The 55,032-nt window shown below is 67.3% G+C and carries 52 protein-coding genes, 2 tRNA genes and 1 rRNA gene (1 of these 55 only partly in view); 26 read left to right on the forward strand and 29 right to left on the reverse strand.

Features of this window, described 5'->3' with window-relative positions:
* Positions 1 to 94 (forward strand): 5S ribosomal RNA (gene rrf / locus E5A73_RS04110); the annotation flags it as partial.
* Positions 95 to 195: 101 nt separating this feature from the next.
* Positions 196 to 272: transfer RNA gene (locus E5A73_RS04115), tRNA-Met, on the forward strand.
* 134 nt (positions 273 to 406) lie between these two features.
* Here E5A73_RS04115 and E5A73_RS04120 read toward each other — a convergent pair.
* The 8 genes from E5A73_RS04120 to E5A73_RS04155 all read right to left on the reverse strand — a co-directional run bounded on the left by E5A73_RS04120 (position 407) and on the right by E5A73_RS04155 (position 10,923).
* The gene (locus E5A73_RS04120; RefSeq protein ID WP_135962560.1) at positions 407 to 2,242 is read right to left on the reverse strand and encodes an ABC transporter ATP-binding protein; all 1,836 of its coding nucleotides are present in this window, start codon (positions 2,240 to 2,242) and stop codon (positions 407 to 409) included.
* The gene (locus E5A73_RS04125) at positions 2,239 to 4,038 is read right to left on the reverse strand and encodes an ABC transporter ATP-binding protein (protein ID WP_240700012.1); all 1,800 of its coding nucleotides are present in this window, start codon (positions 4,036 to 4,038) and stop codon (positions 2,239 to 2,241) included. The genes E5A73_RS04120 and E5A73_RS04125 overlap by 4 nt, the downstream gene beginning before the upstream one ends.
* Before the next feature lie 229 nt (positions 4,039 to 4,267).
* A complete protein-coding gene (locus tag E5A73_RS04130; RefSeq protein WP_135962561.1) occupies positions 4,268 to 5,311 on the reverse strand; it encodes an ABC transporter substrate-binding protein in 1,044 nt (347 codons plus the stop codon).
* A 14-nt stretch (positions 5,312 to 5,325) separates the two neighbouring features.
* The gene (locus E5A73_RS04135; RefSeq protein ID WP_206366377.1) at positions 5,326 to 6,672 is read right to left on the reverse strand and encodes an LLM class flavin-dependent oxidoreductase; all 1,347 of its coding nucleotides are present in this window, start codon (positions 6,670 to 6,672) and stop codon (positions 5,326 to 5,328) included.
* Positions 6,673 to 6,688: 16 nt separating this feature from the next.
* Positions 6,689 to 7,429, reverse strand: a complete 741-nt coding sequence (locus tag E5A73_RS04140; protein WP_135962562.1) for a class II aldolase/adducin family protein — start codon at positions 7,427 to 7,429, stop codon at positions 6,689 to 6,691.
* Positions 7,430 to 7,443: 14 nt separating this feature from the next.
* Positions 7,444 to 8,514, reverse strand: coding sequence for an ABC transporter substrate-binding protein (locus tag E5A73_RS04145; protein ID WP_135962563.1), 1,071 nt, complete (start codon positions 8,512 to 8,514; stop codon positions 7,444 to 7,446).
* A gap of 145 nt (positions 8,515 to 8,659) precedes the next feature.
* Entirely contained in the window at positions 8,660 to 9,784 is a 1,125-nt protein-coding gene (locus E5A73_RS21885) for a sigma-54 interaction domain-containing protein (RefSeq protein WP_135962564.1), read from the reverse strand.
* 86 nt (positions 9,785 to 9,870) lie between these two features.
* On the reverse strand, positions 9,871 to 10,923 hold the full coding sequence (locus tag E5A73_RS04155; RefSeq protein WP_135962565.1) for an ABC transporter substrate-binding protein: 1,053 nt from the start codon (positions 10,921 to 10,923) through the stop codon (positions 9,871 to 9,873).
* A 243-nt stretch (positions 10,924 to 11,166) separates the two neighbouring features.
* Here E5A73_RS04155 and E5A73_RS04160 point away from each other — a divergent pair, with 243 nt between their 5' ends.
* The 7 genes from E5A73_RS04160 to E5A73_RS04190 are packed head-to-tail and all read left to right on the forward strand — an operon-like array spanning position 11,167 to position 17,451.
* Positions 11,167 to 12,297, forward strand: a complete 1,131-nt coding sequence (locus E5A73_RS04160) for an ABC transporter substrate-binding protein (RefSeq protein ID WP_240700013.1) — start codon at positions 11,167 to 11,169, stop codon at positions 12,295 to 12,297.
* Positions 12,297 to 13,088, forward strand: coding sequence for an ABC transporter permease (locus E5A73_RS04165; protein ID WP_206366379.1), 792 nt, complete (start codon positions 12,297 to 12,299; stop codon positions 13,086 to 13,088). Before E5A73_RS04160 ends, E5A73_RS04165 begins: the two co-directional genes overlap by 1 nt.
* Complete coding sequence (locus tag E5A73_RS04170; RefSeq protein ID WP_240700014.1) at positions 13,085 to 13,864, forward strand: ABC transporter permease; 780 nt, start codon at positions 13,085 to 13,087, stop codon at positions 13,862 to 13,864. Before E5A73_RS04165 ends, E5A73_RS04170 begins: the two co-directional genes overlap by 4 nt.
* A 13-nt stretch (positions 13,865 to 13,877) precedes the next feature.
* On the forward strand, positions 13,878 to 14,723 hold the full coding sequence (locus E5A73_RS04175; protein WP_135962567.1) for an ABC transporter ATP-binding protein: 846 nt from the start codon (positions 13,878 to 13,880) through the stop codon (positions 14,721 to 14,723).
* Complete coding sequence (locus tag E5A73_RS04180) at positions 14,723 to 15,331, forward strand: nitroreductase family protein (RefSeq protein WP_135962568.1); 609 nt, start codon at positions 14,723 to 14,725, stop codon at positions 15,329 to 15,331. Before E5A73_RS04175 ends, E5A73_RS04180 begins: the two co-directional genes overlap by 1 nt.
* Positions 15,328 to 16,284 (forward strand): LLM class flavin-dependent oxidoreductase, encoded by a 957-nt coding sequence (locus E5A73_RS04185; protein WP_135962569.1) that lies wholly within the window; start codon positions 15,328 to 15,330, stop codon positions 16,282 to 16,284. The genes E5A73_RS04180 and E5A73_RS04185 overlap by 4 nt, the downstream gene beginning before the upstream one ends.
* Before the next feature lie 9 nt (positions 16,285 to 16,293).
* Positions 16,294 to 17,451, forward strand: coding sequence for an LLM class flavin-dependent oxidoreductase (locus E5A73_RS04190; protein ID WP_135962570.1), 1,158 nt, complete (start codon positions 16,294 to 16,296; stop codon positions 17,449 to 17,451).
* Positions 17,452 to 17,518: 67 nt separating this feature from the next.
* Here the strand turns inward: E5A73_RS04190 and E5A73_RS04195 are convergent, their stop codons facing one another.
* Complete coding sequence (locus E5A73_RS04195; protein WP_240700015.1) at positions 17,519 to 19,888, reverse strand: TonB-dependent receptor; 2,370 nt, start codon at positions 19,886 to 19,888, stop codon at positions 17,519 to 17,521.
* Positions 19,889 to 20,194: 306 nt separating this feature from the next.
* On the opposite strand from E5A73_RS04195, the gene E5A73_RS04200 reads away from it, so the two are divergent.
* The 3 genes from E5A73_RS04200 to E5A73_RS04210 are packed head-to-tail and all read left to right on the forward strand — an operon-like array spanning position 20,195 to position 23,912.
* The gene (locus E5A73_RS04200; RefSeq protein ID WP_168355799.1) at positions 20,195 to 23,338 is read left to right on the forward strand and encodes an intermembrane phospholipid transport protein YdbH family protein; all 3,144 of its coding nucleotides are present in this window, start codon (positions 20,195 to 20,197) and stop codon (positions 23,336 to 23,338) included.
* Between the two features lie 26 nt (positions 23,339 to 23,364).
* Positions 23,365 to 23,541, forward strand: a complete 177-nt coding sequence (locus tag E5A73_RS04205) for a YnbE family lipoprotein (protein WP_240700016.1) — start codon at positions 23,365 to 23,367, stop codon at positions 23,539 to 23,541.
* Entirely contained in the window at positions 23,541 to 23,912 is a 372-nt protein-coding gene (locus E5A73_RS04210) for a YdbL family probable chaperone protein (protein WP_135962572.1), read from the forward strand. The genes E5A73_RS04205 and E5A73_RS04210 overlap by 1 nt, the downstream gene beginning before the upstream one ends.
* Positions 23,913 to 24,011: 99 nt before the next feature.
* Here E5A73_RS04210 and E5A73_RS04215 read toward each other — a convergent pair whose 3' ends face one another.
* From E5A73_RS04215 to E5A73_RS04225, 3 genes are read right to left on the reverse strand one after another with little or no spacing between them, the layout of a single operon-like run.
* Positions 24,012 to 25,541: a DHA2 family efflux MFS transporter permease subunit gene (locus tag E5A73_RS04215; RefSeq protein ID WP_135962573.1), complete on the reverse strand. Its 1,530-nt coding sequence runs from the start codon at positions 25,539 to 25,541 to the stop codon at positions 24,012 to 24,014.
* A gap of 10 nt (positions 25,542 to 25,551) precedes the next feature.
* Positions 25,552 to 26,697 (reverse strand): HlyD family secretion protein, encoded by a 1,146-nt coding sequence (locus E5A73_RS04220; protein ID WP_135962574.1) that lies wholly within the window; start codon positions 26,695 to 26,697, stop codon positions 25,552 to 25,554.
* On the reverse strand, positions 26,690 to 28,162 hold the full coding sequence (locus E5A73_RS04225) for an efflux transporter outer membrane subunit (protein ID WP_135962575.1): 1,473 nt from the start codon (positions 28,160 to 28,162) through the stop codon (positions 26,690 to 26,692). Before E5A73_RS04225 ends, E5A73_RS04220 begins: the two co-directional genes overlap by 8 nt.
* A 101-nt stretch (positions 28,163 to 28,263) precedes the next feature.
* On the opposite strand from E5A73_RS04225, the gene E5A73_RS04230 reads away from it, so the two are divergent.
* Positions 28,264 to 28,884 carry a TetR/AcrR family transcriptional regulator gene (locus E5A73_RS04230; protein ID WP_240700018.1) on the forward strand — a complete coding sequence of 207 codons (621 nt, stop codon included), beginning with the start codon at positions 28,264 to 28,266 and terminating at the stop codon, positions 28,882 to 28,884.
* Here E5A73_RS04230 and E5A73_RS04235 read toward each other — a convergent pair.
* Positions 28,881 to 30,050, reverse strand: coding sequence for a phospholipase D-like domain-containing protein (locus tag E5A73_RS04235; protein WP_135962577.1), 1,170 nt, complete (start codon positions 30,048 to 30,050; stop codon positions 28,881 to 28,883). The two genes, E5A73_RS04230 and E5A73_RS04235, sit on opposite strands and share 4 nt — an antisense overlap.
* A 166-nt stretch (positions 30,051 to 30,216) precedes the next feature.
* On the opposite strand from E5A73_RS04235, the gene rpoZ reads away from it, so the two are divergent.
* On the forward strand, positions 30,217 to 30,561 hold the full coding sequence (gene rpoZ, locus E5A73_RS04240) for a DNA-directed RNA polymerase subunit omega (protein WP_100282734.1): 345 nt from the start codon (positions 30,217 to 30,219) through the stop codon (positions 30,559 to 30,561).
* A 53-nt stretch (positions 30,562 to 30,614) separates the two neighbouring features.
* Here the strand turns inward: rpoZ and E5A73_RS04245 are convergent, their stop codons facing one another.
* Positions 30,615 to 31,295 (reverse strand): RlmE family RNA methyltransferase, encoded by a 681-nt coding sequence (locus tag E5A73_RS04245; RefSeq protein ID WP_135962578.1) that lies wholly within the window; start codon positions 31,293 to 31,295, stop codon positions 30,615 to 30,617.
* Positions 31,292 to 32,347 carry a Ppx/GppA phosphatase family protein gene (locus tag E5A73_RS04250; protein ID WP_135962579.1) on the reverse strand — a complete coding sequence of 352 codons (1,056 nt, stop codon included), beginning with the start codon at positions 32,345 to 32,347 and terminating at the stop codon, positions 31,292 to 31,294. Before E5A73_RS04250 ends, E5A73_RS04245 begins: the two co-directional genes overlap by 4 nt.
* A 152-nt stretch (positions 32,348 to 32,499) precedes the next feature.
* Here E5A73_RS04250 and E5A73_RS04255 point away from each other — a divergent pair.
* Positions 32,500 to 32,573 (forward strand) — tRNA-Gln (locus E5A73_RS04255).
* 11 nt (positions 32,574 to 32,584) lie between these two features.
* Here the strand turns inward: E5A73_RS04255 and E5A73_RS04260 are convergent.
* Entirely contained in the window at positions 32,585 to 33,148 is a 564-nt protein-coding gene (locus tag E5A73_RS04260) for a TlpA family protein disulfide reductase (RefSeq protein ID WP_240700020.1), read from the reverse strand.
* A 16-nt stretch (positions 33,149 to 33,164) separates the two neighbouring features.
* On the opposite strand from E5A73_RS04260, the gene argH reads away from it, so the two are divergent.
* The 5 genes from argH to E5A73_RS04285 are packed head-to-tail and all read left to right on the forward strand — an operon-like array spanning position 33,165 to position 37,757.
* Complete coding sequence (gene argH, locus E5A73_RS04265) at positions 33,165 to 34,544, forward strand: argininosuccinate lyase (RefSeq protein WP_135962580.1); 1,380 nt, start codon at positions 33,165 to 33,167, stop codon at positions 34,542 to 34,544.
* Positions 34,544 to 34,783 (forward strand): hypothetical protein, encoded by a 240-nt coding sequence (locus tag E5A73_RS04270; protein ID WP_100284416.1) that lies wholly within the window; start codon positions 34,544 to 34,546, stop codon positions 34,781 to 34,783. The genes argH and E5A73_RS04270 overlap by 1 nt, the downstream gene beginning before the upstream one ends.
* Before the next feature lie 9 nt (positions 34,784 to 34,792).
* Positions 34,793 to 36,052, forward strand: a complete 1,260-nt coding sequence (gene lysA, locus E5A73_RS04275) for a diaminopimelate decarboxylase (RefSeq protein WP_135962581.1) — start codon at positions 34,793 to 34,795, stop codon at positions 36,050 to 36,052.
* Positions 36,049 to 36,807, forward strand: a complete 759-nt coding sequence (locus tag E5A73_RS04280) for a precorrin-2 dehydrogenase/sirohydrochlorin ferrochelatase family protein (RefSeq protein WP_135962582.1) — start codon at positions 36,049 to 36,051, stop codon at positions 36,805 to 36,807. Before lysA ends, E5A73_RS04280 begins: the two co-directional genes overlap by 4 nt.
* A complete protein-coding gene (locus tag E5A73_RS04285) occupies positions 36,804 to 37,757 on the forward strand; it encodes a zinc transporter ZntB (protein ID WP_135962583.1) in 954 nt (317 codons plus the stop codon). Before E5A73_RS04280 ends, E5A73_RS04285 begins: the two co-directional genes overlap by 4 nt.
* Here E5A73_RS04285 and E5A73_RS04290 read toward each other — a convergent pair.
* Both E5A73_RS04290 and E5A73_RS04295 read right to left on the reverse strand, forming a co-directional pair.
* Positions 37,754 to 38,338 carry a response regulator gene (locus E5A73_RS04290; protein WP_135962584.1) on the reverse strand — a complete coding sequence of 195 codons (585 nt, stop codon included), beginning with the start codon at positions 38,336 to 38,338 and terminating at the stop codon, positions 37,754 to 37,756. The two genes, E5A73_RS04285 and E5A73_RS04290, sit on opposite strands and share 4 nt — an antisense overlap.
* Positions 38,339 to 38,412: 74 nt before the next feature.
* Positions 38,413 to 38,949, reverse strand: a complete 537-nt coding sequence (locus tag E5A73_RS04295) for an NADPH-dependent FMN reductase (protein ID WP_135962585.1) — start codon at positions 38,947 to 38,949, stop codon at positions 38,413 to 38,415.
* Between the two features lie 111 nt (positions 38,950 to 39,060).
* On the opposite strand from E5A73_RS04295, the gene E5A73_RS04300 reads away from it, so the two are divergent.
* Positions 39,061 to 39,678, forward strand: coding sequence for a YbhB/YbcL family Raf kinase inhibitor-like protein (locus E5A73_RS04300; protein ID WP_135962586.1), 618 nt, complete (start codon positions 39,061 to 39,063; stop codon positions 39,676 to 39,678).
* On the opposite strand, the gene E5A73_RS04305 is transcribed toward E5A73_RS04300, so the two are convergent.
* The 4 genes from E5A73_RS04305 to E5A73_RS04320 form a co-directional block, all read right to left on the reverse strand.
* On the reverse strand, positions 39,675 to 40,532 hold the full coding sequence (locus E5A73_RS04305) for an SDR family oxidoreductase (RefSeq protein WP_135962587.1): 858 nt from the start codon (positions 40,530 to 40,532) through the stop codon (positions 39,675 to 39,677). The two genes, E5A73_RS04300 and E5A73_RS04305, sit on opposite strands and share 4 nt — an antisense overlap.
* A 492-nt stretch (positions 40,533 to 41,024) precedes the next feature.
* Positions 41,025 to 42,056 (reverse strand): GGDEF domain-containing protein, encoded by a 1,032-nt coding sequence (locus tag E5A73_RS04310; protein WP_135962588.1) that lies wholly within the window; start codon positions 42,054 to 42,056, stop codon positions 41,025 to 41,027.
* Positions 42,057 to 42,189: 133 nt separating this feature from the next.
* Positions 42,190 to 42,738: a peroxiredoxin gene (locus E5A73_RS04315; RefSeq protein ID WP_135962589.1), complete on the reverse strand. Its 549-nt coding sequence runs from the start codon at positions 42,736 to 42,738 to the stop codon at positions 42,190 to 42,192.
* 28 nt (positions 42,739 to 42,766) lie between these two features.
* Positions 42,767 to 43,825, reverse strand: a complete 1,059-nt coding sequence (locus E5A73_RS04320; protein WP_135962590.1) for a phospholipase A — start codon at positions 43,823 to 43,825, stop codon at positions 42,767 to 42,769.
* Between the two features lie 66 nt (positions 43,826 to 43,891).
* Between E5A73_RS04320 and hisN the strand changes: the two genes are divergently transcribed.
* A complete protein-coding gene (gene hisN / locus E5A73_RS04325) occupies positions 43,892 to 44,674 on the forward strand; it encodes a histidinol-phosphatase (protein WP_135962591.1) in 783 nt (260 codons plus the stop codon).
* Between the two features lie 252 nt (positions 44,675 to 44,926).
* Here hisN and E5A73_RS04330 read toward each other — a convergent pair whose 3' ends face one another.
* Positions 44,927 to 47,056: an AsmA family protein gene (locus tag E5A73_RS04330; protein WP_135962592.1), complete on the reverse strand. Its 2,130-nt coding sequence runs from the start codon at positions 47,054 to 47,056 to the stop codon at positions 44,927 to 44,929.
* A 269-nt stretch (positions 47,057 to 47,325) separates the two neighbouring features.
* Here E5A73_RS04330 and rpmI point away from each other — a divergent pair, with 269 nt between their 5' ends.
* From rpmI to pdeM, 3 genes are all read left to right on the forward strand, one after another.
* Positions 47,326 to 47,529, forward strand: a complete 204-nt coding sequence (gene rpmI / locus E5A73_RS04335; RefSeq protein ID WP_100282718.1) for a 50S ribosomal protein L35 — start codon at positions 47,326 to 47,328, stop codon at positions 47,527 to 47,529.
* A gap of 15 nt (positions 47,530 to 47,544) precedes the next feature.
* Positions 47,545 to 47,910 carry a 50S ribosomal protein L20 gene (gene rplT, locus E5A73_RS04340; protein ID WP_135962593.1) on the forward strand — a complete coding sequence of 122 codons (366 nt, stop codon included), beginning with the start codon at positions 47,545 to 47,547 and terminating at the stop codon, positions 47,908 to 47,910.
* A gap of 116 nt (positions 47,911 to 48,026) precedes the next feature.
* The gene (pdeM, locus tag E5A73_RS04345) at positions 48,027 to 48,689 is read left to right on the forward strand and encodes a ligase-associated DNA damage response endonuclease PdeM (RefSeq protein ID WP_135962594.1); all 663 of its coding nucleotides are present in this window, start codon (positions 48,027 to 48,029) and stop codon (positions 48,687 to 48,689) included.
* Here the strand turns inward: pdeM and E5A73_RS04350 are convergent.
* The 6 genes from E5A73_RS04350 to E5A73_RS04375 all read right to left on the reverse strand — a co-directional run bounded on the left by E5A73_RS04350 (position 48,686) and on the right by E5A73_RS04375 (position 54,263).
* Positions 48,686 to 49,372 (reverse strand): head GIN domain-containing protein, encoded by a 687-nt coding sequence (locus tag E5A73_RS04350; RefSeq protein ID WP_168355802.1) that lies wholly within the window; start codon positions 49,370 to 49,372, stop codon positions 48,686 to 48,688. The two genes, pdeM and E5A73_RS04350, sit on opposite strands and share 4 nt — an antisense overlap.
* Positions 49,373 to 49,409: 37 nt before the next feature.
* Entirely contained in the window at positions 49,410 to 50,123 is a 714-nt protein-coding gene (locus E5A73_RS04355; RefSeq protein WP_135962596.1) for a head GIN domain-containing protein, read from the reverse strand.
* A 111-nt stretch (positions 50,124 to 50,234) separates the two neighbouring features.
* On the reverse strand, positions 50,235 to 50,768 hold the full coding sequence (locus tag E5A73_RS04360) for a CarD family transcriptional regulator (protein ID WP_135962597.1): 534 nt from the start codon (positions 50,766 to 50,768) through the stop codon (positions 50,235 to 50,237).
* 251 nt (positions 50,769 to 51,019) lie between these two features.
* Positions 51,020 to 51,358 (reverse strand): ferredoxin FdxA, encoded by a 339-nt coding sequence (fdxA, locus tag E5A73_RS04365; RefSeq protein ID WP_135962598.1) that lies wholly within the window; start codon positions 51,356 to 51,358, stop codon positions 51,020 to 51,022.
* Positions 51,359 to 51,406: 48 nt separating this feature from the next.
* Positions 51,407 to 51,715 carry a S4 domain-containing protein gene (locus tag E5A73_RS04370; RefSeq protein ID WP_135962599.1) on the reverse strand — a complete coding sequence of 103 codons (309 nt, stop codon included), beginning with the start codon at positions 51,713 to 51,715 and terminating at the stop codon, positions 51,407 to 51,409.
* Positions 51,708 to 54,263 (reverse strand): helicase-related protein, encoded by a 2,556-nt coding sequence (locus E5A73_RS04375; protein ID WP_135962600.1) that lies wholly within the window; start codon positions 54,261 to 54,263, stop codon positions 51,708 to 51,710. Before E5A73_RS04375 ends, E5A73_RS04370 begins: the two co-directional genes overlap by 8 nt.
* A 196-nt stretch (positions 54,264 to 54,459) precedes the next feature.
* Between E5A73_RS04375 and E5A73_RS04380 the strand changes: the two genes are divergently transcribed.
* Positions 54,460 to 55,032, forward strand: the 5' portion of a protein-coding gene (locus E5A73_RS04380; protein WP_240700021.1) for a M23 family metallopeptidase. 975 nt of this gene lie beyond the right edge of the window; 573 of the gene's 1,548 nt are visible here — the first part of the coding sequence; its start codon is at positions 54,460 to 54,462; its stop codon lies beyond the right edge, outside the window.

The following is a 55,032-nucleotide window of genomic DNA, read 5'->3' on the forward strand; positions in this document are numbered from 1 at the left end:
GAACCACCCGATCCCATCCCGAACTCGGCCGTGAAACCAGACAGCGCCGATGGTACTATCGCTCAAGCGATGGAAGAGTAGGTCGCCGCCAGGCATTGCAGCCCGTGCAGCCGCGCTAAACCAAGTTCTTCATGAAAAACCCATTCACAACGTCAGAAAGTGCGCCCACCGGCGCGTCACTGGCAACCCAAGTGCCGCGGGATGGAGCAGCCCGGTAGCTCGTCAGGCTCATAACCTGAAGGTCGTAGGTTCAAATCCTACTCCCGCAACCACAAAGCCCGCAGGCAAAAGCCCGCGGGCTTTTTGCTTGTCCGCCAACCCAGGTCGTGGCGGAAACCCGAGGATCGCGAAAGCTGCGACAAGGGATCACCGCGCTCTTCGCAGCGACGATGGTCGATCGAGCGTGTCACAAGGCACTCGCTTGCTCCGGCGATCGAGACCGGCCTGCGGCATCGTCATATACTCGCCAGAGGTCGGCATAGATGCCCCGCCGAGCGAGCAACTGCGCGTGGTGGCCGAGTTCGACGATCGCGCCGTCGCGGATCACGGCGATGCGGTCCGCATCGCGGATCGTGGCGAGGCGGTGGGCGATGATCATTGACGTGCGGCCGTGGCAAAGCCGGCGTAGCGCCGCCTGAATTCGCCGCTCGGTGCTGATGTCGACCGCCGACGTGGCTTCGTCGAGAACGAGGATGACCGGGTCGGCAAGATAGGCTCGGACGAAGCAGACGAGCTGACGCTGGCCCTGGCTGAGATTGGCGCCGAGCGGCCCGACTGCAGTCAGATAGCCATGCGGCAAGGCGCGCAATACTTCGTCGGCATCCAGCGCGCGTGCCGCGTCGATCAGTTCGGCGTCGCTCGCGCCCGGCCTGGCGAGGCGGAGATTGTCGAGCACAGTGCCGCCGAACAGGACATTGTCCTGCAGTACGACACCGACCTGCTTGCGCAGGCTCGCTTCGGAGACGTTGCGGATGTCGTGTCCGTCAACCAGCACCGCGCCGCTGTCGACGTCGTAGAAGCGAGTCAGCAACTGGACGAGCGTGCTCTTGCCGTGGCCGGTGGGGCCGACGATCGCGAGCATCTCGCCGGGCGCGACGCGCAGGTCGAGGTCGCGGATCACTGGACGGGCCGGGTGATAGCCGAAGCCGATATTGCGGAAGTGGATCTCGCCGCGCAGACGGGGCAATTCGATCGCGGCGGGGAGCTCGCGGATTTCGGGCTCGGTATCGAGCAGCAGGAAGATGCGCTGGGCGCAGGCCGAGCCATTGGCGAAGCGTTCGAACAGGTCGCCGAATTCCTGGAGCGGCCCGAGAAACAGGAAGACGTAGAACAGGCTCTGGGTGAGTTCGCCGAGAGTGAGCGTGCCGAGCGCGATGCCGCGGCCGCCGATGACGAGGGTGAGCGCCAGCCCGGCGGTGGTGAGCAGCCCGGTGAACGGCGCGAACCAGCCCGAACGCGCGCTGCCGGCGATCAGCGACGTGTTGAAGTCGCGGAGCAGGCCGCGATAGCGCGCGAGATTCTCCGCCTCGCGCCCGACCTGCTTGATCAGCCGCACGCCGGCGACGGTCTCGACGAGGTGCGCAGTGAAGCGGCTGCGATTCTCGGCGACGCGGCCCCAGCTGCGCTGCGCCAGCCGCTTGAACGCGATCGTGGCGAGCAGCAATACCGGCACCACGAGAGCGAGCCCGAACAGCAGGACGGGGGCGATAGCCCACAGCAATGCCGCCGCGAGCACCAGCCGCAGAACCGCCGAGAGGAGTTGCGGCGGGCATTGGATGAGCATCGGCTCGAGCGTGTCGACATCGCGATCGGCGCGCGAGATGATCCGGCCCGCCTTGGTACGATCGAAATAGCCGACGCTGAGCGACTGGACATGCGCGAAGACGCGGCTGCGGATCGTATTGAGCAATTCGGTCGCGGCGCTGCCGGCGAAATATTGCGATAGGCCGCCGAGCGCGAAGCGCAGCGCCCAGGTCCCTGCGAGACCGGCGCAGGCGATGGCGACCAGACCGGCGTCGAACGGCTGGAGGGCGCGATCGATGACCAGCCCGATTAGCAGCGGGCGCGCGAAGATCGCGAGGACCTGCACCAGTTCGATCGCGATCACCGCTGCGACCAGCCGGCGCACCGGGTGAAGCAAGGGCAGGAGCCGGCGGACCATGCCGCGGTCGAGCGCCTTGTTGGCGAGCTTCTCCTCCAGCTCGAGATCGGAAAGCGGGCGATCGCCCGCGAGCACGTTCATAGCCCCATCAGCGCGCGATAGGCGGGGCTGGCAGCGATCAGTTCGGCATGCGTCCCCTGCGCAGCGATTCCGCCATCTGCGAGCATCACCACCCGGTCCGCGGCGAGGATCGTCGGCAGGCGGCTCGATACGATCAGCATCGTCACCGGGCGCGCCGCGGTGTCGCGGCGGCCGCGAATATTGTCGATCGCGCGGCGCTCGGTAGCGGCGTCGAGCGCGCTGGTCGCATCGTCGAGAATCAGCAGATCGGCATCCGCGAGCAAGGCGCGGGCGAGGCAGAGGCGCTGGCGCTGGCCGCCGGAAAGCGTGATGCCACGATCGCCGACTTTGGTTTCGAGCCCGTCGGGCAGCCGTTCGAGCAGTTCGCCGGCCGCGGCCTGCTTGAGCGCGGCTTCGAGTTCGGCGTCGCTGGCATGCGGGGCCGTCACGCGCAAATTGGCGGCGAGCGTGTCCGAGAACAGGAAGCATTCCTGCGGCAGTACATGGATGCGGCGGCGCAATTCGCGCAGGTCGAGGTCGCGCACGTCGTGCCAGCCGGCAGTGTCGGAACCGATTTGCACCGGGCCTGCCGCTGTCTCGATCAGGCGTGGAAGCAGGGCGGTGAGGATGCTCTTGCCCGCGCCGGTGGCACCGACCAACGCGACGATCTCACCTGGTGCGATGTGGAGCGACAGGTCACGCAGCACCGCGGCGCCGTCTCCAAGCGGGGCGACCGCGACACCGTCGAGGCGGCAACCCAGCGGGCCGGCGGGGAGTGGCTGCTTGCCGGAGACGATTTCGGGCGCGGCATCGAGCACTTCCCAGATCCGTGCTGCCGAGGCGCGCGCATCGGCGACGATCTGGAGCAAGGCGGCGATGCCCTCGATCCGCAGCACCAGGGTGTTGACGACGAGCAGCGCGCCGACCAGCGCGCCGAGATCGAGCCGCCCATGGCCGACCAGCCACGCGCCATAGCCGAGTACCCAGGCATGGCCGATCGCGATCACGGCCTGGGGGAGCGGCACGCTGCGCGCGGCATGCGCGATCGCCCTGCGGGTTTCGCGCCGGAAGGTGGCGAGATGCGCGTCGAAGCGGGCGATCCGTGCGCCCTGCAGCCCGAAGGCTTTGATCACGCGGACGCCGTGCACGCCTTCGGACAGGTCCTGCGTAACGGCGTCATAGGCGGCGCCGATCTTGCGATCGAGCAGCACCAGCGCGTCGGCCTGCGCCGCGAGCATCGCGATCCCAACCAGCATCAGCGCAAGCGGCACCACGCCGAGCCACTGCGAATACCAGCACAGCAGCGACACCGAAATCAGCACCACCACGCCGGTCTCGAACATCTGCCGCCAGAAGTTGATCAGCGCGTCGCGCACCTTGTCGGCGTCGCGAGTCATTCGCGTCACCATCTCGCCGACACCGTGGCGCCAGTGATAGGTGAGATCGAGCCGCTGGACTTGGATCATGATCCGCTCGCGCAAATGGGTGAGCAGTTCCTGGCCGATCCAGAGCGACATCAGCCCGGCGCCGTACTGGACGATTGCGCGTGCCGCCGACAGGCCAAGCAGCAATACGACCCAGAACCAGGCGCGCCCGTAGTCGAGCCCCGCAGGGCCGGCGACGATGAGCTTGCCAATGCCCGCCTCGTGCACCGCGCGCCCAACCAGCCCCTGCTGCGCGATCAGCGCGAGGTTGACCCCGAACAGCATCATCGCGGTCAGCGCGAAGCGGATCGGCATGCGGCGATAGATCGCCAGGCAGCGCAGCAAGGGCGCGCCGGAGGCGACCGTCTCCGGCGCGCTGGTCGTCATCAGCATATCGGTCGCTTTGCCTTGAGGGTTAGGGTCCGTACCCAAGTCATCCCGGAATTCGATTTTCTTCAAATCTGTGATTTGACAAGAAAATCGAGCTGTCCGGGGATCCACCGCGCGGCAAGCCTCCAGCGGAGAGGTGGATCCCGGAATGAAGGCTTTCCAGCAGAAAATCTGCGGTTTTCCGGGGAAGCCTAACATCCGGGATGACAAAACGGCTTATTGAGTCCCGACGCTAGACCGCGATGCGGCTGGTCTGCGCGGCGTCGAGCGGGCGGGCATCGGCCCATTGCCGCACGTCGAAGCTGGTCGGGATGAACTTCCAGCGATGGAGGAAGTCGGTGAAGTCCTGCAGCGCATTCAGCGATTGCTCGGCAAGATCGGTGCGCAGCCGGGTCTGGGCGTCGTCGCCATAGGCGACCGACACCCAGTACTCGCTCGCATTGGTCTCGCGCGCCAGATAGCGGCGCACTTCGCTCGGATGGTCCTGCGCCCAGGCCTCGGCGCGCAGCACCTGCTCGACGATCGTCACTGCCGCGTCGAAATGATTGTCGAGCAGATGGCCGTCGACCGCGAGCGTGCGCGGGGTGCCGTTATTGGCGCGGATCAGCGGCTCGGGATGCGCGCCGGTGTCGATCACCGTGGTCAGCCCGAACTGGTGGGCGACCTGCGCGCCGTGCGCGCCCTTGAGGAAGATCGCGTCGACTTCGCCGCGCAGCAAAGCGACGACTTCTTGGTTGTTGTTGCGCCCGCGTCGCCCCGCAAGCGTTCCCGCGACATTCGCGGCGGGTTCGTCGCTGTAGTGGCTCTCGATATCCTGATCGACCAATTCGACATCGCCGACGCTGAGCCCTTCTAGGCTGAGCGCGTTCTCGAGCCCGCGCAAAGCCTGGGCACGAGTGAAGTCGATCTCGACATGCTTCCAATTGGGCAGGCCGAAGCGACGGCCCTTGAGGTCGCGGACACTCTCGATCCCCGATTCGGGGCTGGCGAGGATCAATTGGCTCTCGTCGGCCCAGGACAGGCCGAGCAATCGGGTGTCGCGGCCTAGCGCGCGAGCGCTGATCGCCGGGATGTTGCCGCCGTGGCGAACCGAATTGCGCACCTTATGGCTGAAATGCGATTCACGCGTCGCGAAGTCGTTCGATTCGAGGATCGATTCGACGCGGGTGCCCTGCACCTTGAATGCGTCCTCCAGCCAGCCTTGCTGAATCGCGATCCCGAGCCCGGTCGGAACCGGGCAGCGGGTATACCAGAGCGTGTCGAGCGAATTTGCCATGGGGATTCCTTACGTCAGGCGGCGGAAAGGAGGTCGGCGGGCGCGGCTCTGCCGATCGCAGGGCGCGGCAGCGCGAGGTGCTCGCGCAACGTCGTGCCTTCGTATTCGGTGCGGAACAGCCCGCGGCCCTGGAGCTCGGGGACGACCAAGTCGACGAACTCGTCGAGCGAGCTCGGCAGCAGCGGCGGAATCAGGTTGAACCCATCGGCGGCGTCGCGTTCGAACCAGTCCTGGACCTGGTCGGCGATGTCGATCGGGGTGCCGATCACCACGCGGTGCCCGCGCACGGCGTTGAAGCGCAGGAAGAGCTGGCGGATCGTCAAATTCTCGCGGCGAGCGAGCGCAGTGAGCTGGCGCCAGCGGCCCTTGCCGTTCTCGGGCTCGGGCAGATCGGGCAGGGGCCCGTCGAGCGGATAGCCGCTGACGTCCTGCCCCATCAGATTGAGGTCGCCCGAGAAGTCGACCGCTGCTTCGAGCGCGCCGAACTTGTCCTGCGCCTCCTGCTTGCTGCTGCCGATCGCGAAGGACAGGCCGGGCATCACCTTGAGCGTGTCCGGATCGCGGCCATAGCGCGCCATCCGCCGCTTCACATCGGCATAGAAGCTCTGGGCGTCTTCGATGAACTGCGCCGCGGCATAGATCATCTCGGCATATTTGGCGGCGAATTCGCGGCCGACTTCCGAATTGCCCGCCTGCGCAAAGACGGGGTGTCCCTGGATCGGGCGAGCGACGTCGAGGACGCTGTTCAGATGGAAATAGCGGCCGTCGTGGTGGACCGGGTGGACGTCGTTGGGATCGAGATAGAGCCCGCTCTCGCGATCGGCATGATCGAACGCGTCGTCCTCCCAGCTGTCCCACAAAGCGCGCGCCACATCGACGAACTCGGCGGCGCGCTGGTAGCGCTCGGCATGGCTCGGCGGCTGATCGATCCCGAAGCTGCTCGCCGCGCCGTCGGCGAGCGACGAGACGATGTTCCAGCCGATCCGCCCGCCGCTGATATGATCGAGCGAGGCGAAGCGCCGCGCGAGCGAATAGGGGTGATCGAAATTGGTGTTCACCGTCGCCACGATCCCGATCCGCTCGGTGACCGCGGCGAGCGCGGCCGAAAGCGTCAGTGGCTCGAAATCGAGAAAGGCGTGGCGCCGCTCGATCCCCTTGGTGCTGCCGCCCGCCTGGCCGACGAAATCGGCGAAGAAGGCAACGTCGAACTTGCCGCGCTCGGCGGTCTTGGCCAGTTCGGCCCAATAATGGAAGTCGGGCCTTCCGCTATTGGCCGCGCCGGGCTGGCGCCACGCACCAGGATGGTGGCCGTGGCGGGTCAGGAAAACCCCGAGGGCGAGCTGGCGGCGTTTGGTGGTCACGATCAAATTCTCCCGATCACTCGGCCGCGACGGCGGTGGCATACTGGATCGTGCCGTCGTCGGAGACGCTGGCATCGGGGGGGACGAGCTTGCCCATCTTCCATTGCTGCTCGAGCACGCCGGGGCCGAAGGGCTGCGAACCGCCGAGCGCCTGGCTAAGGATCTGGAACTGCGCACCTTCCTCTAGCAGCACGATGTTGTTCACCAGATCGCGCAGACCCTTCCAGCTCCACACCGTCGCGCCGCCATTGGCCTCGACGATGCCGGGGACTTCGCGGTCGGCCCCGATCGAATCGAGGATGAAATCGACTTCGGGCTGGCGGCGGTTGATGTAGACCGGCAGCTCGCTGGTGAAGCGGAAGCGGCGATTGGGGACGTAGAGCAGAGGCAGTTTGGCGTGCGCCTGCGAATAGGCGCCGAGATGCGGGGTATGGACGTGGCTTACTGCCTGAACGCCCTCATGCGTGCGGAACAATTTGGCGTAGCGCGCGGCGCCGCCTGGCTTGTTGTGCCAATAGCTGTTCCCGTCGAAATCGATCACCGCGGTCTGCGGCGCGTCGGGATCGTCGGCCCACAGCCCGAGATAGTTGAAGGTGATGATCTTGTCTTCGCCGGGGATGCGGACGGCGATGAACAGGGTCCCGCTCGCCGAGATGGTGCGCGTCTCGCGCAGCAGCCGGAAGGCGCGCCGCGCGTCCTGCTCCTGCTCGACGATGAAGGCGATGGTTTCGGGCGAAAGACCGGATTGCGCGGACATGATGGAATCTCCTCTCAGGCGGCTTCGGAAATGGCGTGCTGCGCGGCGAGCGCGCGGGCGGCTTCGAGCGGTTGCGGGTCGATCCAGTCGGCCAGCGCGAAATCACTGTCGAGAAAGCCGTGGGTGAACAGGAACTTCTTCTGCTGCTCGAACAGGCTGAGGCGCTCGGCATCGAGCGTGGGGTGCAGCCCCTGATGGAGGTGGCGATAGGCCTGATCGACTGCCGCTGGGCTGCCCTCGGTTTCGAATTCGAGGATTGCGCCCAGCTTGCCTGGCTCGGCCTTGACCCAATCGGCGGCGCGCAGCGTCACTGCGAGGAAGCGGACCAGCACGTCGCAATGTTCGTCGAGCAGATGCTGGTGGACGGTGATCGGGCGCGGCGTGCCGTTGTTCACGCGGAAGCGGCGATCGGGCAGCGCATCGAGATCGACCGCGACCGTCAGCCCGGCGTCGCGCGCGCCGTCGAGCGCTGAGGCGCCCTTGACGTAGATCGCGTCGACATGGCCGGAGACCAGCGCCTCGATCGGCCAGAGCCGGTTGAGCCCAGACCGGCGCGGCGCGAGGTCGCGCCCGGCGCCGCCGATGTTGCGCAGCCGATCGGGCACCTCGACCAGATCGACATCGTCGAGGGTGAAGCCCGCGAAGGCGAGCGCGCCCTTATAGCCGGCGAGCGACATGCCGCGCGCGATGCTGGTGCCGCGGACATGGCTGGGAATATGGTTGTGCGACCAGCCGGGGAGCGCGAGCCGGCGGCCTTTGAGATCGGCGGCGCTGGCGATGCCGGTGTCCGGCCGGGTGAGGATCAGCTGGCTCTCCTCGATCCAGGTGAGGCCGATCAATTTAGTCGGTTCGCCCTGCGCGCGCGCGGCGATCGAGAGCATGTTGCCCCCCTCGCGGATCAGCGTCGGCAGGCGATGGTCATAATGGTGCCGGGCGAGCTCCGAGCCCGATTCCTGCAACGTGCGCAGCGCGATGCCATCGGCAGCGAATTCCTCGGTAAGCCAGCCGAGCTTCCAGGCGATGCCGGTCGCGGTCGGGACCGGACAGCGGGTGAACCACAATTCGTCGAGCGTTGGTGTCGCCATTGCCTTGCTCCCGGGATGTTGCCCGAAACAAGGAGCAAAGAGCGTGCCAAGGCGGGTCTGGAGAGGGATCGCGTCCGACGCGGTCCGTGACGGCTCGGCATTGCGTGATATTGATCAGCCGGAATGCTGCGTTTTCACCGGGAGGTCAGATCAGCCCGAAATTCTTGAGGTGCGTGCGCACGACATTGCGCGTGACACCGAGCATCGCGGCGGTCTTGATCTGGTTCGATCCGCAGCGTTCGAACGTCTCGGTGACGACGGTGCTGACCAAGCGGTCGAGCAATGCGTCGTGCCCGCCCGCGAGCAAGATATCTACCAGCGGACGGACGATGTCCTCGAGATCGGCCAATGCCGGGTCGATCGCCGCCAGCGAGGCGACGGGCTCGCCATAGACCACTCCCGACAGCCCGAGATCCTGGACCTGGATCACGCCGTCCTGGCAGACGAGTGTGGCGCGGAAGATCGCGTTTTCGAGTTCGCGGATATTGCCCGGCCAATCGTGGCGGTAGAGCGCTTCCTCGGCTGCGGGGCCGAGGTCGAGCCGGCGCGGCTGGATCTTGTCGCCATAGACCATAAGGAAATGGCGGGCGAGCGGCAGGATGTCGGCGCGGCGCTCGCGCAGCGGCAGCAGCGGCAGCGTCACCACCTGTAGGCGATAATAGAGGTCGGGGCGGAAGCTGCCGTTCGCCACCGCGCGGTGCAGATCCATATTGGTCGCGGCGATGACGCGCACGTCGAGCGGAATCGGGGTGCGCGAACCGAGCCGCACGACTTCGCGCTCCTGCAGCACGCGCAACAGCTTCACCTGCAGCGACAGCGGCATCTCGCCGATCTCGTCGAGAAACAGGGTGCCCCCATTGGCCGCCTCGAACCAGCCGGGGCGGGCGAGATGCGCGCCGGTATAGGCGCCCTTCTCATAGCCGAAGAGCTCGCCTTCGATCAGCGATTCGGAGAAGGCGCCGCAATTGACGGCGACGAAGGGGCCATTCGCGCGGTCGCTGAGCGAATGGACATAGCGTGCGACCAGCTCCTTGCCGGTGCCGGTCTCGCCGATCACGAGAATATTGGCCTCGCTCGGCGCGGTCTTCTCAATGAGCGGGATCAGCGCGCGCGATTGTGGATCGGAGAAGACGAAGGCGCGGGCGCGTGGCCCCACCGAATGATGCTTCTCCGAATCGAACGCGAGGACCGGGCGTCCGCCCGGCCGCTTGCGCTCCGACAGGCCGATTTCCAGGTTTTCGACCGTTTCGGTGTACGGGACTGCGACCATAGATCCCTCCAGATCCGTTGCCGCCATGGTACCAGTAAATATCCCACTGGATAAGTAGGAAATACGTGGCGAGCCCTAGCTGAGCTTTATACCGGCTCCAGCGAACCGGCATCGGCCGCGGCCCGGCGGCGTAATGCGGCCTCCATCGGGCGCGCATCGATCCAGCGGTCCACGTCGACAGCCTCTTCGAGAAAACCGTGGTGCCAGAGGAAGTTGGCCTGATTGCGCAGCATCTCGACGCGATCGCCGGACAGGTCGGGATGCAGCGATCGGTGGAAATCGTTGCGATAGGCGGCGTCCACCGCGGCGATCCCGGCCAGCGTTTCCTGCGCCAATATGTGCTGCAGCCGGGGCAGGTTGGTCGACGCCCAGTCGGCCGCGCGCAGCGTCTGTTCGAGGAAGCGTACGACCAGATCGAAATGCTGCTCGATCATATGCGCGTGGACGGTGATCGGGCGCGGCGTGCCATTGTTCACGCGCGCGAGGCGGCTGGGATAGGCGTCGAGATCGACGCCCACGGTCAGGCCGAGCCGCGCTGCGGTCTCGGCGGCTGCGGCGCCCTTCACATAGACTGCGTCGACGCGGCCTTCCGCCAGGCATTCGAGCCCGAGCCACAAGCGGCGCATGCCGGCCGAGGTCGGCTGCTCGACCGGGGGCGCGGGAAGATCGACCATCCGCACGTCGTCGAGATCGAGCCCGCCGAGGGTGAGCGCGCCCTTGATCCCGTGCAACGCCATGCCGCGAGCGATGCTCTCGCCGCGGGTGCGCGCGAAGCCGGGCAAGGCGAAACGCAGTCCCTTGAGGTCCGCCGGCTCCATGATCCTGGTGTCCGGGCGGACCATGATCGCCTGCCGCTCGTCGATCCATGTCAGTCCGATCACGCGGGTGGGGGCGCCATCGGCGCGCGCGGCGAGCGCCTGGATGTTGCCGCCCTCCCGGAACAGAGTGCGCGCCTGCCGCTCCGGATCGAGGGAGACGAGGTTCAGCCCCGCCTCCCGGACGCGCCTGACGGCGATGCCGTCGCGGCCGAACGCCTCGGTCATCCAGCCGAGCGACCACGCGACGCCCGAGGCGGCGGGCACCGGGCAGCGGGTGATCCAGATGCACTCCGGCCCGGGGGCAGCATTGTCTGCCGACATTCTGTTCCGTCTCCCGATATCCGGCGGTTCTCGGTGCGAGGCTCAGCAAACCGCATGCCAATCCGTTCGGCAAGCCGTGCGGGCGGGGACCCCGGGCAAATCGCTGCATTTCGTGCAGCCGCGGCGGTCAAGCTGCTCGGAATTACGCAATTGTCCCGCTCGAAAACCGTGACCGGCGCTCGCTTCCCTCCTGCGCGGCGCTTGGCACGTGAAGTGCATCGATGGAGGCAAAGGAGTGCAAGCGTGGCGATCCAGAAACCCAAATCGATCAAGGCATGGGCAATCGGCGCGGTGGTGGTGGTCGCCGTCGCCCTGCTCGTCGCCTTTCAGTTCCGCGGCGAGGGCGGCAGCGCGAAGGCGAAGACCGTGACGATCGCGGGGATCGCCTACCCGTTCGAAGGCAAGCAGGTGTATAATGGCCTTACCGGCGTGGTCATCCGTGACGGCTGGCTCAAGGCCGAGCTGGCCAAACGCGGAGTCGCGCTGGCACTGACCCCGGTGCCTACCGCGGTGGGCGGGCCGCTGATCAACGAGGGCTTTTCGGGAAAGCGGATCGACTTCGCCGCTTATGGCGATTTCCCCGCGATCATCGCGATCTCGGGCGGCGTACCGCTCAAGCTGGTCGCGCCGATGGGGCAGGGGCTGCATTCCTATCTGGTCGTCCGCAACGGCCTTGCCGCGACGAGCATCGCCGAGCTCAAGGGCAAGCGCGTCGCGCTGCACCGCGGCCGGCCGTGGGAATTGCCCTTTTCCAAGCTGATTGATGCCAACGGCTTCAAGCAAAGCGACTTCAAGATCGTCAACATCAACCCGGCCGCCACACCGGCGGCGCTGGCTTCGGGCAACATCGACGCAGCCTTCCTGCTCTCAGACGGGCTGCTGCTCGAGCAAAAGGGCGCCGGGCGAGTGATCTGGTCGACCAAGCAGGCGCCGGCCGACTGGCGGATGCGCGCCGAACTGTTCGGGCGTGGCGATTTCGTGGATGAGAATCCGGAGCTCACCCAATTGGTGGTCGACGCCTATATCCGCGCCGCGGCCTGGTCGGCGCAGGAGGCGAACCGCGATCGCGTGATCCGCGATTCGGCACGCGGCGCCATGCCCGTCGAGATCATCGCGCGCGATTATGCCGATGACGGCATTCCATGGCGCGAGCGCTTCTCGCCGACCTTCACCGCCGAATTGGTCGATCATTACCGCTCGGTCGCGGACTATGCCTTCGCGCGCGGACTGGTGCGCAACAAGGTCGATGTAGACAAATTGATCGACCGGCGTTTCGTGGCGCCGGCGCTCCGCAACGCGAAGCTCGACGGCTTCTGGAGCCTCACCGCGCCAGCGCCGGCTCAGGCGCAGGCCGCCGCGCCCAAGGCGTCCTGATGGCCAGTGCTGCGCTACCCGCGCTCGCCGCGCCGACTATGCGGCGGCGGGCGCCGCTCGCTTCCTTCCTTGCGCCGGTCGCGCTGCTGGTATTGTGGCAGCTCCTCTGCCTGAGCGGGGCGTTTCCACCCCAGGTTCTCGTCCCGCCGAGCGAAGTCGCGCGCACGCTCTGGCAGCTTGCCGAGACCGGCGAGTTGCAGCGCCATGTCGGCGAGAGCATGACCCGGCTGGCGCTGGGCTTCGCGATCGGGGCGCTGGCCGGGCTCGCTTTCGGTGCGGCGATCGCCTTGTCGCGGCTGGCGGAGGTGGTGTTCGGGCCGTTCTTCTTCGCGGTGTGGCAGGTGCCGGTGATCGCGTTCGTGCCGATGCTGGTGATCTTCTTCGGCATCGACGAGCAGTTCAAGGTGGCGATCGTGATCCTCGCCGCCTTCTTCCCTGTGGCGCTCGCCGCGTTCGACGGGATACGCGGCGTGCCCCGCGCCTGGTTCGAAGTCGCGCGGGTCTATCGCACCCGGCTTCCCGACCTGATCTGGCGGATCCTCGTCCCCGCAACCTTGCCCGCGGTGGTCACCGGGTTGCGCGTTGCGCTGACCCGCGCCTGGGTCGTGCTGATCGCCGCCGAGCTGCTCGCGGCGGACAGCGGCATCGGCCAGATGATGGAGATGGGTCGCCAGATGTTCCGCATCGACGTGGTGCTGGCGGGCGTGGTGGTGAGCGGCGTGATCGGCTTCCTGCTCGATCGCGGCGCCAAGGCGATCGAGCGCCGGGCGTCGCGCTGGAGGGCGGCATGAACGCATTGCTTTCGCGCAGCTGGATCCGCGCCCTGATCGGGCTGATCGCGCCGGGGCTGTTCCTGATCTGGTGGCAGATGCAGGCACAAGCGGGCGGGGCGCATGCGCTCGCCTTTGCGCCGCTCCAGTCGGTCGGCGCCGCCTTTGTCGAGCTGGCGGTGCGAGGAAGCCTGTTCCCCGACATGGCATCGACGCTGTCGCGCAGCCTCTCGGGCCTCGCGATCGGCGGGACCTTGGGGATCGCGCTCGGCGTGGCGATGGCGATCTGGCGGCCGCTCGATCGCGTGCTCAATCCCTTGCTCCAGGCGATCCGCCAGGTCCCGCTGATGGGCTGGCTGCCGTTGCTCGGTCTGTGGGTCGGCACCGGGCAGGGCACGGAGCTGATCGTGGTCAGCCTCTCGGCCTTTTTCCCGACATTGCTCAACAGCTTCGAAGGCGTCGCCGGGGTCGAGCGGCGCTTCGTCGAGGTCGGCCAGATCTATGGCTTCACCCCGCTCCAGCGCTTTCGGCTGATCCTGTTGCCCGCGGCGATGCCGCTGATCCTCACCGGGCTGACCCAGGGGCTGGCTTTCGCGTGGATCGCGTCGATCGCCAGCGAGATCCTGCTTGGGGTCGGCGGCGGGCTCGGGGTAACGATGCAACTCGCCCAGATGCAGCAAAGGATCGACATCATCCTCGTCGCGATCCTCGTCACCGCGGCGCTCGGCTTCACGATCAATCGCCTGTTCCTGCGTCTCCGCCAGCATCTGCTGCGCTGGCAGGCGCCCCTGCGCTGAGAAGGAGAGTCCCATGATCCACGAAGTGCTCGCGAGACCGGCGCCCGCCGGCGCCCCGGCGGCCAGCGGCGCGCTCGCGATCCGCGACCTGCACAAGAGCTTCACGATCGGCGGCGCGCCGCGGACGGTGCTGGAAGGAATCAACCTCGATATCCGGCCAGGTGAATTCGTCAGCATCGTCGGCGCCTCGGGCTGCGGCAAATCGACCTTGCTGCGGCTGATCGTCGGATTGGACGACGATTATCGCGGCGAGATCCGGCTGGACGGCGAGCGGGTGTCGACCACCAGCCTCGATCGCGGGATCGTCTTCCAGGATCACCGGCTGTTCCCGTGGATGACGCTCGAGCAGAATATCGAGCTGGCACTGCTCAACACCGACGTGCCCAAGGCGCGCCGCGCACAGATCGTCGCCGAACATATCGCGCTGGTGAATCTGACCGGCTTCGAGAAAGCCTATCCGCACCAGCTCTCGGGCGGGATGGCGCAGCGCGCCGCGATCGCGCGGGCGCTGGTCACCGAGCCCAAATTGCTGCTGCTCGACGAGCCGCTCGGCGCGCTCGACGCGCTTACCCGGGTGCGGGTGCAGAACGAGCTTCAGCGCATCTGGATGACCCAGCGCTCGACGATGCTGATGGTCACGCATGACGTCGAGGAGGCGCTGTATCTCGGCGACCGGGTGGTGGTGATGGCGCCCGATCCGGGCCGCATCCGGCGCATCGTCGAGGTCGACCTGCCGCACCCGCGCGACCGCGCCGCTCCTCTGCTCCATCGCCTGAAGGACGAGATATTGGCCGAACTCACTGCTGCGCCCAGCGCGCCGTCGAACCTCGTGCATCTTCCCGGCCGGGAGGTGCGCTGATGGCCCGGACCCCCGATCATCCCGTCGAGCCCTTGTTCGTCGATCGCTGGTCGCCACGCAGCTTCACCGGCGAGCCGGTGCCCGATGCGGTGCTGGCGAGCGCGTTCGAAGCGGCGCGCTGGGCACCTTCTGCCTCGAACGTCCAGCCGTGGCGCTTCCTGATCGCGCGGCATGGCGACGCGCATTGGGAGACCTTCGTCTCGCTGCTCGCGCCGCGCAACGCGCTGTGGGCATCGCGCGCCTCGGCGCTGATCGTTGTGCTGTCGGAGCTGAAGCTGGAGCGGCGCGGCGCGATCGTCGACAATCACTCGCATAGCTTCGATACCGGCGCGGCGTGGACCAATTTCGCGCACCAGGCGCTGCTGCTCGGCTGGCACACCCACGGCATTGGCGGCTTCGATCGCGAAGCGGCACGCGAGCGTCTGGCGGTTCCTGCGGACTTCGCGATCGAGACCGTCGTGGCGCTTGGCCGGCAAGGCGCGCTCGACACGCTCCACGCCGATTTCCACGCGGGCGAGAGCCCCAGCACGCGCCGGCCGATCACCGAAAGCGTGTTCGCGGGCAGGCTGGGCCAGCCCGTCTTCGCAAGCGAGAGGGATGCGGCATGACGATCCAGACCTATTGGCAACTCGATGTCGCCGAAGACGCCGCGCGTTCCGAATCCGGAGCCCGGCGATCCGGGTTGTTCCGCGATGTCCGCACGCCCGGACTCAACCGCTACGATTATTACGCGCAGGTCGCCCAGGCGGCGGCGCAGACCGCGTTCGACGGCCTGTTCCTGCCGCACCGCCCGCAATCCGACGACAGCACGATCGTCACCGCGGCGATCGCGCGCGAAGTCCCTCGGCTCATGCTGGTTCCCGAATTCCCCGCATCGGCGGGGTCCGCAGTCTATGCCGCCAAGCAGGCCGTGAGCTTCCAGCGCCAAACGCGCGACCGGCTCGGCTGGGCGATCGCCAACCCGGCCGACGGTGCCACGCGCGCCCGCGACGGCGATCATGTTCCCGAGGAGCAGCTGCACGCCCGGACCGAGGAATTCCTGACGGTCGCGCGTGGTGTGCACGCCGAGCGGCCGTTCGACTTTTCCGGCGAACATTTCGAGGTGCAGGGCGGCGGGTTCCAGGCGCCGCTCAAGCGCGTCGCTTTCCCCAAGGTGTTCCTGCAGGGCGAAAGCGAGGAAGCGCTCGACCTTTCCGCGCGCACGGCTGATGTCCACCTGTTCGCGGCGGCGCCCCTGCCCGCGCTTCGCAACCTCGTCGAGACGCTCGACACACTCGCCGCGCGTGCCGGCCGTGCGGTCGCGTTCGGTGTGATCCAGCCGGTGCTGGCGCGCGATGATGCCGAGGATGCGCGGCGCGACGCCAGCCGCGTCGGACTTCCCGACACGGCGATCGTCGGCACCTACGCCGAGGTCGCCCAGCGGCTGGCGGATCTCGCCGCGCTAGGCCTCCGCCATTTCGTCCTGGCCGCGCCGTCCTCGCTCGAGGAGGCCTATCGCATCGGCCAGCATGTGCTTCCCCGCTTCCGCGCGCTCACCGAGCGCGTGGCGGCCGCTGCCTGAGGTGTTCGCATGACCATCGATTTCTACTGGCGCCTGCCCAGCCATGGCTGCCACGGCAGCCTGCGCGACACCGCTTATGACCGTGGCGACTGGTCGCCCGCCAGCCCACGCAATGTCGCCCCGGGGCTCGACCGTAACGGCGAGGACGACGGCTTCCGCTATGTCGACCACCTCAGCGCGATCGCCAAGGCGGCCGAGAGCGTCGGCTTCATCGGCGGGCTGATCCCGTCCTTCCCCAACACCGACGATCCTTGGGTGATCTCGCCCTTGCTCGCACGCGAGACCAAGGCTTTTCGCTTCATGATCGCATTCCAGCCGGGTTTCCTGAACCCCGTCCACGCCGCGCGCATGTCGGCGAGCCTTCAGCGTGCGACCGGCGGGCGCACGGTGTTCAACATCATCACCGGTGGCGGCGGCCCTTCGCAGCTCTGGTGGGGCGACAGCTTCAGCCATGACGACCGCTATGGCCGCACGACCGAGTTCCTTGACGTGTTCAAGGGCGTGTGGGGCGGGGAGGGCTTCTCCTATGACGGGCGCTTCTATCAGGTGCGTGACGGCGGGCTCTCGCCATTGCTGGCGCGCGAGGAGATACCCGAGATCTGGTTCTCGGGCTCTTCCGATGCCGCGCTGCAATCCGCCGCGAAGCATGCGGACTATTACCTCTCATGGCTCGAGCCGTTCGACCAGCTCACCGACAAGTTCGCGCGGGTCAAAGAGCGCACCGCAGCGCTCGGCGGCGAACAGAAATGCGCGGTGCGCGTCGACCTGGTGGCGCGTCCGACCGAGGAGGAAGCCTGGGCCGAAGTCCGGGCCGGCTTCGAGAGCCTCAGCCCCGAGCGTCGGCAGCAGGCGCGCGGCGGCCCGACCGATTCGATCGGCGCCGCACGTCAGCAGGCGCTCAAGCCCAGCGAGGCCACGCGCTATGACGAACTGATCGTCGCGCCCAATTTGTGGGGCGGGTTCAGCCTGCTGCGTGGCGGGCCCGCGCTCGGCATCGTCGGTAGCTACGAGCAATGTGCGGCGCGGCTCGACGAACTGATCGCGCGCGGCACCGACGCCTTCATCCTTGCTGGCACGCCGCATCTCGAGGAGGCGTACCGCGTCGGCGAGGAAGTGCTGCCGCTGCTCGGCCGCAGCGAGGGCTTTTTGCTGCAAGCCGCGGAGTGAAGTTGCCAAAGCAATGAAAAGGGCGCCGGTGGTATATCACCGGCGCCCTTTTTGCGCTCTGCGAAGTTCAAAAGCGGACGATGAACGACACCCCGTAGGTACGCGGATCGGCCCAGGCGACGGTATCGCCGGTGATCGCCTGCGCGGGGTTCGCCGCGGGCAGCGCGTGGTTGAGATATTCGGTGTCGAGCACATTGTTGACGAAGGCCGACACCGTGTAGCGATCGTTCGCCGGGGTGTAGCTGATCCGGGCGTTGGCGATCGTATAGCCCTTTTGGGTCAGGAAATAGCGATTCAGGGCGTCTTGCGGGGTGATGTAGTAGAATTGTCGAGAGGTGTAGCGCGCGTCGGCGGCGAGATCGACGCTGCCGCTGCCGCCCAGCGGGATGGTGTAGGTCGCGCTGCCGTTGAGGGTCAGCTTCGGCGCACGGACGAAGCGGGCCCCGGACAGGTCTGCGCCGCCGTTGACGACCTGCAGTTCGTCATATTTGGTGTCGAGAATGCCGACCGCCCCAGTCAGCCGCAGCCCGCCGACCGGCGCCGCCTCCAGCTCGAGCTCGGCGCCGTTGACGTGCGCCTTGGCTGCATTCTGCAGGTACGATACCGTCGCGCCGCCCACGGCGCCGGGGTTGGGACCGACCACGTTGATCTGCACATTGCGATAGTCATAGTGGAAGACGGTGGCATTGAAGGTCAGCCGCCGATCGAACCATTGCGATTTGTAGCCGAGTTCGAAGGCGTCGAGTTCCTCGGGTTCGACCGTGGCGAGCGCGACCGGCAGAGTCGCGGCGGTGTTGAACCCGCCCGATTTCACTCCGTGCGAATATTTGAAATAGAGCAGATTGTCCGGCGCGACGGCCCAAGATGGCGTTACGTCATACGTGAAGGCGTCCCAGGTCTTTCGGAGATCGCCCGAGAAGGTGCCCGCACCGCCGAAACTGCCGGTATAGCTGTCCCACCAATGCGCGTAATTGCTCCACGATGCCGCAGCGGCATTGGCCGAGGCGCTGCGATCGAAATCGAGCGTCTTGGTCTCGCGGGTCCAGCGCGCGCCGACGGTCAGCTTCGCGGCTTCGGTGAAGTCGAAGGTCGCGCTGCCGAATGCCGCGCCGCTCTCGGCCCGGTGGTCGTAGCGGGTCAGGCTATAGGCGGCGGGCGCGGTGCTGCCCGGCTGGGCAAGGACCGAGCCGGCGGGAAGCGTCGCGGAATAGGCGTTCGAGACGATCTTCTCGTTGAAATAATAGAGGCCGAGGATCCAGTTCAGCCGGTCCGCCTGCGGCGAAGCCAGCCGCAGTTCCTGCGTCCATTGCTGGCTGCGCGCCTGGGTGTAGCTGCGCGAGATTTCGAGCGGGGTATAATCACCGTCACCGGCGCCGCGGGTCTTGAAGCGTTCATAGCCGGTGATAGCGGTGAGCGAGAGCCCGCCCAGATCCCAATCGAGATGCAGCGCGCCGCCGAACTGCGAGGAGCGGCCATATTCCCCCGCGTTGGTGCTGATCTCGTCCTTGTCGCTCGATGGCGCATAGCCGTTCCGGAACACGCCGGTGGGGGCGTAGCTGGCGGTGGTCCAATAGGTGCCGTCGGTTTCATAGTCGCGATAATGGAGGCTGAGCAGCGCCTCGAACCCCGGCGTGGGCGCGAGAAGAAACTGGCCACGCACGACATTGTCACGGACGGCGTTGGACTTCTCGCCAGTGAACAGATTGTCGAAACGGCCCTTGCGATCGTCAATGCGTGCCGAGATGCGGGTGGCGAGCACGCCCGGTACGATGGCTGCGCCCACGCCCGCCTCGGCGACCTTGTTGTCGAAGCTGCCATATTCGAGCTTCACGTAATTCTGGTCGACGCCGTCGGTCAGCGAGGGGCGCTTCGAGATGACGTTGATCGCGCCGCCGGTGGTGTTCTTGCCCCACAACGTCCCCTGCGGGCCGCGGAGCACTTCGACGCGCTCGATGTCGAACAGCGGCAGGCCGGTGGCGCTGGCGTTGCTGATATAGACGTCGTCGAGATAGAAGCCGACCGGATTGGCGAGGTCGAGCTGCTGCTGGCCGGCACCGACGCCGCGGATCCACCAGCGCGGACGGCCATGCTGCTGGGTGCCCGCAGATGCGTTGGGCACCAAGTTGAGCACTTCGTTCGCCGACCGCCCGACCCCGCCCTCGGCGAACAGTTCCGGGCTCAGCGCAGTGACGGCGGTCGGCACGTCCTGGAGGCGCTGCTCGCGCCGCTGGGCGGTGACGACGATGTCGTTCGTACCGGCCCGGCCGGGGTCGTCCTCGGGATCGGGAGTCGCGACTTCGTCGGTCTTCGTCCCGGTCCCGGCCTTGGGTTCGTCGCGCGGCGCGGCGACGGCCGGCGTCACCCAGGCCAGCGTCAGAGCCAGCGCGCTCGCGTGCGCGGCGAGAGACAGGAGAGGACGACTGGGCAGGTTGGGCAAGGTATATCCCCCGATGGTTCGGCGCAGTCGCGCCAGGTCGACGAGATGTCAGCAAGGGATGTGCCACAAAGGTAAATATTTGAAATCGCGTCAGTATCCATGCCTCCTGGCGCGATCTCGACGCGTTTGGGTGGTGGTAACCCAACAGCAGCCGACGCCCGCTGCTGCGTCTGCAACACCGGCGAACGGCCGCTATCCGTCGCCAAAAGCCTGCCGGCTTTTGGCTCGTCGGCGCCCCTCGCGCGGCCAGACCCTTGCCGTCGAGCCCAACCTCGCGATAGTGCCCCCGGCGGGAGCTGCGACGGCGTGACCACGACCCTTGATGATGCGCCGGAGCAGGCGAGAGCGACAGCAGCGCCCCCCCGTGCATGGGGGCGGCTCCTGCTCGCGCTGGCGATATTCGTCCTCGTCGTGCTCGCCGCGGCATGGCTGCAGCGACGCACGATCGCGCGCGAGTTCGTCGATCGCGAGCTGCGGCGGCGCGGGGTGGCGGCCGAATATCATATCGAACAGCTCTCGCCGTGGCGCCAGCGGCTGACCGACGTCGTCATCGGCAACTCGCGCGATCCTGATCTGACCGCCGACTGGATCGAGATCGGCACCTCGCTGTTGCCATGGCGCGCGGAAGTGCTCGAGGTTCGCGCCGGCCGCGTCCGGATGAAGGCACGCATCGCCGGCGGCAAGCTCTCGCTCGGCGCGATCGACCGCCTGCTGCCGCCGTCCTCGGGCAAGCCCCTTGCGCTGCCCCACGTCAAACTCGACGTCGCCGACCTCCGGTTGCGGCTGGACAGCGGTCATGGCGTGATCGAAGTCGCCTTGGCCGGACGTGGCCTGCTCGACGACGGCTTTGCCGGCAAGGCGCGGCTGTCCGCGCCCCGGCTCGATCTCGCCGGCTGCTCGGCGTCGGGACTCGCCGGTGCGCTGGACGTGCGGATCGCCAAGGCGCGGCCGACGCTCGCCGGGCCGCTATCTGCGTCACGGCTCGACTGTGCCGATGTGCACGTCGCGGCGCCCCGGCTGACGGTTCAGGCGACGCTGGGCGCCGCGCTCGACAGTTGGGCCGGGGCGGCCGACGTGGCGGTGGCTGGGCTCGAAACCGCGGGTCGGCAAGTCTCCGGGGTCAGCGGGCGAGTCTCGTTCGATGGCGGCGCCAAGGGAACCCGCGGCCGGCTCGCCTTGCGGTCCGGGCGCTTCGCGGCGCCCGAAGTTTCGGGCGGGGCATTGCAGATCGCGGGCGAATATCGCCAGGCGCCGGGCGGCTTGGATTATCGCGGGACCCTGGTAGCGCAGTCGGCGAGCCTGCCTGCCGCGTTGCGCGCCAGGGTCGCCGGCTACCGGACCGCGGGCCAGGCCACGCCGCTTGCGCCGATCGTCGCGCGGCTCGCGCAATCCGCGGCCGACGCGGCGGCGCGTTTCGATGCGAGCGCCGGCCTGTCGTTCGGCATCTCGTCCGCCGGGATCCGCTACAGCGTCCCGCGGCTGGCGCTCGTCACCACCAGCGGCGCACATTTGTCCTTCGATCGCGGCCGGGGGATCACGAGCGGCAATGCGTCGCCGCGCGTCGACGGCACGCTCGTCCTGCGCGGCGGTGGAATGCCCGAGACGATTCTGCGGCTGTCGCAGAAACCGGGGGACGATCGGCTGCGTGGAATCGGCTTCGTCCGATCCTATGCGGCGAGCGGCGCGGCGCTGTCGCTCGCGCGCATCGCAGTCGCCCTGGGGCGGGACGGCGGCACGCTGCAGACCGTCGCGACGTTGTCCGGCCGGCTGGCGAACGGGCGCATCGAGGGGCTGACCTTGCCGTTGGACGCGCGCTGGCGCGGCCAAAGCGTGACGCTCAACCCCGATTGCGTGACGCTGCGTTATCAGCGCATCGCCCTGGCTGGCGCAGTGCTGGCGCCGGGAAGCGTCGCGGCGTGCCCGATCGGCGGGGCAATGGTCGCCATCTCGCCCGGCGCCTTTGGCGGCGGCATCCGACTCGTCCGGCCGGAACTCACCGGGCAGATCGGTGCCAGCGCGCTCCTCCTTGGCCTGGCCGAAGCCAGGGTCGACTTTGCCCGGCGCAGTTTCGCCGGGAGCGGCGCGCGGGTGCGGCTTGGCGGCGAGCGTGTCACGCGCCTCGATGTGGACTCGCTCACCGGCAGCTTCGGCGCCCGTATCGCCGGGACCTTCGCCGGGCTGGGCGGGCAGATCGGCGCAGTCCCGCTGATGATCTCGGGCGCCGCCGGCAACTGGCAGATGCGCGACAGCGCGCTGTCGCTCGGCGGCAAGTTCCAGCTTTCCGATGCGGCGACTCCGCCGCGCTTCCACCCGCTCGCGAGCGACGATGCCGAGCTACGCCTTGCCGACAACCAGATCGTCGCGACCGCCGGATTGAAGACGCCGACAGGGGTGCCGGTCGCGCGCGTCGAGATTCGCCACGATCTGGGGAAGGGGCGGGGTACCGCTGCCCTCCGGGTGGCCGGACTGCGCTTCGCCGAGGGCGGGCTCCAGCCGAGCGACCTCACCCCGCTCACCTTCGGCGTGATCGCCGACGTGGTCGGCAGTGTCGAGGGGCAGGGCGACATCGCCTGGACCGCGGACGGCGTGACCAGCACCGGCCGCTTCGGCACCCGCGCCATGGACCTCGCCGCGGCGTTCGGCCCTGTGCTCGGCCTCGCCACCGATGTGCAATTCACCGATCTGCTCAACATGCGCACCGCGCCGGGACAGCTGGCGACGACGGCCGAGATCAATCCCGGCGTTCCCGTCCGCGACGGCAATATCCGCTTCCACCTGCTCGACAGCCAGCGCGTGCAAGTCGAGGGCGCGCGCTGGCCGTTCGCGGGCGGCGAGCTGGTGCTAGAGCCGACGCTCCTCGATTTCAGCCAGAGCCGCGAGCGCCGGATGACCTTCCAGGTGATCGGCGCCGACGCGGCCTTGTTCCTCAAGGAAATGGCATTCGACAATCTCGACGCCACCGGCACCTTCGACGGAACGCTGCCGATGACCTTCGACGAGAAAGGCGGCCGTATCGAAGGCGGATCGCTGCGCGCGCGCTCCGGCGGATCGCTTGCCTATGTCGGCGAGATCTCGCAGCGCGACGTCGGCTTCTGGGGCAACATGGCGTTCCAGGCGCTGAAGGCGCTCGACTATCGCAGCCTGACGATCGACATGAACGGGCCGATCGCCGGCGACATGGTGACCGAGATCCGCTTCGCCGGGGTGAGCCAGGGCAAGGGCACCAAATCCAATTTCGTGCTGCGTCGGCTGGCCAGGCTGCCTTTCGTGTTCAACGTCCGCATTAGCGCGCCGTTCAAGCAGCTGCTCGACTCGGTGCAATCATGGTACGATCCGAACCGGCTGATCGAGCGCAATCTGCCGGCCTTGCTCCAGGAGCAGGAAGGTTCCGGCGGTGAGGCCGACGCGAAGCCGCCGGTTCAGCCGCGCGAAAGCGAAAAGCTGCGATAAAGGGAGCTGCAATGAGGTTGAAGCGAATGACAGGGCTTTTGGCGATGCTCCCGATCGGAACGACGATCGGCGGGTGCGTCAACGTGACCGCGCCCGACAAGCCGATCGTGATCAACCTCAACATATCGATCACCCAGGAAGTGGTGTATCGCCTCGACAACAAGGCGAAGACACTGATCCAGCAAAATCCAGGGATATTCTGATGCGCCCCATGTTCTTCGCCGCCGCGCTCGCAGCAATCACGCTGATCGCAGCGCCCGCATCCGCCCAGCGTGATCCTGCCTATGCGGCCGCGCGGGCCGCGGGGCAGGTCGGCGAGCAGCCCGATGGCTATCTCGGCGTGGTCGGCGCCTCGACTCCGGCGCTCCAGGCATTGGTCAACAACATCAACATCCAGCGCAAGAAGCAATACACCGCGCAGGCGGCGGCGGGGTCGACCGTCCAGCAAATGGCATTCGTCACCGGATGCAATCTGATCCTGCGCAGCGCGCCCGGCGAAAAATACCAGGCGCCCGACGGCCGCTGGCTGACGCGCGGCGCCGAGGCCCCGGTGCGCGATCCGCGCTGCTTGTAACAAACCCGATCGTCATCCCGGCGAAAGCCGGGATCCAGCGCCACGAATGCTGTCCGTTTTGACCCTGGATCCCGGCCTTCGCCGGAATGGCGTAGGCGCTCAGTGCGCAGCCCCCATCTCCACGGCGCGGGTGGGGCGCGGAGTCAGCCAGATGATCATCGCCGCGAATACGAACACGATCGCCGAGATCAGGAAGATGTGCGTCGTGGCCAGCGCCATCGCTTCCCTGTCGACTAGTTGCGCGATCACCGCGCGGACCTGATCGACCGAGAAGCCCTGCGCCGCCAGCGCGTCGCTGGTGCCCTGGGTGTTGAGCTTCGAGACGATCTCGCTGCGCGCGACCCGGCTGCTATTGTCCCACATCGTCGCCGAGATCGAGGTGCCGATCGCCCCCGCCATCGTCCTCAGGAAGCTCATCACGCCCGCGGCCGACGCCGTCTCTTCGGGTTCCACCGCGGCCAGCGCGAGCGTGGTCAGCGGGATGAAGAAGAACGGCATGCCGAAGCCCTGGAGCAATTGCGGGAAGGCAAGCGTCCAGAAATCGGCGCCGCTGTTCCAATGCACCCTGAGCAGCGACGCCATCCCCAGCCACAGGATGCCGAAGCAGACCAAAGCCCGCGGATCGACCCGCGTCGATAGCTTGGCGACGATCGGCGACATGATCACCGCCGCCACGCCGGTCAGCGCAGTGGCATAGCCCGCATAGGTCGCGGTGTAGCCCATGCTGGTCTGCAGCCATTGCGGGATGATCACCGCCGAAGCGAAGAAGGTCGCGAAGGCGAACGACAGGCTCGCCACCGCCACGCTGAAGCCCCGGTGCCGGAACACCCGGAGGTCGACGATCGGCTGGTCCTCGGTGAGCTCCCAGGCCAGGAACACCAACAGCCCCACCGCGGCGATCACCGCCAGACCGATGATCGTCGGATCGCTGAACCAGTCATGCTCGCGGCCGAGATCGAGCATGATCTGCAGCGCGCCGATCCACAGCAGCATCAATGCCAGGCCGACTCCGTCGATCCGCAGCTTCTCGGTCCTGGTCTCCGATGATGCCAGCATCCGCATCGCGCCGAACGCGCAGAGCGCGGCGACCGGGATGTTGATGAAGAAGATCCAGTGCCACGACCAGGAATCGGAAATCGTGCCGCCCAGGATCGGGCCGAGAATCGGCGCGGTCACCGTGGTCATCGCCCACACCCCCATCGCCTGGGCGCGCTGCTCGGGCTTGAAGATGCGCATCAGCAAGGTCTGGCTGAGCGGCATCAGTGGGCCGCCGCACAATCCCTGCCCGATTCGGCAGGCAACGAGCATGCTCAGCGAGGTCGACAGCCCGCAGAGCACCGAGAAGATGCCGAAGCCGATCATCCCGAAGGTGAAGGTGCGCACCGTCCCGAACCGCGCGGCGAGCCAGCCGGTGAGCGGCACGCACACGGCTTCGGCGACCGCATAGGACGTGATGATCCACGTCCCCTGGCTGGCAGAAATGCCGAGGCTGCCGGCGATGTGCGGCACCGATACGTTGGCGATCGTGGTATCGAGCACCACCATGAAATTGGTCAGCGCGAGCACGGCGCCCGCGATCAACAGGCGCATGCCGGTGAGCGGCGCCGCCACTTCAGCCTTGGCGTTCATCGTGCCGTCCTCAGTTCGCGGAAACGTCGATCTCGGCGTCCATCGAGAGACCGACCCGAAGCGGGTGCGCCTGCAATTCCTTGGGATCGAGCGCGACTCTGACGGGCAGCCGCTGGACCACCTTGATCCAGTTGCCGGTGGCGTTCTGCGCGGGGATCAGCGCGAACGACGAACCGGTGCCGCCCGAAAGCCCGACCACCTTGCCGTGATATTCGACATCGCCGCCATACAGGTCCGAGGTCAGCGTGACCGCTTGGCCGACCTTGACCTGGGTGAGCTGGCCTTCCTTGAAATTGGCATCGACATAAAGCTGGCCGACCGGGACGATCAGCATCAACGGCGTGCCGGGCGCGACGCGCTGACCGATCTGGACGTTGCGGCGCGTGATCACGCCGTCGATCGGCGCGCGGATCAACGTGCGCTCGAGCTCGAGCTTCGCCTGGGCAACCTTGGCCTGCGCGGCGAGCACTTCGGGCGCGCTGGAAGCAGTGGTGCCGCTGATCAGCGCGTCGTTCGCGGCGAGCTGGCCGCTGGCGGCGCCGCGCGTCGAGCTCGCTTGCGCGATGCCCGCGCGGGCCAGTTCGAGATTGGCCCGCGCCGAGGCGAAGGCATTGACCGCCGAGCTCAGTTCGTCGCCCGACACCGCGCCGTTGGGCGCGAGCTTCTGGCGGCGGGTAAGATCGACGCGCGCTTTCTCATACGCAGCCTGCGCGGCGCCGAGCTGGGCGCGCGCGCTGGCGATGTCGGCGCCGCGCGCCTCGACCTGCGAGGCGAGCGCGGCGCTGGTCGCGGTGGCCTGGCCGTATTGGCGGCGCGCCTTGGCCATGTCCGCCTCGGCCTGGGCGAGTGCGATCCGGGCGTCGCTGTCGTCGAGCTGGACGAGTATGTCGCCCTTGCGCACGGCCTGGGTGTCGGAGACGCGGACATTGAGCACCTGTGCAGCGATCATCGGGGTGACGCTGGCGGTGTCGGCGCCGACATAGGCATTGTCGGTGCCGATATGATGGCTGCCGACCAATGCGTACCACCCGCCATAGCCGGCGCCGACGAGCAGCACCGCGCCGGCGATGCCGCCGAGCAGCCGCTTGCGCAAGGTGTTGGGCTTGGCCTGTTCGGTGCGGAATTCGTGGAGCGCTGCGGGATCTGCGTCAGCCATGCGTCGAGTCCTTGGTGGCGGCCGCGGCCGCAGTGTTGCTGGAAAAGCCTCCGCCGAGCGCGCGGACCAATTGGACGTCGAGCGTGAAAGCCCGCGCCTCGAGGTCGGCGACGATCTGGCGGTTCTGCAGCGCCCGGTCTTCGGCGGTCAGCACATCGAGAAAAGTCGAAAGCCCGCCCTCGAAGCGTTGCTTGGCGATCGAATAGGCGGCTTCCGAATCGGCCAGTGCCTGGCGGCTTTCGGAAAGCCGCGTGGCCAGCGCACGCTGGCTGGTCACGGCGTCGGCGACTTCGCGGAACGCCGTCGCGACCAGCCCGTCATAATTGGCGACTGCTTCGTCATAGCCAGCGCGGGCGCCTCGATACTGGCCGGCTAGCTGCCCGCCGCGGAAGATCGGCAGGCTGATCGCGGGGCCGACCTGGCCGAAGGTCGAGCCGCTGTCGAACAGGTTGGACAGGCCGAGTGACTGGAACCCGACCAGCGCGCTGAGATTGACCGACGGGTAGAAGTCCGCGCGCGCCACCTTGATCCGGCTGGCGGCCGCCTCGACCCGAGCGCGGGCGGCGGCAATGTCGGGGCGGCGCCCGATCAGATCGGTGGTGACCCCGCCGGGAAGCGTGCGCGCTACGGCAGGGCCGCCGGGGAGCGCGATCGTCAATCCGCGATCGGGCCCCTTGCCGAGAAGGGCGGCGATGCGGTTGCGGGTCAGCCCGATCGCCTCGTCGGTCGCGGCCAGGGTTGCCCGGGCGTTAGGAACGGCCGAATCTGCCTGCTTGAGTTCGGCGCGGGTATCGAGCCCGGCGGCTACGCGGTCGGCGACGAGCTTCTGCGTCTGGCTGCGCAGGCTGAGCGCCGTCTCCTGCACCCGGTGTTCGGCGGCGAGCCGCGCGAGATCGGCATAGGCACTGGCGATGTTGGTCGACAGCACGAGCCGCGATTGCTCGAGCTCGATCCGCGCAGCATCGGCTTCGGAAGTCGCGGCGGCGAGCGCGGCGCGGTTCTTGCCCCACAGGTCCAGGTCGAAGCTCAGGCTCGCGGCGACGCGGCCGCTGTCGTTCCAACCCTGTGGCACGAACGCCGGAGGGATGCCATTGTTGTAGCTCTGCTTTGCTTCGGTCGCGCTGGCATCGAGCCCGATCGACGGAAGCCGCGCGGCACCCGCCTGCTGGGCATAAGCCTGCGCCGAACGCAGCCGCGCGGCGGCGGCGGCGAGGTCGGGCGAGTCGGTGAGCCCTTCCTCGATCAAAGCAGTCAGTTGCGCATCGCCGTAATCGGCCCACCAGTTGCTCGCGGGCCAGGCCGAGGCCCTAACCGAAGGCGCGAACGTCTGGCGCGCGGCATAGCTGTCGCTGGCGCGGACCTCGGGGCGCGCGCCGAGCTGCGGCACCGGCGCGCAGGCGGAAAACATAAATGGAGTGACGGCGAGCGTTGCGAGAAGCGCGGGCCGGAAACGGGAAGTCATCATGATTTAAATACCGTACTGTAGGGTACGGCAGCGCAGATGGTCCCGGCATCGCGGCTTGTCAATAGAAAATCGTACCCTATAGTACGGTTATGGAAACCCTAATGGAAAAGGCGCCCGGCAAGCGCGAGGCGCGCAAGGAAGAGCGGCGGCTGGCGATCCTCCAGGTCGCCAAGCGCTCGTTCCTCGACAACGGCTATTCGGGGACGTCGATGTCGGCGATTTCGGCCGAGCTCGGCGGTTCCAAGGGCACTTTGTGGAGCTATTTCCCGTCCAAGGAAGAGCTGTTCGCCGCGGTGCTCGATCACGCGACGACCTCCTATCGCCAGGAGCTCGGCGACTTGCTGGCGCCCTCAGCCGATCTGCGCGCGACGGTCTTCGCCTTTGCACGAAGCTTCATCGCCAAGATCACCTCTCCCGAGGCGATGCGCCTGCACCGCCTCGTCTCGGCCGAATCGGGGCGTTTCCCCGAGGTCGGGGAAATCTTCTATCGCCGCGCCCCGCAGCCGACCCAGCAATTGCTCGCCGGCTTCTTCGCCGCGCAGATGGACGCCGCGCATATGCGCCGCGACGATCCGCTAGCGGCCGCGCGCGTGCTGGCCAGTCTGTGCATGGGAGGCGCGCATCAGCGGTTGCTTTGGGGGATCGACACCAGCCCCGGCGATATCGAGGTCGAGGCGCGGTATGCCGCGGATATCTTCGCCCGCGCCTTCGAGATCGCCTAGTTGCGCTCTCGCGGCTGTTGCGGCCCGAAATTGAGCCGCCGCGTGACGTTATAGTCAAGCACCGCCATGACGAAATAGGCCGCGAACTGCTTGACGCGTGTCCACAGGCCGGTCCGGGCCTTGTAGATTTCCGGGGTGATCAGCTCCGAATGGCCGATCTCCTGCTCGACGAAGCTCCGGACATGCGCAGCGAAGGCGCGATCCTCGATCCGCAGCATCAGCTCGAGGTTGAGGAACAGGCTGCGAATGTCGAAATTCGCCGAGCCGATATGGACGACATCGTCGATGACGAACAGCTTGGTGTGCAGCTTGGTCGGCTGATATTCGTAGATCCTGACATTCTTGCGAAGCAGGCCGGCATAGGTGAAATGCGCCGCCCACAAGGAAGCGGTGTGATCCACCTTTGACGGCAGCACCAGCCGCACCCGCCCGCGTTTGCCCGCCCGGTCCAGCCGGCGCAGCATCGCCGGGTTCGGCGCAAAATAGGAGGTGATCATGTCGATCGTCCGGGCGCGTTCCATCTCGCGCTTGACCACCCGCGCCCAGGGCGAGAGCCGCCGCATCGGCCCGCCGAGCAGCCAGCGCGCCGCGCCTTCGGGCTCGCTCCACGAATTGAGCGTCCGCCCCAGTGCGCGCATCGATGCGCGCGGGTTGCTCGTCCAGCGCCATAATGCGTCGAAATAGCCCGCCAGCCGCGCCGCGGCCGGTCCTTCCACCAGCAGGCCGAGGTCGCGCCACGCATCCTGCTCGGGCGTGCCGAAATAGCTGTCTTCGATATTGAATCCGCCGATCAGGACGCGCTCTTCATCGGCGAGCGCCAGTTTCTGGTGGTTGCGCAGCAGATAGCGCCGCCCCCAGCGCGGCACGAAACGGCAGACATGGACGCCGGCGGCGTGCAGCGGATCGAAGAAATGGTGTGCGGCCGCCTGTTCGCTGCCGAGCCCGTCGACGATGAGGTGAACTGCCACGCCGCGTCCGGCGGCTTCGATCAGCGCTGCGCGCACCGCTGCCCCGGCGCCATCGTCGACATAGATGTAATAGAGCACGCGGAGCGACCGTTTCGCCGAACCGATCAGGCCGAGCAGCGCGTCCATCCGCTCGGGTCCCTCGGGTAGCAGGGTCAGGCGATTGCTGTCGACGGTGAAGGGCTTTGACCAAGGATCCATGCGGCGGTCATGGGCTGTGGCCGCGTCGGCGGCAAGGGCAGCGGTCTCGCGGGGCGTATCCGCGGCGGGTGGTCCCGGGGCGACGAACTGGCGTTTTTCTTGACATTCCACCACGTCCTGCCTAAGTGCCGCCCCTCTCCCGAATTCCCAAATCAAGGAAGCGTAGATGGCGCGCGTCACAGTCGAGGATTGCGTCGACAAGATCCCGAACCGGTTTGATCTGGTGTTGTTCGCAGCCCAGCGCGCCCGGCAGATCTCGGGCGGCGCCGAGCTGACCCTCGATCGCGACCGCGACAAGAACCCGGTGGTCGCGCTTCGCGAAATCGCCGAAGAGACCGTCCATCCGGCGCATCTCGAGGAATCGGTCGTCTCCGGCCTCCAGCGTGTCCAGATCGACGACGAGGAAGCACCCGACGAAGTCGGCTCGCTGGCCCAGTCGGCCGAGGCGCTCCGTCTCACTGCCGCGGCCCCGCCGCGCAACCAGAATCTGGGCGCCGACTACGAAGGCTGAGCCTTCAGGCGACCAATCGAAAACGGCCCCCGGAGCGATCCGGGGGCCGTTTTTCATTCCGGGGTTTCGACCGCCAGTCCCTTGAACCCCTGCGCCACTACGAACCACTCGACCGAGCCCTTGCGGCTGGCGGGTGGCTTGGCGTGCTTCACCGTAGTGAAATTGCGTTTCATTTCGGCGACCAGCGCCGAATCGGCGCCGCCGGCGAACACCTTGGCGACGAAGCCACCGCCCGGTGCCAGCGTGCGGATCGCGAAATCGAGCGCGGCTTCGACCAGGCCGAGCGTGCGCAATGCGTCGGTCTGGGCGTGGCCCACCGTATTGGCCGCCATGTCCGACAGGATCAGATCGGGTGCGCCGCCGAGCTCCTCGATCAGGCGGTCGGGTGCGGCATCGTCCATGAAGTCCATCTGGAGGATCGTCGCGCCGTCGATCGGATCGACCGGGAGCAAGTCGATCCCCACCACCGCCGCCTTGGGCAACCGCTTGCGCACCAACTGGGTCCAGCCGCCCGGCGCGATGCCGAGGTCGATCACGCGCTTGGATCCCTTGAGGAAGTCGAACTTCTCGTCGAGCTCGAGCAATTTGTAGACCGCGCGGCTGCGATAGCCCTCGGCCTTGGCGCGCTTGACATAGGGATCGTTGAGCTGGCGCTCGAGCCAGCGATTCGATTGCGGGGTGCGCCCCCGCGAAGTCTTGACGCGGGTATGCCCGCGTCCGCCGCCACGGCTCATAGCCGGTCTCCATTCATCAGACGCCGCAATATGCCTTCGCGAATGCCGCGATCGGCGATCCCGAGCCGTTCGGCGGGCCAGAAATCGATGATCGTCTCGAGAATCGCGCAGCCCGCCACCACCAGGTCGGCGCGCTCGGCGCCGATGCACGGCACCTGCGAACGCTCCGCCATGCTCATTCCCGCGATCCGCCGGCTGACGTCGCGCATCGCCGCGGCGGGCACGATCAGCCCGTCGACCACCGAGCGATCGTACGCCGGCAGGCCGAGATGGACGCTCGCCAGCGTGGTGACGGTGCCCGACGTGCCGAGCAGGCGCCGCGTGCCCTTGGGGGTCCGCAACCGCGCGACGAACGGCGCGAAGCTCTCCGAGACGCGCGCGCGCATATCGGCATAGACCGCGGCGCCATGGTGGGCGCCGTCGGCGAGGCCGGTGGCCTCGGTCAGCGATACCACCCCCCACGGCGCGCTGTGCCAGTCGAGGATGCGCGGCACCGCCGCGCGCGAATCGACCAGCACGAGTTCGGTCGAGCCGCCGCCGATATCGAACACCAAAGCCGGCCCGTCGCCGGGCTCGAGCAGCGCATGACAGCCCAATACCGCGAGCCGCGCTTCTTCCTCGGCCGTGATGATGTCGAGCGCGATCCCGGTCTCGTGATAGACGCGCTCGATGAACTCGGCGCCGTTCGAGGCTTGGCGGCACGCCTCGGTCGCCACCGAGCGCGCCAGCGCCACGTTGCGCCGCTTGAGCTTGTCGGCGCAGATCCGCAGCGCCGCAAGCGTGCGATCGATCGCCGCGTCGGAAAGTCTGCCGCTGGCGGCAAGGCCTTCGCCCAGCCGCACGATCCGCGAAAAGGCGTCGATGACGGTGAATCCCGTCCCTTGCGGCTTGGCGATCAGCAGCCGACAATTGTTGGTGCCGAGGTCGAGCGCCGCGAAATGGCGCGATTCGGGCCAGCGCGCACGCCCCTGCCGCTCGACTGGTGCTTTGGGTATCGGCAGAGCGGAACCGCCGCTCTGGCCACGGGGCACTCTGGCTGGGCCATCCCCCATTACAATCACTCGCTTATATTCTGTTCCGTCTCGGCCACATGCGACCGTCCGGTGCTTGGCAGCATGGCTAGCGCAGCCGCGCGGGTGGAGCAAGGCGCGGTCGAGAGCGGCGTTGACACCGCCGAGATGTCGCCCTATTTCGCCGGCCCTGTTGCCCCGTCGTCTAAAGGTAAGACTACGGACTCTGACTCCGTTAATTGAGGTTCGAATCCTCACGGGGCATCCAGACTTTCCTGCTCATCGCGCCTCGGCGATCAGCTTCGCGGCGGCGTCACCGGTCCAGTCGGTGTCGCCGAGTATCCGCCAGACTTCGCGGCCCGCCGAATCGTAGAGGATCGTAGTCGGCAGATTGACGCCCAGCTGGGTGCTGAACGCCGTCTCGGTGTCGATATAGGGCTGGAGCTTCTTGAATTTCTTCTCGGCGAAGAACGGCGCGACCTTTGCGGGTTCGAAATCCTGGCTTACCGTCAGCACTTGAAGCGTGTCGCCGGCTCGCACCGCCAACGCGTCGAGCGTCGGCAGTTCCTTGACGCAGGGCGCGCACCACGTCGCCCACAGGTTGAGCAGCACCGGCTTGCCGCGAAAATCGGCGAGCGTCCGCTTCTTGCCGCCGGCGTCGACAAAGGGAATCGCGGGTGCGGCCTCGCCCTTGTGGCTGCGGTCGAGCTTGTCGAGCTTGATCGGCGCGGCGGCGGGGGCGGCGACATTCGTGCCCTGCGCTTGCTGCTTGGTCCCGGATTGCCTATCGCAGCCGCCGATCAGGCCTGCTGCCACGAGGAGAAATGCGATAGTCGAGCGCAAGCATAGCTCCAATGCGATGTGGGGGGGGCGGTTCGCCGAAGGCCCGTCCGCCGTCATGCGTGAGATAAACGCGTCCATCCCCTTCGACAAGCGGATGTGGCGGCAGGATTTGCGCGGCTCGCAAGCGCATGTCGCGATGCTCGGCAGGCAGGGCATCGTTTCGGCCGAGGACGCTGTGCGCATCGCCGAGGGGCTGGCGCAGGTCGCCGCCGAGTTCGAGGCCGAGGGCGTTCCCGACGATCTCGCGCTCGAGGACATCCACATGCTCGCCGAGGCGCGGCTCGCGGACCTGATCGGGCCCTCGGCCGGCCGGCTCCACACCGCACGCTCGCGCAACGACCAGGTCGCGACCGACTTCCGGCTGTGGGTGCGCGACGCGATCGACCAGGCCGAGGCGGCATTGGGCGTGCTGCAGGACGCCTTGCTGGCGCGCGCCGAAGAGCATGCCGAAAGCGTGATGCCCGGCTTCACCCATCTCCAGAGCGCGCAGCCCGTGACGCTCGGCCATCATCTGATGGCCTATTTCGAGATGTTCGCGCGCGATCGTTCGCGGCTGGCCGACGCACGTGTCCGGATGAACCTGTGCCCGCTCGGCTCGGCCGCGCTTGCGGGCACCGGCTTTCCGCTCGACCGCGACGCCACCGCCGCGGCGCTCGGCTTTGACGGCCCGACGCGCAATTCGCTCGATTCGGTGTCGGACCGCGACTTCGCGATCGAATATCTCACTGCGGCGGTCCAGTGCAGCCTGCACCTCAGCCGCCTTGCCGAGGAATTCGTGATCTGGGCGAGCCAGCCCTTCGGCTTCGTCAGCCTGTCGGACCAATGGTCGACCGGCAGCTCGATCATGCCGCAGAAGCGCAACCCCGATGCCGCCGAGCTGGTACGCGGACATTCGGGGCGGATCGCCGGCGCGCTGGTCAGCCTGATGATGACGATGAAGGGCCTGCCTTTGGCCTATTCGAAGGACATGCAGGACGACAAGCCGCCGGTATTCGAGGCGCATGACCTGCTCGGGCTGTGCATCGCCGCGATGACCGGGATGATCGAAAGCGCGACCTTCCGGACCGATCGCATGCGCGGGCTCGCCGAATCGGGCTATGCCACCGCCACCGATCTCGCCGACTGGCTGGTACGCGAGGCAGGCGTGCCGTTCCGCGAGGCGCACCATATCACCGGGCGCGCCGTCGCCGCTGCGGAAGCGCAGGGCACCCGGCTCGATCAGTTATCGCTCGATGCACTCAAGGAAATCGACGCGCGGATCGACGATCGCGTATATGGCGTGCTCAGCGTCGATGCTTCGGTGAACAGCCGGACCAGCTTCGGCGGGACTGCGCCGGTGCGGGTTCGCGCGGCGATCGCTGCGGCCCGCAAGGGTCGCGAGGAGGAAGGACGATGATGCGCGAGCTGTTGCTGCTCACCGCGATGCTGGCGCTGGCCGGCTGCGGCGCGCGCGAAGGTCTCAAACCGGCGGAAGGCGCGTCGCTGCCCCCCGCGCCTTATGGCGCGACTGCGACTCCCACGCCCGATGACTTGCTCAAGCCGCCGGTGCAGACGCGTCCGGCGCGGAGCGACGACCTCATCGAAAGCACGGACAAGCGGCGCACCGACAAGTTCGACTTGCCGCCGCCCAACTGACGGAATCCCATGGACCATTTCAATCTGATCGACGGCGAACTGCACGTCGAGGAAGTGCCGCTCGCGCGCATTGCCGAGGCAGTCGGCACGCCCGTCTATGTCTATTCGGCTGCGACTTTCCAGCGGCACGCCCGTGCCTTTCGCGACGGCCTGGCCGCGATCCCGCGGGCGCATTTCGCCTTCGCGGTGAAAGCCAACCCCAATCTCGCGGTGCTGCGCCTGCTCGCCAATGAAGGCTTCGGCGCCGATGTCGTCTCGGGCGGCGAGCTGGCGCGCGCGCTGGCGGCGGGGATGGCGGCGAAGGATGTCGTCTTTTCGGGAGTCGGCAAGACCCGCGCCGAGCTCGACCAGGCGCTCAGCGTCGGCATCGGCCAGTTCAACCTTGAGCTCGAAGAGGAAGGCGTCGTGCTGTCGCAGCTCGCCGCCGCGCGCGGTCTTCGCGCGCCGGCGACGATCCGCGTCAATCCCGATGTCGACGCCGGGACGCACGAAAAGATTTCGACCGGCCGCGCCGAGAACAAGTTCGGCCTGCCGATCGACGAAGCGCCGGCGATCTTCGATCGGCTGGCGCCGCTGCCCGGCCTCAACCTGCGCGGCATCGCGGTCCATATCGGCAGCCAGCTCCAGAGCCTCGCGCCGCTCGAGCGCGCCTTCGAGCGGGTGGGCAAGCTCGTCGCCGATCTGCGGGCTGCCGGGCACACCATCACCCATGTCGATCTCGGCGGTGGCCTCGGCGTGCGCTATCGCAAGGACGACAATCCACCCTCGCCGGCGGAATTCGGCGCGATGGTCGCGCGGGTCACGCGTGGCTGGGACGTCGAATTGATGTTCGAGCCGGGCCGGGTGATCGCGGCCAATGCCGGGGTGCTGCTCACCGAAATACTGTGGGTCAAGCCGGGGGCGATCCATCCCTGGGTGATCGTCGATTCGGCGATGAACGATCTCGCGCGTGTAGCCCTCTATGACGCGTATCACGATTTCGAAGCGGTGCGGCCGAGCGGCGAGACGATGATCGCCAACGTGGCCGGCCCGGTCTGCGAAAGCAGCGACGTCTTCGCCAAGGCGCGCGAGATCGACCTGGTCAAGTCTGGCGATCTCGCCGTCCTGCGCAGCGCGGGCGCCTATGGCGCGACGATGGCGAGCACCTACAACAGCCGCCCGCTCGTCCCCGAAGTGCTCGTCTCGGGCAACAGGTTCGAGATCGTCGCGGGCCGGATCTCGGCCGAGGCGATCATGGCCGAGGAACATGTCCCGGACTGGCTGAAATGAGCCTCGCCGCCTTGCCGATCTTCGTGAAGCTGGCGGGGCGGCCGGTGATCCTGATCGGCGAAGGCGAGGCTGCAGACGCAAAACGTCGCCTGCTCGAACGCGCCGGCGCGCAGGTGGTGGGTGAGGCGGTGGAAGCGGCGCTGGCGATCGTCGCGGTCGACGACCCCGAGCCGATCGTCGCGCGGCTGCGCAGCCGCGGCATATTGGTCAACGCCGTCGATCGCGCGGAGCTTTGCGATTTCACGCTTCCGGCGATCATCGACCGCGATCCGGTGCTGATCGCCATCGGTACCGGCGGGGTTTCGGCGGGGCTCGCCGCGGCGCTTCGCCAGCGGCTCGAATTGGCGCTTCCCGCATCGCTTGGCCGGTTGGCGAGAGGACTGGCGGCGGCAAGGCCGGCGATGCGGAGCCGATGGCCCGATGGCGGGGAGCGTCGCCGCGCATTCGGCGCCGCGCTCGCCGGGCCGCTCGATCCGCTCGTCGATCAGCCGGAGGATGCGGTGGAGCGCTGGCTGATCGATGCGGCGGCGCCTCCCGTCGCGCTGCTCCGTTTCCGGCTTGCCTCGCCCGATGTCGACGATCTGACGCTGCGCCAGGCGCGGGCGCTTGCGCAGGCCGATCGGGTCTTCCATCATCCTGATGTGCCCGAGGCGATACTCGACCGCGCGCGCGCCGATGCGGTGCGAATCGCATGCGACGCGGCGCCGATTGCGCCCGGCACCGGGCTGTCGGTCTATCTCGAGATGCACGCGTGAGCGGCTTCGCTTATGTCGTGCGCGGCGGCGCGGTCGAATCGCCGCCGCTCAAGCAGGCAGTGGGGGTTCATGCCGATCTGGTCTGGACCCACCTCACCACCAATGACGAACGCGCCAAGGCATGGCTGGAGGGCGAGGCCGGGCTCTCGCTGTACGTCGTCGAGGCGCTGACCGCGGTCGAGACGCGTCCGCGCTGCGATTCGGTGGGCGACGGCGCAGTGATCAACCTGCGCGGACTTTCCACCGAAGCGCTCGCCGCCTCGGATCCGCTCGCCTCGATCCGGATCTATGCGCAGGGCGGCTCGGTCTTCTCGGTCACGCGCAACACGCTGAATGCGCTCCACCCGGTGCGCGAACAGGTGGCGGCGGGCAAGATCCTCGATCCCGGCGATCTGATCGCCGCGCTGGCGCAGGCGATCACGGAGGAGCTCGATCCGGTCGTCGCGGATCTCGGCGACTCGCTCGACGATTGCGAGGAGCAGATTGCGACGGGGCATCTTTTTCAGCTGCGGCGCGTGGTCAATCGCACGCGCAGCCAGGCGATCGGCTTTCGCCGCTTCCTCAATCCGCAGCGTGCCGCGCTCGAAAGGCTGGCGGGGATCCCGGGCGACTGGTTGGGCGACGACGATCGGCTCCATTTATCTGCCGCCGCCGATCGTGCCGCGCGGATGGCCGAGGAGCTGGAGGCAATTCGCGAGCGCGCCGCGCTGACCCACGAGACGCTCACCGATCTGCGCGCCGAGCAGATCGATCAGCGCTCGCTGATCATCGCGATCGTGGCGATGGTGTTCCTGCCGCTGACCTTCATCACCGGGCTGCTGGGGATGAATGTCGCCGGCATCCCGTTCGCGCACGAGGCCTGGGCATTCTGGGGCGTGTTCTGGATCTGCGTAGTGATTGCCGTGGTGATCACGGCCTATTTCGTCGCGCGGCACTGGTTCGAGCGTTAGGCGGCGGTCCGCCGGCTGGCGAGCTCGTCGTTCAACTCGGCTATCGCGCCCAGCAGCCGGACGCGGTCGGCGCGGGCGGCGGCAAGCTCGGCCTGTGCCTCGCCCAGTTCGATTGCGCGCGCGGCGATCCGCGCGTCGAGCGCAAGATTGGAGCGCTTGAGTTCCTCGATCCGACCGGCGCGTGTAAGCGAGCGTTCGATGCGCGCGGCGAGGACGTCGAAGGCGGCGGGCTTGGCAAGCCAGTCATCGGCTCCCGCGGCAAATGCCTCGACGGCGCAGTCATGGCTACCGAGTATGATGACCGGCAGATCGGCGGTCTCGTGCGATCCGCGAATCTCTTTGAGCATGTGCAGCGCCCCGGTCTCCGGCACGAGCCCGTCGATCAGCACGAGGTCGAAGCCGCGGGCGGAAACGAGTTCGAGCACCTGGCACGCCGAATCGCCGAGCACGACGAGATAGCCGAGACTACCCAGCCGCTGGGCGATCTCGTTCAGGCTCGTCCGGCAGCTGCCTGCCGCGAGCACGGTGCGTACTGCCTTGCGGCGCGCTCCGGTGAAAGCCTGGCTCGAAGCCTGCTTCATTTGCGTCTCGAACCCCCCGGTTTCAAACCACGTTGTTAGCCGAGCAGCCCTCTCGAAAGCATTAAGCGCAGCGATCAGCGCCGCAGAAAGTCGAAGATCTGCCCGACCATCGCCTCCATCTGCGGCTGGCATTTGGCAACTGCGTCGCCTGCCTCCGCGGTGTTGATCGCCAGCCCCATCGGCGTCGGCCAGCCGCGCAGCGAATGGGTGATGGTGCGCAGCGCCTGCAGCGTCGACACCGCCGCTTGCCAGCCGGCCGCGGTTGCGATCAGCCCGACCGGCAGGCCGTCGAAATAGACGCGTTCGTCGCCGCGCAACTGCTCGATATAATCGAGCGCGGTCTTGACCAGTCCAGACAGCGTTCCGTGATAGCCCGGCGAGCCCACGATCACCGCATCGGCGCTGCGCAATGCCTCCAGGTAGCGGCCGATCGACGGATTACCTTCGGCATTGCCCGGCTCGTAATGGGGAAAGGCGATATCGTCCCCGGTGAGCAACGTGGTGCGCGCGCCGCGTGCTGCGGCGATATGCAATGCTTCGGCGAGGAGCCGTCCGGTCGCGGATTCGGATCGTAACGTTCCGCCCAGGGCGACGATATGGGGTGCGCTCATGCCATTCGCGCTAGCTCAAAGCGAGACGGCGCGCCAGCATGCAGCGAAGAGTCTCGGAACGGATAACCGGCCCGACTCGATCGTTGATGGCTCGATAGACAGGAGACGCCGATGCTCGAACATGTTCCCCATTGGCTGGGCAGCGCGCTCAAGGGCCTGCGCGCCGGCTCGGACAAGCTGGCGATTGCACAGGCCGACCTCGGCGGGTTCGAAGCGCTGCATCTCGCGAGCCCCGCTTTCGCCAACGGCGCGCGGCTACCCGAGCGCTTCACCGCCGATGGCGAGGGCGTATCGCCGCCCTTATTCTGGACGGGCGTGCCGGAGGACGCCGAGCGGCTGGTGTTGATCGTAGAGGATCCCGATGCGCCCGCGCCGCAGCCGCTGGTGCATGCAGTCGTCTGGGATCTGCCGCCGCACGAAGGCGAGCTCAAGGAAGGCGCGATCCGGCCCGACGGCGCAGGGAGCATCAGCGGCAGCGATGTCGGCCGCAACAGCTATCTCGGCGAAGGCTGGCTGCCGCCCGATCCTCCGACCGGGCACGGGCCGCACCATTATGCCTTTCAGCTGTTCGCGCTCGCCGCAGGCCCCGATGTCGGCGAGACGCCCGGTCGCGGCGCGATCGTAAAGGCGATGGCCGGGCGGGTCCTCGCCGCCGGGCTGCTCACCGGAACGTACTCGCGTGGCGAGGAGGCAGGGGTCGGACCCATTGGAAGCCTTGTCCCCGCCTAGCCGTTGACGATGGTACCGCCGTTCGGGTGGAGCACCTGGCCCGACATGTAGCTGGCATCCTCGCAGGCGAGGAACAGGAAGCTCGGGGCGACTTCGTTGGGCTGGCCGGGGCGGCCGATCGGCGTGTCTTCGCCGAACGTCTCGAGCTTTTCGGGACTTGCGCCGCCCATCGGATTGAGCGGAGTCCAGATCGGCCCGGGGGCGACAGCGTTCACGCGGATCTGCTTTTCGATGAGGTTCTCGGAAAGGCTGCGCGTGAAGGCGGTGATTGCGCCCTTGGTGCTCGAATAATCGAGCAGCTCCTTCGAGCCCTGATACATGGTCACCGAAGTGCAGTTCACGATCGCGGCGCCTGGCTTAAGATGCGGCATCGCGGCCTGGACCATGAAGAACATCCCGAAGATGTTGGTTTGGAAGGTGCGCTTGAGCTGCGCCTCGGTGATGTCGGTGATCTCTTTGTCGGGGTGCTGCTCGCCGGCATTGTTGACCAGCACGTCGATGCGGCCGAATTTCTCGATCACCTCGGCGATGGCGCGGTCGCAGAACGCCTTGTCGCCGACATCGCCGGCGATGGTCAGCGCCTCGCGGCCTTCGGAACGGACGATGTCCGCAGTCATCGCGGCATCGTCATGCTCGCAGAGATAGAGGATCGCGACATGCGCGCCTTCGCGGGCATAGAGCGCGGCGACGGCGCGGCCGATGCCGCTGTCCGCGCCGGTGATCACGGCCACCTTGTCCTGCAATCGGCCGGAGCCGGGGTAACGCGGTTCCCAATCGGGCTTGGGCTCGAGCGCGCTCTCATGTCCGGGCAGCGCATCCTCGTGGATCATTTCGATCGTCTCGGTATCGCTCATCGGCTTGCTCCAGAAGGGAAACTTCGCCGAGAGAAATGGTGCGGAACGCCGGAGGTTCCGTTCAAGGGCAGGGTTCAGCCGAAGAGAGCCGAACCCTGCGTCGTGGTGGCGACGATCATCGTCGCGGTGAGGCCGAAAGCGGCGAGCCCGAGCAGGGCGCTGCGGATCATGGTGATCTTTTCCATGGTCATGCGATCGGCAGGACGGGCGTCGAATAGACGACGAAGGCGGCAGTGAAGAGCAAAGCGCCGACGACGGAGAGCGCTTGGTGGAACGAAGAAAGACGAGCGGTCATTGAACTAACTCCCTGGTGATCGGCGGGCCGGACCATCCGGCTACCGATGCCAGAGTGTTAGCAGGGAGCGTGCCAACTTCGTTAAGTGGCTGTAAACGCTAGAAGTGCCGTAACGTGGAGCCGCGATGTTGGGAAAACTCACATCCGAGTTGGCGTAAATTACCAATCGGAAGTGAACACTGCGTGTTCGGTTCCGGTCAGTCGATGTGGAGGCGATTCCGTCCCGCGGTCTTGGCGGCGTAGAGCAGGCGATCCGCCCGGTGGAAAACCGTCGACAGCCCGTCGCCGGGCAGCGCCGCCGAAATGCCCGCCGAGAACGTGATCGCCCCCAACGGCGCGTCGCTCTCGCGCAGCCGATAGCGTTTGGTCGCCACCTTCACCCGGGCGGCATCCAGGATCTCGCGCGCCGCCATCAGATCGACACCGCTGAACAGCACGGCGAATTCCTCGCCGCCGTAACGCGCGACCAGGTGCCCGGAGCAGGTGTTGCTCAGCGCCTCGGCGATCGCCTTGAGAACGCGGTCTCCCACCGCGTGGCCGAAGCGGTCGTTGACCGACTTGAAGTGGTCGACGTCGCACACCCCGACGCAGATCGGCGCGCCCGATGCCGACTGGGCTTTATAGGCTTCCTCGAGAGCGCGCCGGTTGGGCAGATCGGTGAGCGGATCGCGCCGGGCATTGTCGCGCGCTTCCTCGAGCTCGCGGCGCAGCTCGCTGGCCTCCTGCGTCGCCGATTCGAGCCGCGCCTCGGCGCTGCGCACGCGCCCGAGCATGCCCGCGGTGATCCGCGCGACTTCGTCGATGAGCGGCGCGCCGCTGCCGGCGGTGGAGCGCGAGATCGCCTCCGCGCTGGCGGCGAGATCGCGGCCGAAATCCTCGGTCTCGGCGCGCATCGCCGTCACCATGTCCTGAAAGCCCTCGACTTGCATCTGGGTCCGGGCGACGAGCCCGTCGGCTTTCTCCTTGGCGCCCTTGGCGGCGGCACTCGGCTGGATCTCGCAGCCCAGGGTCTCGATGTCGCGCTGGGTGAGGCGGACGCCGCCGTCGGTCAGCGCAGTGACCGCGCGGGCCAGCGGCCCTTCCGGGTTGGCGAGCAAATGGTAAGCGAACGCATAATTGGCGGGATCAGCGTCGAGGCGCTGATCGACCAGGAAATCGCCGATTCGGTCGTAAAGGCGGCGCGACGTATCGCTTTCCCGTGCCGCCCGGACCGCCCTTGCGCCGGCCATAGGCTCTAACCTCTGCTTCTCAAGTTGCGGACGAGCTTGCGGTCCCGCCCGCATATTCTTGAACCAGCGAATTAGCGGCAAACTGCTAACATACAGTGAGCGAAGCTCCCCAAGCGTGGCGGGCGGGGCCCCGTCAGCCGCGCTTGGCAGCCTTCAGCTTGCGCACTGCGGCCAGCGTCAGCCGGATATGGTCGGCCGGGTTCATGTCGGTATGCGCGAAGACGATTCGGCCACCCGGCGCGATCACATAGCTGGTGCGGCTGGTGACCGTCGTCGGCGTGCCGTCGGGCTTCCTGAGCAGCACGTCATAGCCCTTGATCACCGCCGGGCTCGCCGCGGCGACGGCGAACTTGCCCGCGCAATGCTCGCTCGAGAATCGCGCGAGCTGGTCGACATTGCCCGCGGTCATGCCGATCACGGTTGCGCCGGCCGCCGTGAAATCGGGGAGCGCCGCGGCAAAGGCTGCCGCTTCGGCATTGCATCCGCCGGTGAATGCCGCCGGGAAGAAATAGAGCACGACAGGGCCCTTCTTGAGTGCGGCGCTGAGGTTCACATTATACGGCTTGCCGGCCATCGCGCCCGGCGCGGCGAAGGCGGGAGCCACTGCGCCAGGGGCGAGCGCCGCTTCGACCGGCAGCGCCAATGGCAGCAGCAGCGCAGCGAGGAGAAGCTTGATCCGCATGGCATCACTCCTTGAGTGCACGGCCGGCCTATCGCGTCAGTGCGATGCCGATCCGCGCGTGGGTACCGTTGCGACGATAATCGTCGAGCGCTTCACCATAGCCGGTAAAGGCCTGGCCGAAGAGATAGAATCCGACGCCGCCGCCCAAAGGTGCCAGCGGGTAGGAGGCGAACAATTCGGCGCCAGCGCGCCTGGTGTCGAAATTGCCGCGGCCGGTGAGCGCGATCTTGAGCCCGTCCTTCTGGCGGATCGCGGCGGTTATCGCGGTATAGCCGAAATAGTCCTTCACGTCGGGCGCGACGCCGAGCTTGCCGACATAGAACCATGCCTGCGGCGCGACATCGAGATGCCAGTCGCCGCCGAGATCGAAGCTCTTCTCGACTCGGGCGAAAACGCGGTTGAGATCAACCGAGTCGCGCGCGCCGCGACCGTTCGAATCGTGGCGGAAGCCGAGCGCGACCCGTGTGGACTCGTCGAAAGGAATGTCGGCGTAGATTTCGGGGGCATAATTGGTCGAGCGAAACGGGCCCGAGGCCTCGCGCAGCGCCCAGAACATCGTCTGGGTATAAGCGAAGCGCAGATTGCCGAGCTTGAGCGGCGCATCCTCGGCGAACGGCCGGAAGGCGAAGCTGACTTGCAGCTTGCCGCCCGCATCGCCGGTGCCGAACACGCCGTAGATCGGCTCGTGCGGCTCGAAGCGATCTACGAAGCCGGCGGAGGTGCCGGTCGAGCTCTGGACCACGGTTTCCTCTGCCGGGATCTTCGCCGCCGCGTGCTGATCGGCAGGCGGGACCGCAATTCCGGCGATTCCCACGGGGACATAGCGCGCCTTAGCAAAGCCCCCCGGGGCGATGGTCGCCGTCGGGCCTGGTGCGCGTTCGAGCACCAGGCGGGTGCCGTCGACTGCGGTGACTTCGATCTGGCGCGGCCCGGCTTCGGCGATCGGTGCCGCGGTCTCGTTGACCAGGAACACCTCCACCCCGCGCAGCGCCTCGGCTTCGGAAGCCGGCTGCGCGGGCACGGCACGCACCTGCGCGAGCGCGGACGGGGCAGCGACGAGGCCGAGAAACACGAGGAGCAAGCGCATGGCCGAAACGACTGGCAGCGCTTTGCGGCCTTGGCGAGTCAAAAACGGGCGCGTAGGGCGGTTGCCATGCCCGTTTCCGCCAATGACGTCGCGCTCGCCGAGCGCCTTGCCGAAGCCGCCGGCGCCGCGATCCGCCCGCGCTTTCGCGGCTCCTTCGGGCTCGAGGCCAAGGAGGATCTGTCGCCGGTGACGCTCGCCGATCGCGAAGCCGAAGAGGCGATGCGCCGGCTGATCATCGCCGAACGTCCGATGGACGGCATCATCGGCGAGGAATTCGGCACGCGCGACGGCAGCAGCGGCCGGCAATGGGTGCTCGATCCAATCGACGGCACCCGCGCCTTCATCGCCGGGCGGCCGATCTTCGGCACGCTGATCGCGTTGATCGAGGACGGCTGGCCGCTGCTCGGGATCATCGACCAGCCGATCATCGGCGAACGCTGGCTCGGCGTCACCGGGCGACCGACTCTGTTCAACGGCAAGCCCGCCCAGGCGCGCGCCTGCCGCGATCTCAAGCATGCGATCCTCGCGACGACCTCGCCCGCCTTGTTCGACGATGCGCAGCTCCATGCCTTCGAGCATCTCGACGCCGCGGTGACGAGCACGGTGCTTGGCGGCGACTGCTACAATTATGGATGCGTCGCCAGCGGCTGGATGGACGTGGTGGTCGAGGCCGGGCTCAAGCTCCACGATTTCGCGGCGTTGGTGCCCGTAGTCGAGGGCGCGGGCGGGCGGATGTGCGACTGGCAGGGCGATCCGCTCCATGCCGGCAGCAACGGCGAAGTGATCGCCGCGGGCGATCCGGCGCGAATCGAGGACATCCTCGAGGCACTGGCCTGCCGGGGGCATTGAGCGCGGCACGGTAGCGACCGGCAATGCGCCCGACGTTGCGCAGCGCGGGCATCAAAGGTCACACCAAGGTCACACTGTCGCGCACGTTTCGCGGAGGTGCCTGCTATGTCAAAGAGCTTGCGCTGGGCCACGCCGCACACAAGCAGGCGAAATCCTACATTGCAAGCGGTGACGGTCCGGAGTGCGGGGTGACGCCGGATAGGTTTCGTTCTTAGCGACGCTTGCGCTCGACAGTGACAGGCGTGCACGGGTTCAGAAGATCCCGAGGAACTTCTTGCGCTGCTTCTGGCGATCGCCCTTCGAGCGCTTGCCGTCTTCGGACTTGGCGGTGGTGCCCTTGCCGACATCGTCGCGGGGCTTGCCCTTGTCGGTGCGCTGGCCGCGCGCCGAGGCGCCGGCCAGCACCGGGCCGCAATCGGCGGCCTTCGCATCGCCGACGTCGACGAATGCGATCACCGCCGCGAGCGGGCTGGCGACGAGCGCGAGGCCGAGCCCGGCACCGGCGCGGCCGAGCAATTCGGGGCTGACCACGTTGAAGTTCGGCCGCGCGAAATAGCCGCCGATGCCGACCGGCGACTGACCGGCGAACAGGCTGAACTTCTTGCTGTCGGCGCGGAAGGCGAGGTCGAGCGTCTCGTTCTTGAAACTGAACCCGCCCCGGCCCAGCATCACGCTCTTTTCGGTATCGATCAGGATGGGATCGGCGGCGGCGATGCCGCCCCGCACGCTGAATCCGATCAGCCCGCAATTGATCTGCACCGGCTCCTTCAATTTCTTTTCGAACATCTTCTGGACGAAGGTGCCGATGTCGAGCTCGGCGAGCTGGATGTTGCGCGTCCAGAAGCTCCCCTTGGGCAGGATCACTGCGATGCGGCCGTTCGAATTGGCGAGCGAGTCATGGACGCTGTTGCCCGTCCCGGTCAGCTGGACGCGCGCCTTCAGAGTGCCGGTGGTGCCCGATTCCTCCACGCCGAAGCCGGCCAGCAGCACGCCCATCGGGGTGGGCGAAAGGCGGATGTCGTAATCGGTGAAGACGGGGCTGCGGCGGGCGTTGATCGTGATGTCCGAATTGACCGTGCCGCGCGCGAGGCTGAAATTGAGCGGACTGAGCTTGAGCAGGCGGTTATCGAGATCGAGCCCCAGCGTGATGTTCGAAATCGGCAATTTCTCGGCGCGGACAGTGCGCACCGTCCAATTGACCTTGGCGTCGAAATTCTTGAGTGCCTCTACGCGCAGCGGCGCATCGGGCAGGATGCGCGGCGTGCCCGCGGTCTGCACCACCACCGCGCCCGCCGCGGATTGCTCGGGCGTGTAGCCGATGAACGGCCCGGCATCGATAATGTCGAGCACGCGGGTCGAGAGATCGGCGGTGAGCAGCAGCCGGGGCTCCTTGAGCGCCGCGGTGAACTTGCCCGACAAGTCGCTGTCGCCGAAGCGGCCGCGCATGCCCGTGAAGCGCCATTCGTCGCCTGCCTTGGTCAGCGCCGAACGGAGGCGATAATTGCGCGTGTCGGGGACGGCGATGCCGAACACTGCGAAGATGTCGGCAAGGTTGCGGCCGCGTGCGTCGACATGGAGGTCGGCGCCTTCGATCTCGGTCGCGCCGGGCAGCGTGCCCGAGACGTCGATCGCGGTGCGCACGCCCTCGACATGGAGCTGGAGCTTGTTCGAACCGCCCGAGACGGTGGCATTGGGGCTGAGCAGCGCGCCGTTCAGCGTGAAGCGCGTGCCGCGGGCGGTGCCGTTGCCGTCGAAGCGGATGGCGCTGTCGACCTTGGTCTCGGTCGCCTCGACGGTGTGGACGCGGATCCCAGCCTCGATTTGCATCCGCGGATCGAGATAGCGGACCAGCGTGCCCTGGATCAGCGCGCGGCGAATCGCAGGGAGCTCGAACGGATCGCCTTTCTCCTTCTTCTCGTTGAAGGTCCAGGTGTTGCGCTGGTGCGCCTTGTCCCATTGCAAGTCGACATGGCCATCGTCGAGGCCGACCCAGTTGAACCGGTATTTGTGGGTGAACAGGCTCCAGGTGGAAATGCGCGTGTCGATTTTCCTGGCCGAGAAGAAATTGCCGCGGCCTGCCCATTCGGGGTTCGAGATGGTCAGCCCCTCGGCGAGGAACTTGACGTTGAACGGCGCGAAATAGAGCTGGAAGTCGCCCGCCACCTTGACCTGGCGATGGGTCTGCCCGGCGGCGATCTTCTCGAAGCTGTGCTTGAGGAAGCGGCCCTTGGTGACGAACAGCACCGTCCAGCCGAGGACGAGCAGGCCGAGGATCGTCGTGACCACCGCGATGACGCTGGCCAGCGGCGTGCCGAGCGTGCGGGCAGGCTTTGCCGGTGGAGCCGATTGGGCAGTGGTAATGGATTCGTCACGATCGGTCATCGAGGGGAAAAGCTTGTAGACCCTGAGGGTTCCGCGCTCGGCCTGCCTGAGCCAACCAGACTGTTCGCCCTGCGCTTCGAAGGGCGGCTATCCGCGCATGCATCGCGCGGAGTGGTGCTTCGACAGGCTCAGCACGAACGGTGTAGAGTCAGGTTGCATTCCCGCACTTCCAAGGGTATGCGCCCCGCTTTCCTCGAACGTCAGGAACACGCCCGGCCATCAAGGGCTGCCGCGGCTGTTCGCACGTTCGAGATTGCAAGGAGACCAAAATGCCCAAGCTCAAGACCAAGAGCGGTGTGAAGAAACGCTTCAAATTCACCGCCACTGGCAAGATCAAGCACGGCTTCGCCGGCAAGCGCCACCGTCTGATCAGCCACAACGCCAAATATATCCGCCAGAACCGCGGCACCTCCGTGCTCGCTCATGCCGACACCGCCCGTGTCGTCGGCTGGGCTCCGTACGGTCTGAAGTAAGGAGGGCCCGGAACCATGGCACGCGTCAAACGGGGTGTAACCACCCGCGCCAAGCACAAGAATATCCTCGAACAGGCGAAGGGCTATCGCGGCCGTCGCAAGAACACGATCCGTGTCGCGCGGCAGGCCGTCGAAAAGGCCGGCCAGTACGCGTATCGCGATCGCAAGGTTAAGAAGCGGACCTTCCGTGGCCTGTGGATCCAGCGCATCAACGCCGGCGTCCGCGCCGAGGGCCTGACCTATTCGCAGTTCATGCACGGCATCAAGCTCGCCGGCATCGAACTCGACCGCAAGGTCCTGGCCGATATCGCGATGCACGAAGGCGAGGCATTCACTGCCATCGTCGCGCAAGTCAAAGCGGCTCTGCCCCAGGAAGCCTGAGGCGGCCTGCAGCATGCAATCAAGGGCGTCGGAGCTTGGCTCCGGCGCCCTTTTTGATGGGCCGTCACGCGTTTGCGGAGTTGACAGCGGGGGCGTGCGGGCCGGATAGCCGGGGCATGGTTCTCCTTTCGTTCGGCGGTCATGATTTCGCGGCGCTTGCCGAGGGCGCGCTCTATTGGCCTGCCCGGCGGGCATTGCTCGTCGCCGACCTGCATTTCGAAAAGGGCAGCTGGTTCGCCAGCAAGGGCCAGATGCTGCCGCCTTATGATTCGTTGGCGACGCTCACCGAGCTTTCCGCGCTGGTCGATCGCACCCGGGCGACCGAACTCTGGTGCCTGGGCGACAGCTTCCACGATTCGGCGGGCTGCGAGCGGCTTCCCGCCGACGCCCGCGCCTTGCTGACCGGGCTGACCGGGCGGCTCGACTGGCGCTGGATCACCGGCAATCACGATTCGCTGCTCGTCGATCATTGCGGCGGCACGATCCTCGACGAAGCCGAAGTCGACGGGCTGGTGCTGCGCCACGAAGCCGTGCCCGGCGAACCGCGGCCCGAGCTTTCGGGGCATTTCCATCCCAAGCTGCGGATCAGCGTGCGCGGGCGGCAGGTTGCGCGGCGCTGCTTCGTTGCCACCGCGACCAAGTTGATCCTGCCGGCATTCGGGTCGCTCACCGGCGGGCTCGACGCGCACCATCCGGAGATCGTCCGCGCCGTCGGTCGCGGCGCGCAGGCACTGGTCGCGCTCGAGGACCGGCTGCTGCGCTTTCCGATCGCCGCCTAGCGGCGGATCGTCCCGGTGCACGTCATCGGCCCGGGACCGCGCAGCACGCATTCGGGATTGCCGGTAATGTCGATCGCGCCGCTGCCGACCGCATTTGCCCGCGCGGTGAAGCGCACATTGATCCGGATGCTGCCGCTGCCCGCCGAGTTCAGTCTCGCATCGCCCGCGGTGAGCCCGCTCGCGTCGATCGACCCGGTGCCGTAATTGCGCACCTGCGCTCGCGCGGCGGTGCCCGCCAAGGCCATCGTGCCGGTGCCGTTGAGATTGGCGGTCAGATCGTCGGTGCGGATCGACGCCACGTCGAGCGAGCCAGCGCCTGCCTGCAGCAACTCGACTCGCGCACCGTGCATTTCCGCCACGCGCACTCTCGCGCCACCGCTGAGCGCCACGCCGCGCAGCGACCGCGCCGAGATGCGCACCGTCGGCAAGGTCGCGCCCTTGCGGCCGGACCAGGACAGCGGTCCGCCGCTCACGATCAGAATGTCATCGCTGGTCCGCACGGTGACCTGGTCGAGCGCCGCGCGATCGCCGACCGCGATCGCGCCCGGAATGCCCGGCACGACTTCGACTTCGAATGGCCCTTCGACGCGCAGACGCTCGAAGCCGCCGACCATGAAGCGGCGTTCCTGCGCCGGCGCGGCGGCGGTGAGCAGGAGCAACGGGACGAGGAGGAGCGAGCGCATCGCACACACTCGCGCGCCGGGGCTGGTCAGGCAAGCGTTAGCTGCAATGTGCCTCGCCCGAGCCCAGCGCGTTGACCGAGCATTTCGCTCCGCCGCCGAGTTCGGCATCGCCCGAGCCCAGGATCGAGACCGACGCCGGGCCTTTCACCGTGCCGAAGACATTGCCCGAACCGGCGATCGAGATGTCGGCGCTGGCGGCGGTGAGGCGCTTGGCGTCGATGTCGCCCGAACCGGCGACCGAGACGGAGAGCTTCGATGCGCTGCCGGCGACGGTCAGATCCCCCGATCCGGCCAGCGAGAGATCGGCACTGCCGGCGCGGAGATCGGCGATGGTCAGATTGCCCGATCCCGCCGCGGCAGCGTGGAAATCGCCCTCCGCGCGGTCGATGGTGAGATCGCCCGAGCCGCCCAAAGTCGCGGCACCGAGCTTGGGCATGACGACATGGACGCGCGCGCCGCGATCGTTGCCGACCCAATTGCCGTCCTTGCGCGCGACGCGCAGTGCGCCGTCAACGACGCGGATGTCGAGCTGGTCGAGGACCTTGGAGTCGCCCTCGGCGGTCACTGCGAAATTCGTTCCCGTCTTTACGTCGACATCGTCCGGACCGCGCAGATCGACCTTGGTGAAGCCGCTCGCCGCGAAGCTGCGGGTGGCGCCGGTGCCGCTAACCTCGGTAGCGTTGCCCTGTCGTTCGGCGTTGGACTGGCACGCGGCCAGCGGCAGCAGCGCGGCGATCAACAACATACGCATTTTCTTCTCCCCATTTGTGTGTTGCATATACAATACACTAACCGCCGGGCAAGGAAAAGGGGCGGCGGTTTCCCGCGCGCCCCTCACCCGTTTCGACCGGTCCGCCCAGGGTCAGGCGGGAACCTTGTCCTTGTTCCAGATCGCCGCGGCCTTGCGCAGGATGTCGAGGATCTTCTCGAGTGCAGTCGGCTCGTCGACTTGTTCCATCGCGGCGAGTTCGCGCGCGAGGCGCGATGCGGCGGCTTCGAAGATCTGGCGCTCCGAATAGCTCTGCTCGGGCTGGTCCTCGGCGCGGAACAGATCGCGGACCACTTCGGCGATCGACACGAGGTCGCCCGAATTGATCTTGGCTTCATATTCCTGCGCGCGGCGCGACCACATGGTGCGCTTGACCTTGGGCTTGCCCTTGAGCGTCTCGAGCGCCTCGCGGAGCGTTTTATCGGACGACAGCTTGCGCATGCCGACGCTCTCGGCCTTGTTGGTGGGCACGCGCAGCGTCATCTTCTCTTTTTCGAAGCGCAGCACGTAGAGTTCGAGCTGCATCCCCGCAATTTCCTGTTTCTGCAGCTCGATCACACGGCCCACGCCGTGCTTGGGGTAAACGACATAATCGCCGACGTCGAAGGACAGCGCCTTGGCAGCCATGGGCTAGAGACCTTTCCGTGAATAACAGGCCCCGAACGGTTGCGGCGTCGGCCCGGACGTGCGGAACGTCGGGCAGGCGGTTCGGGGCAAGAACGTATGCTTCTCCGTGCGGAAGGGCGATACAATCGCCTCCGTCCCGGACTGTTTAACACGGTTGCAATAAAATTACCAGTCGCGCGTCATGCCCACAGCGCATTTATGTGCACTGCGGCGAAGATTCCGGACGGTGGCGCGCCGCGGCGGCGCGGCGATCAGCTGCCGGTGCCGGGGGCCGCCGAGAAATACTTGTCGAACTTGCCTTCCTCTCCCTTCAGGGCATCGGCGTCTGCCGGAACGTCGCCCTTCTGGGTGATGTTGGGCCATTCCTCGGAATAGGTCTTGTTGAGCTCGAGCCATTGTTCGAGGCCGTTCTCGGTATCGGGCAGAATCGCCTCGGCCGGGCATTCGGGCTCGCAGACCCCGCAGTCGATGCATTCGCTGGGATTGATGACGAGCATGTTCTCGCCTTCGTAGAAACAGTCGACCGGGCACACTTCGACACAGTCCATGTACTTGCACCGGATGCAGGCGTCGGTGACGACGTAGGTCATGGCAGGTCGGCTCCCTCGCGCGGCAAAGTCTGGTACGCAGGGCCCCTGCTATGCCCCGGATTCTGCGGCGTCAACTTGCTTGGGCGCCTGGGTTTGCAGCCGGGTGTAGAGCAAGGCCGCCTCGCCCGGCGGGCCGCGGCGCTTGGGCAGCGCCTCGACGCGGAGCGCAAGCACCTTGCCGTAGAGCGGGAAGACGAGGATCGCGCCGACGCGCACCGGCGCCGCCGAACGCTCGATCCGGCGGCCGTCGAGGCGCAGCGTCCCCTTCTCGGCGATTGCCTGCGCGGCGCTGCGCGACTTGGCGAGCCGGGCGAACCACAGGAAGCGGTCGAGCCGGATGGCGTCGGCGTCAGCCACTGCGCAATCCCGCCAGCGCCGCGAAGGCATTGTCGGTCGGCGCGGCCTTGGGCTTGGCGACGGGGGTCAGGCCCTGCCAGATCCAGCGCTGCGGCTCGCCTTCGCGCGGCTTCGCGGTCTTGAAGCCGAGCTGGGCCATCAGACGGGCGAGGGTTTCGCCGGTCAGGCCGATCGAGGTCGCCAAAGCCGGATCCGGCGTGAACGGTTTGCGGCCCTGGCGCGCATCGTGCGCGGCACGGGCGATGCGCTCGACCAGATCGACGCGGACCGCCTGCGCACCGAGCGGGCGGAAGCCGTAAGCGAGGTCGGCGCCGGGCGTCCCTCGCGCCAGCACCGTCGCGCCTTCTGCTGGCACGTCGGCCAGCCACATCAAGTCGCGGCGCCAGCGGGCGGCGTTGGGCTTGAGCAAGGCCGGGGTGAACAGATCGAGCGTGCCGATCGTCACGCCGATCATGCGCAGCCGCTTGCGCGCGTCGCCGTCTAGGGCTTCGACGAGCGCGGCGGCAGCGCGGCGCGGGAGCAGTCCGCCGGCGTCGAGCAGCGCGTTCGCCAGCGCGCGGAGCGGGCCGCCCGCGGCGAGGTCGCGGCTGGTGAAATCGAGCTTGGCGAGAACCGGAAGATGGCGCGCGACTTGCGCGGCGAACCAGGTGTCGAGCCGGGCTTGGACTGCATTGCGAGCTTGGGGGTCAAGGACATCGAGCGCACGATCGAGCACGATCTTCGGGCGGACGAGGTTGGCGCCCGGCTTTAGCGTGGCGATGGCTACGCCCCGCCACCACACCGTTCGCCCTGAGCTTGTCGAAGGGCCGTTCTTTTCATCGGCGACGGGAGCGAAGCAGGACGGTGCTTCGACAAGCTCAGCACGAACGGGAGAGAGGGCAAGTTCCTCGTCGGTCGCCTCGATCAAGGCTTCGCCGCGTTTCCGGAACTCCCCCGCCAGCCGTTTCTCCGCCGCCGCGAGCAGCATGCGCTTGTCGCCAGCCCGCGCGTCGGCCTGCACCGTGAAGCGGAAGCCTTCGAGCTTGCCGAGCGGATGCTCCTCGACGCTGACTTCGCCTTCGGGGCCGATCGTCACCGGCAGGTTGGAGGCGTCGGCGCCGATCTGGCGGAGCAATACCGTGGTGCGCTTGTCGACGAAGCGCTGGGTGAGGCTGGCATGGAGTGCGTCCGAGAGCTTCTCTTCGATGGCACGGGTGCGCTCGGCCCAGTGGATCGGGTCCTCGAGCCAGTCGGCGCGGTGCGCGATATAGGCCCAGCTGCGCGCGGCGGCGATCCGCCCGGCGAGGGTCTCGACATCGCCGGCCATATTGTCGAGTCGTTGAATTTCGTCGGCGAACCATTGGTGCGGGACATGGCCATTGGCTTCGGAGAGGTGTCCGAACAGCCGCCCGACGAAGCGGGCATGCGGATCGACGCCGAGCTTGCGGAAATCGGGCAGCCCGCACGCCGCCCATAGCCGCATCACCATCCGCGGCGAGCGCACCCGCGCACGCACCCAATCCTCCTGGGCGAGATGCTTGAGCACGGCAAGGTCGGTGGCCTGCGGCGCGGCACGCAGCACGTCCGCACGCGGCTTGGCTTCGAGGCTGGCGACCAATGCGTCCACGCTGGCGAAATCGGGCTCGCCTTCGCGCCAATAGAGATGTTCGAGCCGGGGCACCTGATGCGCCTCCAGCGCCAGCACTTCCTCCGGGGTGAAGGCGCTGGGCCCATCCTCGTGCAGCGCGCCGAAAGTGCCGTCGCGCTGGTGGCGCCCGGCGCGGCCGGCGATCTGCGCCATCTCGGCGATGGTCAGCCGGCGCTGGCGGCGGCCATCGAATTTGGAGAGGCTGGCAAAGGCGACATGGCTGACGTCCATGTTGAGCCCCATGCCGATCGCGTCGGTGGCGACGAGATAATCGACTTCGCCGGCCTGGAACATCGCGACCTGGGCGTTGCGGGTGCGCGGGGAGAGTGCCCCCATCACCACCGCGGCGCCGCCGCGCAGGCGGCGGAGCGCTTCGGCGACGACGTAAACTTCCTCGGCGGAGAAGGCGACGATCGCCGAGCGGCGGGGCAGGCGCGAGAGCTTCCTGGCGCCGGCATAGCTCAAGGTCGAGAAGCGCGGGCGGCCGATGATCTCGGCATCGGGAACCAGCGCCTTGAGCATCGGCTTCATCGAATCCGATCCGAGGATCATCGTTTCGGCAAAACCGCGCGCGCGCAGCAGCCGATCGGTGAAGACATGGCCGCGCTCGGGGTCCGCGCCGATCTGGGCTTCGTCCAATCCGACAAAGGCCACCTCACGTTCGAGCGGCATGCTTTCGGCAGTGCACAGCAGCCACTTCGCCTTCGGCGGAAGGATCTTCTCTTCGCCGGTGATCAGCCCGACCGATTCGACCCCCTTCATCGTGACGACGCGGTCATAGACCTCGCGCGCCAGCAGCCGCAGCGGGAAGCCGATCATGCCGCTGGCATGGCCGCACATCCGCTCGACCGCGAGGTGGGTCTTGCCGGTGTTGGTGGGGCCGAGCACCGCAGTGATCGACGAACGCGCGAACTGGCTCATGTCGGTTGCCAACATCGTTCCGAGTCAGCCCTTAAGCAACACCCCCTGATTGCGATCCTTCCTTAACCATGTTGAATTATAGGGAGATTTGACGACCGACTTCTCTTTGTCCCGGCGCCTGCACAGGTCGCCGCAGGCAGGGGAACGAACCGGGGTGCTTAATTTGACTTTAAACCCTCTCTTCCACAGTGATTTGGTGTTCGCCGGGGGTGGCGGCGCATTCGACGACGGGGTTTTCGGGGGGCATCGCGCCTTGTTCCTGCGTAACGATCATGGCCTGGAGCTTGGCGGCAGCGCGGTGGTCACGCCTGCATTCCCGCCTGTGCCCGGCACTGCGCTCAGCACCCGGCTCAAGCGCCGCGTCTTCGCCAATCTCGATCTCGCACCCGATCTCGGTGCACGCATCGGCACGCTGACCTGGTATCGCGGCGTCGCGACCTGCCTCGGGCTGTGCGCGGTGACGTTCCTGATGGCGCCCGGATTCGAGACTCCGATCTACGGCACCGCCGCGCCGGCGCTGACCGGCGCGGAGCTGGATGCCGCGCGGGCGCAGGCGATCAAGCCGCTCGCGATGGGCGCGACCACCGGCTACCGGGTCGCCGCGACCAACCTCGTCGCGCCGCTGACCGACACCCCCGAGCGCCCGATCATCAGCCTCGACGGCGTCAAGCTCGCTTCGGGCGATGCGCTGCTCAGCGTGCTCAAGCGCTCGGGCGTCGGCGCCAAGGATGCCGAGCAGGTCGGCGCATTGGTCACCAAGGCCGTAGCG

Source organism: Sphingomonas gei, from assembly GCF_004792685.1.
Lineage (GTDB): Bacteria > Pseudomonadota > Alphaproteobacteria > Sphingomonadales > Sphingomonadaceae > Sphingomonas > Sphingomonas gei.

What these genes read in the sequence shown, in the direction of transcription:
- E5A73_RS04120 (WP_135962560.1), bottom strand. Translation starts at nt 2,242, where the DNA reads ATGAACGTGCTCGCGGGCGATCGCCCGCTTTCCGATCTCGAGCTGGAG.
- E5A73_RS04125 (WP_240700012.1), bottom strand. Translation starts at nt 4,038, where the DNA reads ATGCTGATGACGACCAGCGCGCCGGAGACGGTCGCCTCCGGCGCGCCC.
- E5A73_RS04130 (WP_135962561.1), bottom strand. Translation starts at nt 5,311, where the DNA reads ATGGCAAATTCGCTCGACACGCTCTGGTATACCCGCTGCCCGGTTCCG.
- E5A73_RS04140 (WP_135962562.1), bottom strand. Translation starts at nt 7,429, where the DNA reads ATGTCCGCGCAATCCGGTCTTTCGCCCGAAACCATCGCCTTCATCGTC.
- E5A73_RS04145 (WP_135962563.1), bottom strand. Translation starts at nt 8,514, where the DNA reads ATGGCGACACCAACGCTCGACGAATTGTGGTTCACCCGCTGTCCGGTC.
- E5A73_RS21885 (WP_135962564.1), bottom strand. Translation starts at nt 9,784, where the DNA reads ATGGTCGCAGTCCCGTACACCGAAACGGTCGAAAACCTGGAAATCGGC.
- E5A73_RS04155 (WP_135962565.1), bottom strand. Translation starts at nt 10,923, where the DNA reads ATGTCGGCAGACAATGCTGCCCCCGGGCCGGAGTGCATCTGGATCACC.
- E5A73_RS04165 (WP_206366379.1), top strand. Translation starts at nt 12,297, where the DNA reads ATGGCCAGTGCTGCGCTACCCGCGCTCGCCGCGCCGACTATGCGGCGG.
- E5A73_RS04170 (WP_240700014.1), top strand. Translation starts at nt 13,085, where the DNA reads ATGAACGCATTGCTTTCGCGCAGCTGGATCCGCGCCCTGATCGGGCTG.
- E5A73_RS04175 (WP_135962567.1), top strand. Translation starts at nt 13,878, where the DNA reads ATGATCCACGAAGTGCTCGCGAGACCGGCGCCCGCCGGCGCCCCGGCG.
- E5A73_RS04180 (WP_135962568.1), top strand. Translation starts at nt 14,723, where the DNA reads ATGGCCCGGACCCCCGATCATCCCGTCGAGCCCTTGTTCGTCGATCGC.
- E5A73_RS04185 (WP_135962569.1), top strand. Translation starts at nt 15,328, where the DNA reads ATGACGATCCAGACCTATTGGCAACTCGATGTCGCCGAAGACGCCGCG.
- E5A73_RS04190 (WP_135962570.1), top strand. Translation starts at nt 16,294, where the DNA reads ATGACCATCGATTTCTACTGGCGCCTGCCCAGCCATGGCTGCCACGGC.
- E5A73_RS04205 (WP_240700016.1), top strand. Translation starts at nt 23,365, where the DNA reads ATGACAGGGCTTTTGGCGATGCTCCCGATCGGAACGACGATCGGCGGG.
- E5A73_RS04210 (WP_135962572.1), top strand. Translation starts at nt 23,541, where the DNA reads ATGCGCCCCATGTTCTTCGCCGCCGCGCTCGCAGCAATCACGCTGATC.
- E5A73_RS04215 (WP_135962573.1), bottom strand. Translation starts at nt 25,541, where the DNA reads ATGAACGCCAAGGCTGAAGTGGCGGCGCCGCTCACCGGCATGCGCCTG.
- E5A73_RS04220 (WP_135962574.1), bottom strand. Translation starts at nt 26,697, where the DNA reads ATGGCTGACGCAGATCCCGCAGCGCTCCACGAATTCCGCACCGAACAG.
- E5A73_RS04225 (WP_135962575.1), bottom strand. Translation starts at nt 28,162, where the DNA reads ATGATGACTTCCCGTTTCCGGCCCGCGCTTCTCGCAACGCTCGCCGTC.
- E5A73_RS04230 (WP_240700018.1), top strand. Translation starts at nt 28,264, where the DNA reads ATGGAAAAGGCGCCCGGCAAGCGCGAGGCGCGCAAGGAAGAGCGGCGG.
- E5A73_RS04235 (WP_135962577.1), bottom strand. Translation starts at nt 30,050, where the DNA reads ATGGATCCTTGGTCAAAGCCCTTCACCGTCGACAGCAATCGCCTGACC.
- rpoZ (WP_100282734.1), top strand. Translation starts at nt 30,217, where the DNA reads ATGGCGCGCGTCACAGTCGAGGATTGCGTCGACAAGATCCCGAACCGG.
- E5A73_RS04245 (WP_135962578.1), bottom strand. Translation starts at nt 31,295, where the DNA reads ATGAGCCGTGGCGGCGGACGCGGGCATACCCGCGTCAAGACTTCGCGG.
- E5A73_RS04250 (WP_135962579.1), bottom strand. Translation starts at nt 32,347, where the DNA reads ATGGGGGATGGCCCAGCCAGAGTGCCCCGTGGCCAGAGCGGCGGTTCC.
- argH (WP_135962580.1), top strand. Translation starts at nt 33,165, where the DNA reads ATGTGGGGGGGGCGGTTCGCCGAAGGCCCGTCCGCCGTCATGCGTGAG.
- E5A73_RS04270 (WP_100284416.1), top strand. Translation starts at nt 34,544, where the DNA reads ATGCGCGAGCTGTTGCTGCTCACCGCGATGCTGGCGCTGGCCGGCTGC.
- lysA (WP_135962581.1), top strand. Translation starts at nt 34,793, where the DNA reads ATGGACCATTTCAATCTGATCGACGGCGAACTGCACGTCGAGGAAGTG.
- E5A73_RS04280 (WP_135962582.1), top strand. Translation starts at nt 36,049, where the DNA reads ATGAGCCTCGCCGCCTTGCCGATCTTCGTGAAGCTGGCGGGGCGGCCG.
- E5A73_RS04290 (WP_135962584.1), bottom strand. Translation starts at nt 38,338, where the DNA reads ATGAAGCAGGCTTCGAGCCAGGCTTTCACCGGAGCGCGCCGCAAGGCA.
- E5A73_RS04295 (WP_135962585.1), bottom strand. Translation starts at nt 38,949, where the DNA reads ATGAGCGCACCCCATATCGTCGCCCTGGGCGGAACGTTACGATCCGAA.
- E5A73_RS04300 (WP_135962586.1), top strand. Translation starts at nt 39,061, where the DNA reads ATGCTCGAACATGTTCCCCATTGGCTGGGCAGCGCGCTCAAGGGCCTG.
- E5A73_RS04305 (WP_135962587.1), bottom strand. Translation starts at nt 40,532, where the DNA reads ATGAGCGATACCGAGACGATCGAAATGATCCACGAGGATGCGCTGCCC.
- E5A73_RS04310 (WP_135962588.1), bottom strand. Translation starts at nt 42,056, where the DNA reads ATGGCCGGCGCAAGGGCGGTCCGGGCGGCACGGGAAAGCGATACGTCG.
- E5A73_RS04315 (WP_135962589.1), bottom strand. Translation starts at nt 42,738, where the DNA reads ATGCGGATCAAGCTTCTCCTCGCTGCGCTGCTGCTGCCATTGGCGCTG.
- E5A73_RS04320 (WP_135962590.1), bottom strand. Translation starts at nt 43,825, where the DNA reads ATGCGCTTGCTCCTCGTGTTTCTCGGCCTCGTCGCTGCCCCGTCCGCG.
- hisN (WP_135962591.1), top strand. Translation starts at nt 43,892, where the DNA reads ATGCCCGTTTCCGCCAATGACGTCGCGCTCGCCGAGCGCCTTGCCGAA.
- E5A73_RS04330 (WP_135962592.1), bottom strand. Translation starts at nt 47,056, where the DNA reads ATGACCGATCGTGACGAATCCATTACCACTGCCCAATCGGCTCCACCG.
- rpmI (WP_100282718.1), top strand. Translation starts at nt 47,326, where the DNA reads ATGCCCAAGCTCAAGACCAAGAGCGGTGTGAAGAAACGCTTCAAATTC.
- rplT (WP_135962593.1), top strand. Translation starts at nt 47,545, where the DNA reads ATGGCACGCGTCAAACGGGGTGTAACCACCCGCGCCAAGCACAAGAAT.
- pdeM (WP_135962594.1), top strand. Translation starts at nt 48,027, where the DNA reads ATGGTTCTCCTTTCGTTCGGCGGTCATGATTTCGCGGCGCTTGCCGAG.
- E5A73_RS04350 (WP_168355802.1), bottom strand. Translation starts at nt 49,372, where the DNA reads ATGCGCTCGCTCCTCCTCGTCCCGTTGCTCCTGCTCACCGCCGCCGCG.
- E5A73_RS04355 (WP_135962596.1), bottom strand. Translation starts at nt 50,123, where the DNA reads ATGCGTATGTTGTTGATCGCCGCGCTGCTGCCGCTGGCCGCGTGCCAG.
- E5A73_RS04360 (WP_135962597.1), bottom strand. Translation starts at nt 50,768, where the DNA reads ATGGCTGCCAAGGCGCTGTCCTTCGACGTCGGCGATTATGTCGTTTAC.
- fdxA (WP_135962598.1), bottom strand. Translation starts at nt 51,358, where the DNA reads ATGACCTACGTCGTCACCGACGCCTGCATCCGGTGCAAGTACATGGAC.
- E5A73_RS04375 (WP_135962600.1), bottom strand. Translation starts at nt 54,263, where the DNA reads ATGAGCCAGTTCGCGCGTTCGTCGATCACTGCGGTGCTCGGCCCCACC.